Source organism: Variovorax sp. P1_G12 (genome assembly GCF_056405555.1).
The window spans coordinates 1-55,014 of sequence record NZ_JBFUBW010000025.1 but is presented as its reverse complement, the minus strand read 5'-3'; the positions used below and the strand labels follow the sequence as shown (position 1 = coordinate 55,014).

The window sequence follows — 55,014 nt, the reverse complement described above, 5'->3', positions numbered from 1 at the left end:
AGCGTGGCGGTCGAGCAGCGCTCGAACTCGCGGATCTCGGGCAGCACCTCGCAAGCCGAAGTGACATGGGCGTTCGGCCACGACTCGCGCACCGCGGCGACCGCCAGCCGCTCGTTCTCGGGATTGGCGTAGGTGTTGATGAAGAACACGCAGACCGCCTCGCAGCCGGCCTCCAGCAGCGAGCGTGCCTCGGCCCGCACCTGGTCGAGATCGACCGGCGTGTGCAGCGTGCCGTCGGCCAGCACGCGCTCGTCGACCTCGCGCCGCAGGTCGCGCGGCACCACCGGCACGAAGCTGCCGCGCAGGCCCCAGGTCTCGGGCCGGTCGCGCCGGCGCATCTCGAGCACGTCGCGGAAGCCGCGCGTGGTGATGATGCCGGTGCGCGCCACCTTGCGCTCGAGCAGCGCGTTGGTGCCGACCGTGGTGCCGTGCACGATGGTCGCGATGGCCGAAGCCGAATCGGCCACGCGCGCCACGCCGTTCATGAAGCCGCGGGCTTCCTCGCCGCGGGTCGACGGAACCTTGACGATGCGCGCCGTGCCCTCGTGCTCGTCGAGCACGAAGAGGTCGGTGAAGGTGCCGCCGACGTCGACGCCGACGACCAGCCGGCCAGGGGCTTTTTCCGTGTGTGCTGCTGCTGTCATTGCGCGGCCTTCTTGTCCGTTGCTTCGCCGTTGTTCACATAGCCCATGGCCTGATCCTGTGCGCGCTGCGCGCCGCTGCGCCGTGCCGGCGCGCCCCAGCCGCCGCCGCCCGGTGTCTCGAGCCGCACACGCTCGCCCTGGGCCAACCGGATGCCGTGCATCTTCGACACCATCGGCGGCCGATGCCAGGCGCCGTCGTTCTCGTAGCTGAAGACGTTGACCGCGCCCGATCCGCCGCCCGCGATGCCCTTGGGCGGCGAGCTGCCGCGCTCGCCGAAGACATAGACCTCGGCATCCTTCTCGAGCAGCTCGATCTCGTAGACCGCGCCCAGGCCGCCGCGGAACTGGCCGTCGCCGCCGGAGCCGGGGCGCAGCGCCCATTCGGTGAAGCGCACCGGGTAGGCGGCCTCGAGGATTTCCAGCGGCGGAATGGTCGCGGTCGAGATCGGCGCGTTGGCATGCGAGAGCCCGTCGCCGCCCGAATGGCCACCGTGGCCGCCGCCGAAGAAGCTGAACATCACCCAGCGCTGGCCCTTGCGGGGCCCGTCGCTGCGGTGGCCCGCGATCGACAGCGCGTTGATCGTGCCGTAGGCCTGCGCCACGGCGCGCGACGGATCGGCCTGCGCGGTGGCGCTGAAGATCACGTCGATCATGCGCAGGATGGTCTCGGTGTAGCCGCCGACCGGCCGCGGCCGCTCGGCGCTGATCACCAGCCGGTCGGGGATCAGGAAATCGACCGCATCGAGCACGCCGGCATTCGCCGGCACATCGGGAAACACATGCTTGAGCGCCACGTAGCAGGCCGCGATCGCGGTGGCGCGCGAGATGTTCACCGGCCCGGCGCATTGCGGCGAGGTGCGCGAGAAGTCCAGCAGCAGGCGGTCGCCCGCCACCGTCATGTCGAGCGCGATGGTCAGCGGCTCGTTGACGATGCCGTCGTTGTCGAGCACGTCCTCGAAGCTGTAGCGGCCGTCCGGCAGCGAGGCGATGTGCGAACGCATCAGGCGCAGCGCTCGGCTGCGCAGCTCGCCCATTGCCTGCAGCACCAGCGCATCGCCGTATTCGTCGAGCAGGCCGTGCAACCGCTTGGCGCCGAGTTCGAGCGCGGCGAGCTGGCCGTTGAGGTCGCCCCACAGGCTCTCGGGCAGCCGCGTGTTGGCGCGCAGGATCGCCAGCACGTCGGGGTCGAGCACGCCGTCGCGCACGATGCGCACCGGCGGGATCTGCACCGCCTCCTGCCAGCATTCGGTGGCGGACGGGTTGTAGTTGCCGGGCACCGCGCCGCCGACGTCATGCCAGTGCGCGGCCGAGGCCATGTAGCAGTAGAGCCTGCCGTCGCGGAAGAAGGGCCGCACCAGCTTGAAGTCGTTGGCATGGGTGCCGCCGTCGTAGGGATCGTTGCTGATCCAGATGTCGCCATCCTTCATGCCGCCGCGCGGCGCCGCCGCGGCCGCGGTCGCGCGCACCGCGAAGGCCATCGCGCCGACGAACACCGGCAGGCCCGACTTGCCCTGCACCAGCGTGTCGCCGCTCGCGGCATCGTAGAGGCCGTGGCAGGCATCGTGAGCCTCGGCAATGATCGGATTGAAGGCGCTGCGGTAGAGCGTCGCGTCCATCTCGTCGGCCACCTGTTCGAGGCGGCCGCGCAGCACGGCCAGCGTGACCGGGTCCATCGAGGGGATCGGTGAATCGTTCATGGTTCGGTTCTTTCTTTGGCGATGCGCTGCCGGAGCTGCTTCAGGAGGCCGCCCGCGCGGACCATGTCCATCAGGAAATCGGGCACGGGTTCGCAAGTCAGCGTCCGGCCGCCGGGGATCGACACCGAGGGCCGCGCCACGTCCAGGGCGACGCGGTCGCCGTCCTTCAACGATTCGACCTCGGAACACGTCAGCAGCAGGAGCCCGAGGTTGAAGGCATTGCGGAAATAGAGCCCGCTGTACGAGGGCGCGATCACCGCGGCCACGCCCAGGTGCACGAGCACGGCGGCGGCCTGTTCGCGCGAAGAGCCGATGCCGAAGTTGGGCCCGGCGACGATCACATCGCCGGCGCGCACCTCGCGGGCGAACTCGGGCCGCACGGCCTCGAGGCAATGCCGGGCGATGATGTCGATGCCATGCTTCATCGCGTGGCCCGGCGCGAGCACGTCGGTGTCGACATCGGCGCCGAGGCGCCAGACGCGGTGCGTTGTGTCGCCGCTCATGCCAGCACCTCGCGCGGATCGGTGACGCGGCCGCGCAGCGCCGACGCCGCGACGGTGTAAGGCGAGCCCAGGTACACCTGCGCGCTCGGCGAGCCCATGCGGCCCTTGAAGTTGCGCGCGGTGGTGGAGATGACCGTCACGTCGTCTCCGATCGAATCGCCGTAGCCGGAGCAGGCGCCGCAGGCCGTGGGGAGGAGTTCGGCACCGGCATCGAGCAGCACCTGCAGGACGCCCTCATCGCGCGCCTGTTCCTGGTCGCGCAGGCTGGCCGGCGCCACCATGAGCCGCACGCCGCTGGCGACCTGGTGGCCGCGCAGCACTTGCGCCGCGGCGCGCAGGTCGTCGAGCTTGGCGCCGGTGCAGGCGCCGATGTAGGCGACGTCGATGGGCGTGCCGGCATAGCGGCTCACGCCATGGGCGTTGGCCGGGCTGTGCGGCGCCGCGACATGGGGCTCCAGCGTGGAGGCGTCGAAGCGGTGGCGCGTGAACGCCGCGTCGGCATCGGTGAACCACGGCGCGGCATCCACCGGTGGCGCACCGGCCTCGGCCAGGAAGGCGGAGGTGGTCGCGTCGGGCGCGATCAGGCCAGCCTGTGCGCCGAGCTCGGCGCTCATGTTCGACAGCGTCATGCGCTCCTGCATCGACAGCGCCCGCACCGCCGGCCCGCAGAACTCGACCGCCTGATAGCGGCCGCCGTTCATGCCGAAGCGCGCCAGCATGTGCAGCATCATGTCTTTGGCGGTGACGCCGGCGGGCAGCGCGCCGTCCCACCACATCTGGATCGTCTCGGGCACGCGCAGCCAGATCTCGCCGGTGACTACCACGCCGAGCATCTCGGTGCTGCCGACGCCGAACATGTAGGCACCGAAGGCGCCGCCGGTGGGCGAATGCGAGTCGCCGCCGACGCACAGCATCCCTGGGCGGATGTGGCCGTGCTGCGGCACCACCACGTGGCAGATGCCCTGGCTGTCGTAGACGTGCGGCAGCTGCTGGTCGCGCGCCCAGTCGCGCGCGATGCGCACGATGCGGCGCGAGTCGTCGTCGCGCTCGGGCACGTAGTGATCCATCACCAGCACGATGCGCGAGCGGTCCCAGATCTGCGCCCCGAGTTCCTCGAGCATCGGCTGCAGCCGGCGCGGACCCGAGGAGTCGTGAAACATCGCCATGTCGACCGCGCAGGTGACGATCTCGCCCACCGCGACGGCCTCGCGGCCGCAGGCGCGGGCGATGAGCTTCTGCGCCAGCGTTTGCGGCGGCGCGGCGGTGAGGATGGAGGTCGAAGTGCTCATTCCGGCTTGGCTCCCGAAAACTTGACCACCTGGGCCCAGCGCTTGATCTCGCTCTGGACGAAGGGGCCGAACTGCTCCGGCGTATTGCCGACCGGAATCACGCCCTCGCTGTCGAAACGCTTGCGCATCGCCGGCTCGCCGATCGCCCGGCGCGCCGCGTCGGCGACGCGGCGCGTGAGTTCGGGCGGCATGTGCGCCGGCCCGAACAGTCCGAACCAGGCGCTCGACTCGTAGCCGGGCAAGGTCTCGGCAATGGCCGGCAGGTCCGGGAACTCGGGCAGGCGCCGGGCCGAGGTCACGCCCAGCGCCTTGAGCTTGCCGGCCAAGATGTGCTGCTGCACGTTGCCGACCGCCGCGAACATCAGCTGCACCTGGCCCGCGAGCACGTCCTGCACGGCCGGTGCGGTGCCCCGGTACGGGATGTTGACGATGTAGACGCCCGACTGCATCTTGAAGGCCTCTCCGGCCATGTGCAGCGAGGAACCCAGCGCGCCGATCGCGAAGTTGAGCTGGCCCGGCTTCGCCTTGGCCAGCGCGATCAGCTCGCGCACGTTGTTCGCCGGCACCGACGGATGGGCGACCAGGATCGACGGCGAGGTCGCGACGCAGGTCAGTGCCGTGAAGTCTTTCACCGGGTCGAAGGGCAGCGTGGGATAGAGCGTCGCGTTGATCGCATGGCTGGTGAAGCTCATCAGCAGCGTGTTGCCGTCGGGCGCCGCCTTGGCAACCGCATCGGCGGCGATATTGCCGCCGGCGCCGGGCCGGTTCTCGACGATCACGGTGCGGCCCAGCACCGGGCCCATGCCGGCCGCGAGCGTGCGGGCGATGGTGTCGGTCGAGCCGCCGGCCGGCGCGCCGACCAGGATGCGAACGGGCGCGTTGCCGACCTGGGCCTGGGCGGCGCCGGCCAGTGCGGCCATGGATGCGATCAGGATGTCTCTGCGTTTCATTGGATCACTCCGAGGGTTTCACAAGGCAATCCGGGCGGCGCTCACAGGCCCAGGTAGGCCCGGCGCAGTTCGTCGCTGCCGAGCAGGTCGTCCGGCGCGCCCGAGAAGCGCACGCTGCCGTTCTCCAGCACGTAGGCGCGGTCCGCGATCTCCAGCGACTGGCCGACGTTCTGCTCGACCAGCAGCACGGCCAGGCCGCCGTCGCGCAGTTGCCGGATCAGCGTGAACATCTCTTCGACCAGCAGCGGCGACAGGCCCAGCGAAGGCTCGTCGAGGATCAGCAGCACGGGCTCTGCCATCAGCCCGCGGCCGATGGCCAGCATCTGCTGCTCGCCGCCGCTCATGGTGCCGGCGTTCTGCCGGATGCGCTCGCGCAGGCGCGGGAAGATGTCGAACACCTTGTCGAGGTTCGCGGCCCGGCGCTCGCGGGCCCGCGTGAAGGAGCCGAGCTCGAGGTTCTCGAGCACGCTGAGGTTCGGGAACACCTTGCGGCCTTCGGGCACCTGGATCAGGCCGGCCTTGACGACCTCGCGGTAGTGCGCGCCGCTCAGGTCCTTGCCGTCGAAGCGCACGCTGCCGCTCCAGGCCGGACAGAGGCCGCAGACCATCTTGTTCAGGGTCGACTTGCCCGCGCCATTGCTGCCCAGCAGCGCGACCATCTCGCCGGCATTCACCTGCAGGTCGACGCCGCGCAGCACCTCGACGCGGCCGTAGCCGCCGCGCAGGCCCTGGATGTCAAGCAAGGCGGTCATGCGTGATTTCCCTTCGCGGCCGCCGCCTTGCGCAGCCGCGCCGCGGTGCCGTGGCCCAGATAGGCCTCGACCACCTTGTCGTTCGACGTCACCTGGGCCGGACTGCCCTCGGCGATCAGCTGGCCCTGCGCCAGCACCCAGACATGCTCGGCCAGGTTCATCACGGCCTGCATCACGTGCTCGATCATCAGCACCGTGACGCCGCCGTCGGCGATGCCGCGCACCACCGGCATCATCTCGGCGATCTCCTGCGGGTTGAGGCCGGCGAGCACTTCGTCGAGCAGCAGCAGGCGCGGCTGCGTGGCGAGTGCACGGGCCAGTTCGAGCCGCTTGCGGCCGGCGACCGTGAGGTCGGAGGCCGGCTTGTCGAGTTGCGCCGCGAGACCGACACGCTGCGCCACCTCGTCGGCCCGCCGCAGTGCCGCACCGCGGCTGCGCTCGTGCAGGTGCACGCCGACCGCGATGTTCTCGCGCACGGTCTGGGCCGCGAAGGGCTTCACGATCTGGAAGGTGCGCGTCATGCCGAGCATCGCGTTGCGATGCGGCTCGCGGCCGGTGATGTCCTGGCCGGCAAAACGAACCGTGCCGGCATCGGGCTTCAAGAAGCCCGACATCAGCGCGAACAGCGTGGTCTTGCCGGCGCCGTTGGGGCCGATCAGCGCCGTGAGGCTGCCCTCGGACACCGAGAGGCTCACGTCCTGCACCGCCTTCAGGCCGCCGAAGGAGCGCGAGACGCCATTCAATACGAGCAGCGGTTCAGCCACGGGGACCTCCCGACGCCTGCGCCCACAGTTGCCGCACCGAGAGCCCCAGGCCCGCGATGCCGCGCGGCAGGAAGATCACGATCAGCACCAGCACCGTGCCGTAGATCACCATGTTGATGCCGGGCAGTTCGCCGAACAGGTTGCGCGTCAGGTCGGCGAGCAGATGCAGCACCACCGCGCCCAGCACCGGGCCCCACAGGGTGCCGACGCCACCGACGATGGCCGCGACCAGCGCCTCGACCGAGGTGGCCGGGCCGTAGGCGATGCCGGGGTCGATGTACTGGAACACCTGCACGTAGAACGCACCGGCCGCGCCCATGAAGGCGGCCGAGATGCCGATCGCGCAGAGCTTGACACGGAACGGGTTCACGCCCACCGCGCGCGCCGCGTCCTCGTTGTCGCGCACCGCCTGCAGCCAGGCGCCGAAACGTCCGTTGCGCAGCCACCAGCTGATCAGCAGCGCCGCCGTGACGAAGGCCAGCACCACCCACAGGTAGCCGGCGCGCGAGGCGAACTGCAGGTTCGACGGCGCCTCGCGCAGCGGCAGCATCAGGCCGACACCGCCGCCGGTGAAGGGCACCGACAGCGCAACGATGCGAAAGACCTCGGCGAACGCCAGCGTGACCAGTGCGAAGTAGGAGCCCTTGAGCCCGTAGCGGAAGGTCAGCGCGCCGATGAACAGGCCGACGCAGGCGGCACCGACGACCGCCAGTCCGAGCGCGACCCAGGCATTGATGCCGCCCTGCAGCTGCGCGATCGCCTGGATGTAGGCACCGGAGCCGAAGAACAGGGCATGGCCGAAGGAGAACTGGCCGCCGAAGCCGCCCAGGATGTTCCAGGCCTGCGCGATGAGCGTGGCGTAGAGCGCCATCATCACGAAGTTGAGGGTCGCGCCCGAGTGGCTGACCAGCGGCACGCAAGCCACCAGCACCGTGAAGAGCGCAATACCGACCAGTTGACGAGGACCACTCATTCCTTCGCTCCGAACATGCCCTGCGGCCGAAACAAGACGACCCCGATGAAGATCGCGAAGATGCCGATCTGACCCAGCGACTCGCCGAGGTACAGCCCGCCGAGCGACTCGACCACACCGACCAGGAAGCCGCCGATCAGCGCGCCGACGAAGCTGCCCATGCCGCCCAGCACCACGATCGTGAACGCCACCAGCACGAAGCCGCCGCCCACCTGCGGGTTCACGTAGTAGGCCGGCAGCAGGAAGCAGGCGGCCGCGCCGAGGCAGGCCAGGCCGATGCCGAAGCTCATCGCGTAGACATGGTCGACGTCGATGCCCATCAGCTTGGCGCCCTCCTTCTCCTTGGCCACCGCGCGGATCGCGCGGCCCAGGTCGGTGCGGCCCATGACCCAGAACAGCAGCGCCGACACCACCAGCGCACCGGCGAAGGCCACCAGCTTGGGCACCGCGATCATCGCGGGGCCGATGGCGACCGTGCTGAGCGAATAGGCGGTGTCGATGTTGCGCGTGTCCGACTTGAAGAACAGCAGCGCCAGGTTCTCCATCACGATCGCGATGCCGAGCGTGACCAGCAGGATGTTCTCGTCCTTGCCGTGGCCGGCGCGGTTGATCACGATGCGCTGCAGCCCGTAGCCGAGCGCGAACATGGCCGGGATCACGATCGGCAGCGCCAGGTAGGGATCGATGCCCCAGCGCTCCTTGAGGAAGTACACCGCATAGAGGGCCAGCATCAGCGAGGCGCCGTGCGCGAAGTTGATGATGTGCAGCACGCCGTAGATCAGCGTGAGGCCGAGCGCGATCAGGGCATAGACCGCGCCGGTCGTCAGGCCGTTGAGGACGGACGAGAAAAGGATGCTGGGGTCGAACATGGTGCGGTGTCGGCGTGAGACCCGCCCGCACCGCGGCGCGCGGCAGGGCGTCTTGCTTGCCGGTTCAGGCGTTGAGCGGGAAGAGCGGCTCGACCTCGCGGAACTCGCGCGGGATGATCACCTTGATGTCGTTCTTCACGACCTGCGTCATCAGCGGCTGCGCGCCCTCGTTCTGGCCATTGGCGAACTTCGTCGGGCCGTACGGCATGATGTGACTCGAGAAAGTGCTCTTTTCCAGCGCATCGATGATGGCGGCGCGCTCGCTCGACCCGGCGCGTTCCAGGGCGTCGGCCAGCAGGCCCATCGCGGTATAGGTCATGAAGACCTCGTAGCTGAAGAACTGGCCTTGCGCCTCGACCCGCTTTCGCAGCTCGGCCGAGCGCTTGTCCTTGGGGTTGAACCAGTGGTTGCAGTCGATGATGCCGTTGGCCGCGTCCGGAAACTCCTTGACGAACTTGTAGCTCGACGCCGCGCCGCCCAGCACCGAGAAGATCGCCTTGGGCTTGACCTTCTGCTGCTGCATGGTGCGCACCAGCAGCGCGTACTCGTTGTAGTAGTTGGCCGGAATCACGATGTCGGGGTTGATCGACTTCATGCGCAGCACGATGTTGTTGAAGTCGCGTGTCGGGTTGGCGTGCTTCACGACCTCCTTGACGTCGAAGCCGTAGCCCGGCAGCTCGCGCGCCAGCAGCGCCGCGGTGCCGGAGCCGAACAGCGAGTCCTCGTGGATGATCATCACGGTCTTGGCCGGATTGCCCGCCGCCTTGTTGAGCACCAGCAGGTTGGCCATCGCGACCTCGGTCGACTTCTTGTAGCCGGGACCGAAGCGGAAGGTGTTCTTGAGGCCGCGCTCCACGATCTGGTCGGCCACGCCGACGTCGACCACGTGCGGCAGGTTGTACTTGGCCGCCGCCTGCGTGGTGGCCAGGCAGATCGCCGAGGCGAAGGCACCGACGATGGCCGAGACGCCGGCCTCGTTCATCTTCTCGACCTCGGCCGCGCCGGCCTGCGGCTGCGATTGCGCGTCGCCGAGCAGTGCCTCGATCCTGGCGCCGCCCAGCGACTTGATGCCGCCGGCCTTGTTGATGTCCTCGATCGCCATCAATGCGCCGAGCCGGCATTGCTGGCCCGAATAGGCCAGCGCACCGGTCACCGGATGCAGCACGCCGACCTTGATCGGCTTGGGCTGGGCACCGGCCACCAGCGGGAAGGCGATGGCCGAGGCCATGGCGGCGGATTGCGACATGAAGCGGCGGCGGTCCTGGCGATCGAGGCGATTGGGCATGGGGCTTTTTCCTTTTTCTTCAGTTGAACTGGGCTGACACGTCTTTGCTGACCCACACCTTGGCGTCGATGCTGCCGACGCGCGACAGTTGCATCTCGTAGGTGTAGCGGTCGGGCCGGTAGAAGCCGTGCAGCCACTGCACCGGGCGTTCGGCTTCGTCGTAGATCAGGCGGCGCACGGCCAGCAGGGCCGAGCCGACCGAGACTTCGAGGTGCTCCGCGAGCACGTTGTCGGCCAGGCGTGCCGAGATCGTCTGGTGCGCGCGGCCGACCTTCACGCCCGACTCCTCGAGCAGCACCAGGATCGGCTTCTTCGCCAGTTCGCGGCGGCCGAACTTGCGCGCGATGTCGTTCGGCACGTAGGTCGTGATGTGCGACAGCGGCCCTTCGCGCGTCGAGCGCACGCGGACCGCTTTCTGCACCGCGTCGCCGGCTTTCAGCTGCAGCGCTTCGGCGACCTGGGCCGAGGCCGAAATCGTCGCCACGTCGATCACCTTGACCGAGGTGTGCAGGCCCATGGTCACCAGGTTCTCGAGCAGGCCGCGCAGGTTGGCGCGCGCCATGCCGTCACCCGCGCGGGGCTCGGCCCCCGATGCCGGCGGAACGGGGCGTGTGCGCCGGCCGGGGTTGCGCGAGATCAGGCCTTCGGAGGACAGCTGGCCGAGCGCCCGCCGCACGGTGACGCGGGCCACGCCGAACTGCTCCATCAGCGCCAGTTCGCCCGGCAGGCCTTCGGCGAAACGCCCCTCGTCGAGTTGCTCGCGCAGCACCAGATAGATCTGGTGGTACTTCGGCAAGGGCATCTGCGACATGCCCGCGATGGTTGAGCACTTCCAATGTTCTGTCAATGGGACATTTGAGGACAAGCTACAGATCATGGGCCGCCCTTCGGCAGGGCACCGGCATGGTGCGGAGCCCGCCCGCCGGTGCCTGCGCGCGAATCAGGAGCGCTTGCGCAGCAGCTTCGCCACCCCGCCGGGCAGCAGGAACACGAACAGGATCAGGACCGCCCCATAGATGGCCCATGGCGCGGCCTTCGAGATCTTCTCGGCCGCGGTCGGCACGAACATGATGAACAGGGCGCCGTACAGCGCGCCCGAGATCGTTCCCACGCCGCCGACCACCACGCCCACCAGCAGCGAGATCGACAGGAACATCGTGAACGAATCGGGCGCGACGAACTGCACCGCGATCGCCGACAAGGCGCCGCCGATGCCGGTGTACATCGCCGAGATGCCGAAGGCGCCGGCCTTGTAGCGGCGGTTGTCGATGCCCGTGCTCTGCGCCGCCAGGGGGTGGTCGCGGATCGCGACGATCGCCCGGCCGACCCCGCTGTGCAGCAGGTTGCGCGCCAGCGCGAACAGCGCCACCGTCACGGCCAGCGCGAACAGGTAGAGCCACTGGTCCTGCGTGAGCGGGAGGCCGAACGGCGCGTCCGGCTTGGCCAGCACCAGGCCCTGCACGCCGCCGGTCCACGGCTCCAGGTGCTTGTACTTCAGCAGCTGCGGCATCGCCACGCCGAGCGCGAAGGTGGCCAGTGCCAGGTACAGGCCTTCGAGCTTCAGCGCCGGCAGGCCGAACAGGATGCCGGCCAGCAGGCAGACCGCCCCCGCGGCGGGGATCGTCGCCCAGTACGGCATGCCGTAGCGGTCCATCAGGATCGCCGCCGCGTAGGCCCCGAGGGCATAGAAGGCGCCGTGTCCGAGCGAGACCTGCCCGTTGTAGCCGGTCACGATGTTGAGCCCCAGCAGCGCCACCGCGTACGACAGCACCATGGTGGCCTGGAACACGGCGTAGCCCTCGGCCAGGAAGGGAAAGGCGATGGCCAGCGCCAGCAAGAGCGCGGCAGCGGTGCGTTCAAAAAGGCTCATGGTCAGACCTTCACCACGATGGTCTTGCCGAACAGTCCGCTCGGCCGCACGATCAGCACGCCGACGATCAGCACCAGCGCGACCGTGAGCTTGAGTTCGGTGCCCACCACGTAGCTGCCGATCAGGTTCTCCAGCACGCCGACGATGAAGCCGCCGAGCACCGCGCCGGCCGGGCTGTCGATGCCGCCGACCAGTGCGCCGGCGAAGGCGTAGATCAGCACGCCGCCCATCATGCCCGGATCGAGGAAGACCACCGGCGCCACCAGCATGCCGGCCACGGCGCCGACCGCGCCGGCCAGGCCCCAGCCGAGCATCAGCATGCGCCCGACGTCGATGCCCACCAGCCGCGACGACGCCGGGTTCTGCGCCGCCGCCCGCATCGCGAGGCCCAGCGAGGTGAAGCGGAAGAACCCGAAGAGCAGCGCCATCACCGCCAGCGTGATGGCGATGGCCCCGACCTCGTGCGCGGACATCAGCGCCGAGCCATACCAGGCCCGCTCCGGAAAGGGGCTCGGGAAGCGCTTGATCGTGAAGCCGAACCACCAGCCGGCCAGGCTGTGGAAGATCATCAAGAGGCCGATGAAGACGACCACCACCGACAGCACCGGCGCCTCGCGCAGCGGGCGGATGACGATCCGCTCGACCAGTGCGCCCAACACGAAGGACAGGCCCACGGTCAGCGCGAACATCGCCCAGTAGGGCAAGCCGGCCTGCAGCATCGCCCAGCCCAGGCAGGTGGAGAACATCGCCATCTCGCCCTGCGCGAAGTTCACGTGGTGGGTCGACTGGTAGATCATCACCAGCGCCAGCGCGACGCTGGCGTAGATGCCGCCGGTGGCCAGGCCGGCCAGCAGCTGATGCAGGAATGCTTCCATGCTGTCTCCCGTTCTTCTCGCTCAGCCACCGAGGTAGACGCGGCGCACCGCGTCGTCGGCGCGGACCTCCTGCGGCGTGCCGTGCAGCACGATGCGGCCGGTCTCCATCAGGTAGACCGAGTCGGCGATGTCCAGCGCCAGCGCCGCGTTCTGCTCGACCAGCAGGATCGAGACGCCCTGCTCCGCGTTGATGCGCCGCATGATCTCGAAGATGTCGCGCACGATCAGCGGCGCGAGGCCGAAGGACGGCTCGTCGAGCAGCAGCAGGCGCGGCCGCGACATCAGCGCCCGGCCGATCGCGAGCATCTGCTGTTCGCCGCCGGACAGGGTGCCGGCCTGCTGGCCGCGGCGCTCCCTGAGCCGGGGGAAGTAGTTGTAGACCCGCTCGAAGTCTTCCACGATGCCCGCGCGGTCGCGCCGCAGGTAGGCGCCCAGGCGCAGGTTCTCCTCGGTGCTCAGCGCCAGGAAGGTGCCGCGGCCATCGGGCACGTGGGCGACGCCGAGCCGCACGATCCGCTCGGTCGGCCGGCCGTCGGCGCGCTCGCCGCCGATGCGGATCGCGCCCGTGGTGCGCACCCCCATCTGGCACAGCGCGCGCAAGGTCGTGGTCTTTCCGGCGCCGTTGGCGCCCAGCAGCGCGGTGACCGAACCGGCCCGCATCGCCAGGTCGATGCCATGCAGCACCCGGCTCGCGCCATAGGCGGCATGCAGGCCCTCCACCTCAAGCAGTGCCGGCATGCTCGCCTCCCAGGTAGGCCTGGATCACCTCCGGGTGCTGCCGCACCGCGGCCGGCGTGCCCTCGGCGATCTTGCGGCCGAAGTTCAGCACCACCACCCGGTCGGAGATCGCCATCACCAGGCCCATGTGGTGCTCGACCAGCAGCACCGTGACGCCCAGCCGGTCGCGGATCTCGCGGATCAGCGCGGCCAGGCCTTCGAGCTCCTGGTGGTTGAGCCCGCAGGCCGGCTCGTCGAGCAGCAGCAGGCGCGGCCGGCCGCAGAGCGCGCGGCCGAGCTCGACGCGCTTCTGGGTGCCGAAGGGCAGGTCGGCCACGACGCGGCCGGCGACCTCCTCGAGCGCCAGGAAGCGCAGCATGCCGTCCGCCCTGCCCTGCGCCTCGCGCTCCATGCGCCGCTCGCCGGGCAGCCGCAGCATCGTTCCCGCGAAGCCCGCGGGGTGCCGGCCGTGGCCGCCGACCAGCAGGTTCTCGCGCACGGTCATGCTGCGGAACAGCGCCAGGTTCTGGAAGGTCCGGCCGATGCCCTCGGCGGCCATCCGGTGGCGTGGCAGCTCCGAGATGCGCCGGCCGTCGAACTCGATGCCCCCCGCGCCGCAGTCGTAGATGCGCGAGAGGCAGTTGAAGACGGTGCTCTTGCCGGCGCCGTTGGGGCCGATCAGGCCGCAGATCTGCCCCGCTTCGACGCTGAAGGACACGTCGTCGAGTGCCAGGATGCCGCCGAAGCGCACCGACACTCCCTCCACGCGCAGCAGCGGCGCGCGGGTCGACGTCGTGTTCACTGGCCGAGCACGTCGCCGAATTTCTCGAAGCGGGTGCCGTCGAAGCGCACCAGCTGCATCTGCGTGATCGGATAGAAGTTGCCGGGGCCGGTCTTCAGGCGGATGCCCGGGTAGAGCATCGGCAGCGCCATGTCGAGGCTCGCGGCCTGCTTCATGAGGTTGGCGCGGGTCAGGTCGTCGCCGGCCTGGGTCAGCACCTGGACCAGCGTCTGCGCCATCGAGTAGCCGGTGACGTTGAGGATGTCGCTCGCGTCGCCCTCGGGGTAGTACTGCTTCATGAAGGCGGCGAAGTCGCGCACCTCCGGGCTTTCGCGGCCATCGCTCGGGTCGCGCAGGAAGGTGGCGGACACGATGCCCTTCGCATGCTCGGGGCCGGCCGGCTTGAGCACCGCGGCCACCGAGTTCGACACGTTGGACAGGTAGTGCGCGGGCTGCCAGCCGATCGCGGCCATCTTGGGGATGACCTGCGCGGCGACTTTGGATTGGGAGAAGTTCAGCAGCGTGTCGGCGCCCGAGCTCTTGAGGCTGATGATCTGGCTGTCCACCGTGGGGTCGCTGGCCTCGTAGCTGGCCTGGGCCACCACCACCGATGTCGCCTTGTCGCCCAGCCCCTCGAGGAAGCCGCGCAGGCTGTCCTTGCCGAACTCGTCGTTCTGGTAGAGCACGGCCACCCGGGCCCCGGGCTGGCTGGCCAGGATCTGCCTGGCATAGATACGGCCTTCGGTGACGTAGGTGGGGTTCCAGCCCATGCTCCACGGATACTGGCGATGGTCGCCCCAGCGCTGAGCACCCGAGCTCACGAAGAGCTGCGGCACCTTCTTGAGGTTGAGGTATTTCTGGGTCGCGGCATTGTTGGGCGTGCCGAGCGGGCCGAAGATCAGCAGCACTTTCTCCTGCTCGACCAGCTTGCGCGTCTGCTCCACGGCCACCGGCGGGCTGTAGGCATCGTCGAGCGAGATGAACTCGATCCTGCGGCCATGGATGCCGCCTTCGGCGTTGATCTTTCGGAAGTAGGCGGAGGCGGTCTTGCCGACCGTGCCGTAGACCGACGCCGGCCCGGAATACGGCATGGTGTTGCCGATCCGGATCGTGGTGTCGCTGGCGCCGGCGTCATAGCGCTTCTGGGCCTGCGCTCCGAGGGCGCCGGCTGCGAGTGCGGCCACGGCCAGCCAGCGGCCGGCCCTTCGGGTGTTGCGAATCTCCATGTCTTCTCTCCCTGGTGGTGTGACAGACCTGTTCGCGGCGGACGGCTTTTGCCGTCTCTTGTGCCGCGCTGACCGGCCGGCGCGTCAGGCCGGCGGATCGGATGCGGCGCGAAGGCGATCGCGCAGGGCGCGGCGGTTGAGCTTGCCCACCGCCGTCTTCGGAATCTGCTCGGCGAAACGCACGTGCCGCGGCTTCTTGTACGACGCCAGCCGGGCCGCCACGTGCGCGACCAGTTCCGCGGCCAGCGCATCGCTGCCGGCGTGGCCGGGCGCGAGCACCACCACGGCGGCGACCGCCTCGACCCACTTCTCGTCGGGGAGACCGACCACCGCGCATTCGCGCACCGCGGGGTGCGCCAGCAGCGCCTCCTCGACCTCGCGCGGATAGACGTTGTAGCCGCCGCTGACGATCATGTCGGAGGTGCGGTCCTTGAGAAACAGGAAGCCGTGCGCGTCGAACACGCCGACATCGCGCGTGAGCACCCAGCCGTCGGCGCGGAAGGTCTGCGCCGTGAGTTCTGGCGCGGCGTGGTAGCCGGCCACCGCGGAGGGCGCGCGCACCGCGATCTCGCCGGGCTGGCCGGGCGGCGCGTCCTGCCCGGACTCGTCGAGCAGGCGCAGCTCGACCTCGAGCGCGGGCTGGCCGCAGGCGCCGAGGCGATCGCCGTGATGGTCTTCCGGCCGCAGCACCGCGAGGCACAGAGGCGCCTCGGTCTGGCCGTAGTACTGCCAGAAGCGGTGCTGGCCCCAGACGGCCATCGCCCGTTCGATCACGGTGCGCGGCATCGGCGACGCGCCGTAGATCACGTAGCGCAGCGCATCGACCTTGCAGCGGGCCATCGCCGGCGTCTCGACCAGCATCTGCAGCATGGTCGGCACCAGGTTGACCGCGGTGGCCCGCTCGCGTTCGATCGCAGCCAGGAAGGCTTCGGGCTCGAAGCCCGGCAGGATCACGGTGCGGCCGCCGCGCAGCCAGAAGGGCAGCACGAAGACGCCGCTCGCGTGGATCAGCGACGCGGCATGCAGCATCACGTCGTCGGGCGTCGCGGGCAGCAGGTTGAGCAGCACGTTGCGGCAGATCGCGGCATAGGAGCCCTGGGTGTGCTGGGCGGCCTTGAGCGTGCCGGTGGTGCCGGAGGTGAAGAGGGTCAGGATGACGTCGCTCTCCGCCACCTGCACCGCGGGGTCGCGGCTGGGCTGCTGGGCGGCCGCGGCGATCAGGTCGGCACCGCCGGGCAGGCTGGCATCGAGGCCGTGGCAGTCGAGGCCGGGCAGGGCCTCGCGCAGGGCGGCGGCGCGCTCGGCCAGGTCGGCGCCGAACACCAGCAGGCGGCAGCCCGTGTCCTGCAACATGCGCACATGTTCGGGCAGCGAGAGCCGGGCGTTGAGCGGCACGCGGTTGAGCGCCGCCTTCACGCAGGCAAAGTCCAGCGGCACGCTGTAAATGCTGTTGTTGACCAGCAGCGCGACGCGCGTGCCCGGCACGGCGCCGCGGGCGCGCAGCGCATGGGCCAGGCGGGCGCTGAGCGCATCGACCTCGGTGAAGCTCAGGCTGCGGTCGCCGAAGCTGACGGCGGTGCGGGGTCCGTGCTGGGCGGCGCCGCGGCGGATCAGGTCCAGGGTGGTGGGGGCCATGCGCGCTGTCCTACTTGTCGAAACGGCCATGGCGGCCGGCGCCGTCGACGAAGCGCGCCGCACCGGCCACGGCTTCCTCGAACACCACCGGCACCCCCTGGGCGCCTTCGGCGCGCAGCGCCTGCGCCAGCGGCAGGTCCCATTGCCCATAGGCCGAGGCGCGATCGGCCAGCATGCAGCGCTGCGGGAAGGCGGCGATCTCGCGTGCCAGGGCCTCGGCGGCCTCGCGGGCGGCACCCGGCTCGACCAGGCGGCTGGCCAGGCCCATCGCCAGCGCCTCTTCGGCGCCGACCGGCCGGCCGGTCAGGATCATGTCGAGCGCCCGGCCCATGCCGACCGTGCGCGGCAGCCGCACCGTGCCGCCGTCGATCAGCGGCACGCCCCAGCGGCGGCAGAAAACGCCGAACACCGCATCGCGCTCGACCACCCGCAGGTCGGCCAGCAACGCGAGCTCGAGCCCGCCGGCCACGGCATAGCCGCTGACCGCAGCGATCAGGGGCTTGACGAGCGCCATCCGGCTCGGCCCCATCGGGCCGCTGCCACCGCCTTGGCGGTCGAGTTCATGGCGGCGGGCCGGGTCGCCCACGGCGCCGAGGTCGGCGCCGGCGCAGAAGTGGCCGCCGGCGCCCCACAGCACCGCCACCCGCAGCGCGTCGTCGGCTTCGAAGGCTTCGAAGGCCTGGCGCAGTTCGGCCGCCATCGGGCCGTCGACCGCATTCCGAACGGCAGGACGGTCCAGGATGATCGTGCACACTGGACCGTCGACTTCGGTCCGGATGAATGAACTCGCCACTCGGTTGCTCCCTTGATATTTCAACGAAAATGATATTCGCACCGAAACAAGAAAGATTACTCGTTTTCACCTAAATGGACATATTTCATAACATTGAGGAAGGCGAACCTTCGGCTGCGGATCTGGTGCTCGACCTGCTGATCACCCATCCCGAGCCGCACATGACCGTGCAGGCGCTCGCGCGCGCGGGCGAGATCATGGGGATCAGCACGCCCAGCGTGCGGGTGGCGCTGACGCGCCTGCTGGGCCAGGACCGGATCGTCAAGACCGGGCGCGGCTGCTATGCCGTGCAACTGCAAGGCAACTCGGTGCACTACGAGGTGCAGCACTGGTTCGAGAAGGAAAGCCGCATGGGGCCCTGGTCGGGCGGCTGGCTGGTGGTGCACGACGGCGCGGTCTTGCGCAGCGACAAGACCGCCTGGCGGCACCATCTGCGCGCCCTGGACCTGAACGGTTTCCGCGCGCTGGCAGCGGGCATCTCGGTGCGACCCGACAACCTCGACGGCGGTGCGGACGCGATGCGGACGGCGCTGGCCCGGCTCGGCATGGCGCCCGGCAGTCTGGTTTTCACCGGCCGCGATTTCGACGCCGATGCCGCCGCGCGGATGATGGGCCTCTGGGATGTGCCCGCGCTGTCGGCCGCCTACGGCAGCGCACTGAAGCTGATCGACAGCAGCAGCGCGCGCCTGGCGCGCATGACCCCCGAGGCCGCGGCGCGTGAAACGCTGCTGGTGGGACGCGCGGTGATTCGAAGCATCGTTCTCGACCCGCTGCTGCCCGAGGCGATCCAGCCGGCACGGCCGCGTCGCGCGCTGATCGAGGCGACCCGCGCCTACCAGGCGCAGGCTCGCAGGATCTGGCGAGACGTGCTCGGGGGCTGAGCCTCCACGCTCGGCACTGCGTGTCCTCGCTGCCCCCCGAGGGGGCGCAGTCCGCCTTGGGGCGGCCCGGCGGCGGACTGAGCCGTCCCGGCGTTCAGATCAGGATCGGATCGAACTTGCGCCGCGCCCTGAGCTGATCCGCATCCCACTCGATGCCGATGCCTGGCGTCTCGGGCGCCAGCGCATGCCCGTCCTCGATGCGCAAGCGACTGGTCGTCAGATCGTCCAGCTGCGGGATGTACTCGACCCAGCGCGAATTCGGCACCGCCGCGCACAGGCTCACATGCAGCTCCATCAGGAAGTGCGGGCACATCGCGAGGTTGTGCGCCTCCGCCAGATGCGCGATCTTGAGCCAGGGCGTGATGCCGCCGACGCGCGCCACGTCGGCCTGCACGATCGAACATGCATCCTGCCGGATGTACTCGCCGAACTGCGACAGGTGGTACATCGACTCGCCGACCGCGATCGGCACGCTGGTGCTGGCGAGCAGTTGCGCATGCGCGGCCACGTGCTCGGCCGGCATCGGCTCCTCGAACCAGGCCAGGTCGAGCTCGGCATACTGGCGCGCGCGGCGGATGGCCTCGGACAGCGACATGCTCTGGTTGGCATCGACCATCAGTTCGAAGTCCGCGCCGACCGCATGGCGCACGGCCGACAAGCGCGCCATGTCCTGCGCGACATGCGGCTTGCCGACCTTGATCTTGGCGCCAAGGAAACCGTCCGCCTTGGCCGCCAGCGTCTGCTCGACCAGATCACCGGGCTCCAGGTGCAGCCAGCCGCCCTCGGTGGTGTAGAGCGGCACGCGCGACTTGGCGCCGCCCGCCATGCGCCACAGCGGCACGCCGGCAGCCCGGCAGTTGCGGTCCCACAGCGCGGTATCGACCGCCGCCAGCGCGAGACTGGTGATGGGGCCGACCGCGGTGGCATGCGTATGAAAGAACAGGTCGCGCCAGATCGCCTCGTAGCTCTGAGGATCGCGGCCGATGAGCAGCGGCGCGAGATGGTCGCGCAGCAGCGCCACGACCGACGAGCCGCCGGTGCCGATGGTGTAGGTGTAGCCGGTGCCGGCGGAGCCGTCGTCGCAGCGCAGCGTGACCAGCACGGTCTCCTGCGTGACGAAGGACTGGATGGCATCGGTGCGCCGCACCTTCGGCGCGATGTCGATCTGCGCGATTTCGACCTGGTCGATCTTGGTCATGGTGATGTGGGGATTCGTGAGATCAGTCCGCGCGCCGGGCCGCCCCAAGGGCGGACTGCGCCCCCCTCGGGGGGCAGCGCGTACACGCAGCGACGAGCGTGGGGGTTCATGCTCCGGACTTGGTCACCTCGTCGGGCAGGTCGGCACCATGGAATTTCTTGTAGATCGCGTTGAGCTTGCCGTTCTTGAGGTTGGTGCGCACCCAGGCATCGACCTTCGCCTTGAGCTTGTCCTCGCCCTTGCGGAAGCCGACGGCCAGCATGTTGACCTTCATCACGAACTTCGTTTCCATCTGCTTGGCCGGGCTCTTGTCGTTGATGGCCTTGAGCAGCGGCGGCGCGGTCGCGAAGATGTCGGCCTGGCCGCTCACGATCGCGGTGATGGAGGTCGCATCGTCGTCGAAGCGCACGATGGTCGCGTCCTTCGGCAGGATCTTGGTGACTTCCTGGTCATTGGTCGTGCTGCGCGTGGCGATCACCTTCTTGCCCGACAGGTCGGCCGCGCTCTTGATGTTCATGCTCTTGGGCGCGCCCACCACCGCCGAGATGCCGGCGTAGGGGACCGAGAAGTCGACGACCTTTTCGCGCTCGGGCGTGATCGACAGGCTGGAGATCACGATGTCGGCCTTGTCGGTCTGCAGGAACGGGATGCGGTTCGCGCCCGTGGTGGGCACGATCTCGAGTTCGAGCCCCAGGTCCTTCGCGAGCAGTTGCGCGGTCTCGACGTCGGAACCGGTGGAGTTGAGCTTGTCGTCCTTCATGCCGTAGGGCGGCACGCCGAGGTCGATCGCGACGCGGATCTTCTTGGCGGCGGTGATGCTGTCGAGCTGGTCGGCGTGGGCAGTGATGCCGAAGCCGAGCGCCGAGCCGGCGAGCATCAGGCCCGACAGCAGCAGGTGAAGGCGGCGTTGTTGAAAGCGGTTCATGTCTCTTGATCCTTGTGGTTGCGTGGGAAGAAAGGCGTTGAAGGCGCGGTCCGCTCAGAGACCGTTGCCGAGAAACTGGCGCAGTTCGGGCGTCTTCGGATCGGCCAGCATCGAGGCATCGCCCTCCTCCCAGACCTGTCCCTGGTGCATGAAGATGATCTTGTCGGCGACACCGCGGGCAAAGGCCATTTCGTGCGTCACCAGCACCATGGTCATGCCCTCTTCGGCGAGCTTCTCGATGACCTTGAGCACTTCGCCGGTCAGCTCGGGGTCGAGCGCCGAGGTGACCTCGTCGAACAGCATCACCTGCGGCTTCATCGCGAGGGAGCGGGCGATCGCGACCCGCTGCTGCTGTCCACCCGAGAGCTGCTCGGGATAGGCGGCGGCCTTCTCGGCCAGGCCGACGTGTGCCAGCACCTCCATCGCGACGGCCTTCGCGTCGGCCGCGTTCATCCGCTTGACCGAGGTCAGGCCGAGCGTGATGTTCTGCAGCACCGTCAGGTGGGGAAACAGGTTGTAGCTCTGAAACACGATGCCGACGTCGCGGCGCAGCGCGCGCACGTCGAGCGCCGCATGGTGCACCGCGTGTCCGCAGACATCGATGCGGCCGCTGTCGACGCTCTCGAGGCGGTCGATGCAGCGCAGCGCCGTGCTCTTTCCCGAGCCGCTCTTGCCGATGATGGCCACCACCTGGCCCTTGGTGACCGAGAACGAGACACCGCGCAGCACATGCAGCGCACCGAATCGCTTGTGGACCTGGTCGAGTTCAACCACGGCTTGCATTGAGTTTCCTTTCGAGCCCGCGGCTCCAGCGCGACAGCGGATAGCACATCGCGAAATACAGCAGCGCCGCGCCACCGAAATAGATGAAGGGCTGGAAGGTCGAGTTGTTCAGCACCTTGGCGTTGTACGAGAGCTCGGCGAAGCCGATGACCAGCGACGCGATCGAGGTGTTCTTGATGATCTGGACCATGAAGCCCACGGTCGGCGGCGTGGCGATGCGCAGCGCCTGCGGCAGCACCACCTTGACCATGCGCTGCCAGCGCGTGAGGCCGATGCACTCGGCCGCTTCCCACTGGCTCTTGTGCACCGACTGGATGCAGCCGCGCCAGATCTCGCCGAGGAAGGCGCTCGAATAGAGGGTCATCGCCAGCGCCGCGGCGACCAGCGCGGGGACCGAGCCGATGCCGAGGATGTTCGGCCCATAGAAGCACAGGCCCATCAGGACCAGCAGCGGCGTACCCTGGATCACCTGGATGTAGGCGCCCGCAGCCACGCGCACGGCGCGCACCGAAGCGATCCGCGCCAGCGCCACGGCGAGGCCGGCGAGCCCGCCGGCGATGAAGGTCAGCACCGACAGCTCCAGCGTGCCGATCGCGCCCAGCAGCAGGTAGGTGAGTTGTTCGTGCGTCATAGCGGCGTGCCGAGCTTGCGCCGGCGCGTGAAAACGATCTGGCCGAGGAGCCAGAAACCCAGCCGCATCAGGTACGACAGGGCCAGGTACACCGCCCACAGCACGAGGAAGATCTCGAAGTTGCGGAAGGTGTCGGACTGGATGCGGTTGGCGATGCCGAGCAGTTCCTCGGCACCGATCGAGGACATGATGCTCGAGGCCAGCATCAGCAGAACGAACTGGCTGGTGAGCGAAGGATAGACGCGCTCCACCGCGGGCCGCAGGATCACGTGCCAGAACACCTGCAGCTTCGACATGCCGAGGCAGTCGGCGGCCTCAAGCTGGCCCTTGTGGATCGACTCGATGCCCGCGCGGATGATCTCGCAGGTGTAGGCACCGATGTTGATCACCAGCGCCAGCACGGCGCCGACCATGATCGGCATCGTCACGCCCACGCTCGACAGGCCGAAGATCAGGAAGTAGCTCTGGATCAAGAGCGGCGTGTTGCGGATCCCTTCCACATACACGCCGACCAGCCGGCGCAGCCATTCATGGCGGCTGCCGCGTCCGACCGCGCAGAGCGCGCCGAGCCCGAAGCCGATCACGGTCGACAGGAACGACAGCTGCACCGTGACCCACGCGCCCTCGAGCAGCAACGGCCATTGCGCCAGCACGGACGCGAAATCGAACTGATACTTCACTGTCGTTCCGGGGGCGTTTTCAGAGCTTGAAGGCGACCACGTCCTGGCGCTGCTCGCCCAGGCCTTCGATGCCCAGGGTCATCACGTCGCCCTTCTTCAGGAACACGGGTTGCGGCTTCATGCCCATGCCCACGCCGGGCGGCGTGCCGGTGGTGATGATGTCGCCGGGCTCCAGCGTGTTGAGCTGGCTGACGTAGCTCACCAGCTTGGCGACGTTGAAGATCATCGTCCGGGTGTTGCCGGTCTGCACCCGCTTGCCGTTGAGGTCGAGCCACATCGCGAGCTTCTGCGGGTTGGGCACTTCGTCGCGCGTGACCAGCCAGGGGCCGATCGGGCCGAAGGTGTCGAAGCCCTTGCCCTTGTCCCAGGTCAGGCCGCGCTCGAGCTGCCACTCGCGTTCGCTGACGTCGTTGATGACGCAGAAGCCCGCCACGTAGTCGAGTGCATTCTTTTGCGAGACATAGCGCGCGCGGGTGCCGATCACCACGCCGAGCTCGACCTCCCAGTCGCCCTTGACCGAATTCTTCGGCAGCATGACCGGGTCGTTCGGCCCCTGGATGCAGCTGACGGCCTTGGTGAAGACCACCGGCTCCTTGGGGATCGGCATGCCGGATTCCGCCGCGTGGTCGGCATAGTTCAGGCCGATGGCGATGAACTTGCCGACGTTGGCGACCGGGCAGCCGAAACGCGGCTTGCCACGGACCAGCGGCAGCTTGTCGACCTTGAGCTTGCGCAGCTTGGCGAGCACCGCATCGCCCAGCTGGTCGGGACCGATGTCCTGGACCACCGCGCTGAGGTCGCGCAGCTTGCCTTGGTCATCGACCAGGCCGGGCTTTTCCTTGCCGGGATTGCCATAGCGAACGAGTTTCATGTTGTCCTTTCTTTCAGATCAATAGGTGGAGCGGCCGCCCGACAAGTCGAACACCGCACCGGTGGAAAACGAGCAATCTTCGGTGCAGAGCCAACCGACCATCGCAGCCACCTCTTCCACCGTACCAAAGCGGCCCATCGGAATCTTCGAAAGCATGAAGGCGATGTGGTCCGGCGTCATCTGGTCGAAGATCGCGGTCTTCACTGCCGCCGGCGTGACGCAGTTGACGCGGATGCCGGTGTCGGCCAGTTCCTTGCCCAGCGACTTGGTCAGCGCGATGACGCCGGCCTTGCTGGCGCTGTAGGCGCTGGCGTTGGGGTTGCCGTCCTTGCCCGCCACCGAGGCGATGTTCACGATGCGGCCGTAGCCTTGCGCGCGCATCTGCCCCACGACTTCGCGGCAGCAGATGAAGACGCCGGTCAGGTTGACGTCCATGACCTGCCGCCAGGCATCCACCGGATAGTCCCAGAGCCGCATGTTGGGGCCCGTGATGCCGGCGCTGTTGACCAGCGCATCGATGCGGCCGGCCTGCGCCAGCGTGGCGGCGACGGCCTTCGCGACCGAGGGCTGCTGGCTGACGTCGACCGCGAGCGCAAAGGCCTTGGCACCGAGCGCCCATGCAGCCTTGGTGGCAGCCTCGCCGTCGCGGTCCCAGACCGTGACGCTGCCGCCCGACGCCAGCAGCCGCTGAGCGATGCCGAAGCCGAGGCCCGTCGCGCCGCCGGTGATCACCGCGTGTCGGCCGGCGAAGTCGAGCCGGTTCATATCGTGATGCCGCCGTCGACCGTGAAAGCCTGCCCGGTCGCGAACACCGACTCGTCGCTCGCGAGGAACACCACCACGGGTGCGATCTCCTCGGCCCGGGCGAGCCTGCCCATGGGCTGGCGCGCAATGAAGGCCTTGCGGGCCTCGTCAGGGTCGGCATTGGCGTTGATGCGGTCGCCGAGCGACGGCGTGTCGACCGTGCCGGGGCACACCGCATTGCAGCGGATGCCCTTGGTCACGTAGTCGGCGGCGACGCTCTTGGTGAGGCCGAGCACGGCCGCCTTGGTCGTCCCGTACACGAAGCGGTTGGGCAGCCCCTTCATGCTCGAGCAGACGCTGGCCATGTTGATGATGCTGCCGCGCCCGGCGGCGAGCATGCCGGGCAGCACGGCCTGGATGGTCCAGAACTGCGCCCGCACGTTGAGGTGGAAGGCGAACTCCAGATCGGCATCGCCGGCATCCAGCACCGTGCCGTTGTGCACCACGCCGGCGCAGTTGAAGAGGACGTCGAGCGCCGGCAGCGTCTTCACGAACGACGCGATGGCGGCCTTGTCGAGCACGTCGAGCTTCGCGGTGCGGACGTTGGCGACGCCGGCATAGCGTTCGAGCAGCGTCTCGTTCACGTCGGTGGCCCAGACCTGGGCGCCTTCGGCCGCGAGTGCGATCGCGCTGGCGTAGCCGATTCCTTGCCCGGCGGCGGTGACGAGCGCCGTCTTTCCTTGGAGTCGCATGGAATGTCCTTGTGATGATGTATTCGGCGCGCCGGGGCGTTCAGGGTTTCGCCCGATGGCCGCGAAGCGGTGCGGACCGTATTCTGAATTGGCCTTACCACTTGTCCAATTAAGGACAACCCTTAAACTTTCGAAACTCCTGTGCCGCTGCAGACCCTCGAACCCAAGCGCCTCTACCGCCAGATCGCCGACCAGTTGCGCACGCTGATCGCGAAGGGCGAATTCGCCGTGGGCGCGCGCCTGCCCGCGGAGCGCGACCTGGCCAAGCAACTGGGCGTCAGCCGACCCTCGGTGCGCGAGGCGCTGATCGCCCTCGAAGTCGAAGGCCGGGTCGAGGTGCGCACCGGCTCGGGCGTCTACGTGCTCGACCGCTCGAAGCGGACGGCGGCACCGGACGAGGTGCTGGGCTGGGGTCCGCTCGAACTGATCCGCGCCCGTCGCGTGATCGAGGGCGAGACCGCCGCGCTCGCCGCCCTCTCGGCCAAGCGAGCCGATCGCGACGCCATCGCTCGCGCACTCGACGAGATGCGCGAGCTCGCCGCACGCGGCGTGATGCCGCTCGACGCCGACCGTGCCTTTCACGTCGCCATCGTGCAAGCCAGCGGCAACGCAGTGCTGACCGAGACGGTGCAGGGCTTTCTCGATTCACGCAGCGGCCCCCTGTTCAAGCGCCTCGGCGGCTACTTCGAGACGGACAAATCCTGGCAGAGCGCGATCGCGGAACACGCCGCCATCCAGGCCGCCATCGTGGCGCGCGACCCCGACGCCGCGCGCGCCGCAATGCACGAACACATGGACCGTTCCCATCAACGGTTCAGCGTGAGTTGGCGCCGGGCAAAACTATGAGCTCGCCCCCAGGTTGCCCGGCACTTCGTGTCCGGGCGCCCACCCCCTGCCGGGGGCAACACCAGAGGCCCGGCAAAGCCGGTTCCTCGGTGTTCCACCGACGGGCCTGGCTGCGCCGGCCGGGGCTGGTCTTTCTCCCTCTCCCAGGCCGCGCACGGCGCAGTAAGAAACTGACAAGGATCCCCACATGAACCCCTTCATCCGACTCCATCCGGCCGACGACGTCGTCATCGCCCGCTCCCAGCTGCTCGGCGGCACGCAGGTCGAGAACGTGACCTCGCGCGGGCTGATCCCGCCCGGCCACAAGATCGCCGTGCGCGCCATCGCGCCGGGCGCGCCGGTGCGCCGCTACAACCAGATCATCGGCTTCGCGAGCAAGCCGATCGCGCCCGGCGAGCACGTGCACACGCACAACCTCGACATGGGCCCCGACAAGGGCCACTTCGAGCGCGACTACGCCTTCGGCGCCGACGTCAAGCCCGCACCCGCGCGGCGCGAAGCCACCTTCATGGGCATCCGCCGTGCCGACGGCCGGGTCGCGACCCGCAACTACATCGGCGTGCTGACCAGCGTGAACTGCTCGGCCACGGCCGCGCGCGCCATCGCCGACCACTTCTCGCGCAAGACCAACCCGGGCGCGCTGGCGGACTACCCGAACGTCGACGGCGTGGTCGCGCTCACGCACGGCACGGGCTGCGGCATGGACACCGGCGGCATGGGGATGCAGATCCTCGAGCGCACGCTCACGGGCTATGCCACGCACGCCAACTTCGCGGCGGTGCTGGTGGTCGGGCTGGGCTGCGAGGCCAACCAGATCAACGCCTGGCTGGCGACCGGCAATCTCAGCGAAGGCGAGAACTTCCGCGTCTTCAACATCCAGGACACCGGCGGCACGCGCAAGACGGTCGAGAAAGGCGTGGCGCTCATCCACGAGATGCTGCCGCGCGCCAACGCGGTGAAGCGGGAGCCGCTGAGCGCGGCCCACATCACGATCGGACTGCAGTGCGGCGGCTCCGACGGCTACTCGGGCATCAGCGCCAACCCGGCGCTGGGCGCGGCGGTCGACCTGCTGGTCGCGCACGGCGGGACCGCGATCCTGTCGGAGACGCCCGAGGTCTACGGCGCCGAGCACCTGCTGACGCGCCGCGCGGTCCGGCGCGAAGTGGGCGAGAAGCTGGTCGAGCGCATCCGCTGGTGGGAGCACTACACCGCCATCAACGAAGGCGAGATGAACAACAACCCCTCGCCCGGCAACAAGGCCGGCGGGCTCACGACCATCCTCGAGAAGTCGCTGGGCGCGGTGGCCAAGGGCGGCACCAGCAACCTCGAGGCGGTGTACGAATACGCCGAGCCCGTGACCGCGCACGGCTTCGTCTACATGGACACGCCCGGCTACGACCCGGTGAGCGCGACCGGCCAGGTGGCGGGCGGCGCCAACATGATCTGCTTCACCACCGGCCGCGGCTCGGCCTACGGCTGCGCGCCCTCGCCCTCGCTCAAGCTGGCGACCAACTCGGCGCTGTGGCAGCGGCAGGAAGAAGACATGGACATCAACTGCGGCGAGATCGTCGAAGGCACGGTGTCGATCCAGGAAATGGGCCAGCGGATCTTCGAGCTGGTGCTGGCGACCGCATCGGGCGAACCCTCGAAGAGCGAGCGCCACGGCTACGGGCAGAACGAGTTCGTGCCCTGGCAGGTCGGCGCGGTGATGTAGGGCCATGGCACCAGCGATGCAAGCACCCTTCGGCGCGCTCGACGGCACGGGCTTCGAAAAGCTCGATCCGCGCTTCAACCGCCTGGTGCCCGGGCCCGAGCAGGTCGAACGGCTCTGGACCGGCGCACGTTGGTGCGAGGGCCCGGCCTGGTTCGGCGCCCATCGCATCCTCGTCTGGTCCGACATCCCCAACAACCGCATGCTTCGGCTCGACGAGCGCAACGGCACGGTCGCGGTGTTCCGCGAGCCGGCTAACCATTCCAACGGCAACACGGTCGACCGCCAAGGCCGGCTGGTCAGCTGCGAGCACCTGACGCGGCGCGTGACGCGCACCGAGCACGACGGCAGCCTCACGGTGCTGGCCTCGCACTGGCGTGGCTTGCGCCTGAATTCGCCCAACGACGTCGTGGTGCACTCCGACGGCGGCATCTGGTTCACCGACCCGAGCTACGGCATCCTGAGCGACTACGAAGGATCGAGCGCCGAGAGCGAGATCGGCGCCTGCAACGTCTACCGCATCGATCCCGCAAGCGGCGCGGTCGAGCTCGTCGCGGACGATTTCGTCAAGCCCAACGGACTGGCTTTCTCGCCCGACGAGTCGATGCTCTACATCGCCGACACCGGCGCCAGCCACGCCGCCGACGGGCCGCGCCACATCCGCCGCTTCGCGCTCGCGAGCGATGGCCGGCGCCTGGGCGCGGGCAGCCTGTTCGCGGAATGCACCAACGGCTTGTTCGACGGCTTCCGGCTCGACACCCAAGGCCGCATCTGGACCAGCGCCGCCGACGGCGTGCACGCCTACGACCCCGATGGCAGCCTGATCGGCAAGATCCTGCTGCCGGAGCGGGCCGCCAACGTCTGCTTCGGCGGCCCCAAGCGCAACCGGCTCTTCATCTGCGCCACCCGTTCGCTCTACGCCATCACCCTCAACGCCAAGGGAGCTTGAACCACATGTCGACCACACTGGACCCCGGCACCCTTCGAACACAGGTCGCCCGCATCCTGGCGGCGGCGGGCAGCGCGCCGCCCGAGGCCGAGCAGGTCGCCGCCAACCTGGTGCTGGCCAACCTCAGCGGCCACGATTCGCATGGCGTCGGCATGCTGCCGCGCTATGTCGACGCGGTGGCCGAAGGCGGACTCGTTCCCAATGCCTCGGTGAAGATCAATCTCGATGCCGGCGCGATGCTCGCGCTCGATGGCCAGCACGGCTACGGGCAGATCGTCGGCGTGCAGGCGATGGAACTCGGCATCGCGCGTGCGAAGCAGCTCGGCAGCTGCATCCTGTCGCTCGCCAGCGCGCATCACCTGGGCCGCATCGGCCACTTCGCGGAGATGGCGGTGGCCCAGGGCCTGGTGGCGATGCACTTCGTCAATGTGCTGTCGCGGCCGGTGGTCGCGCCCTGGGGTGGTGGCGATGGCCGCTTCGGTACCAACCCCTGCTGCATCGGCGTGCCGCTCGCGGGGGCCGAGCCCTTCATCCTCGACTTCGCGACCAGCCGGGTGGCGCAGGGCAAGATGCGCGTGGCCTACAACAAGGGCGAGCGCGTGCCGCCCGGACACCTGATCGACGAGCACGGCGCGCCGACCGACGATCCCGGCGTGGTCGTGGTGCCGCAGAGCAACGGCCTCTTCGGCGCGTTGATGACCTTCGGCGAGCACAAGGGCTATGGCATGGCCGTGGCCTGCGAACTGCTCGGCGGCGCGCTGACCGGTGGCGGCACCTGGCATCGTCCGGCCGACACCGCGCGCACCGTGCTGAACGGCATGCTGGTGGTGCTGATCGACCCCGCCAAGCTCGGCACCCAGGCCAGTTTCGAGCAGGAGGCGAAGGCCTTCATCGACTGGCTGCGCCAAAGCCCGGCGGGGGCTGGATTCGATGCGGTGCAGATCGCGGGCGAGCCCGAGCGAAAGGCGCGCGCGACGCGCGAACGCGAGGGCATCTGGCTCGACGACGCGACCTGGGGCGAGATCGTGGAGGCGGGACGGAAGGTCGGTGTCACGGTCGGCTGAGCGCGCCGACCACCAACTGTTTCAATGTCGTCGCAGCCGGGCCTCGGGCTTGCGCTATGGTTTCCCCAACGCGCCTCAACGCTTCAAGGAATCGACCATGAACACTGTCCGTCAACGCTTCATGCGCGTCAGCGCCATCGCCCTGCTGCTCGGCAGCGCGGGCCTGGCGCAGGCCCAGTCACTGGACATGCTCAAGGGGCTGGCCGGCGGCGCGTCCGGCTCGATGGCCTCGGGCAGTCTCGGCAACGCAGCCGGCGTGATCGAGTACTGCCTCAAGAACAACTACCTGAGCGTCGATGGCGCCTCGGGCATCAAGGACCAGCTGATGGGCAAGATCCCGGGCGGCAAGCCGGCCTCCGACCCCGGTTACGTCGACGGCTCCCAGGGCATCCTGACCACCAGCGACGGCAAGAAGATGGATCTGACCGGCGGCGGCCTGAAGCAGGAAGTCACGCGCAAGGCCTGCGACTTCGTGCTCAAGCAGGCCAAGGGGATGTTGTAGGCCCCCGCGGCCCGGCGCCGGCCCGGGCACGCCGCGAAAGCACGCGCCGACTCAGCCGATGTCGAACCGGTCGAGGTTCATCACCTTGGTCCATGCCGCCACGAAGTCATCGACGAACTTCGCCCCTGCGTCCGCGCTGGCGTAGACCTCGGCGACGGCGCGCAGTTGCGCGTTCGACCCGAACACCAGATCGGCGCGGGTCCCGGTCCACTTGAGCTTGCCCGACTTGCGGTCGCGCCCTTCGAACGCATCGCTGCGTCCCGCGACCGGCTTCCACTCCGTGCCCATGTCGAGCAGGTTGACGAAGAAGTCGTTGCTCAAGCTGCCCGGCCTGGTGGTGAAGACACCTTGCCGGGACTGCCCGACATTGGCACCGAGCACGCGCAGGCCACCGACGAGCACCGCCGTCTCCGGCGCAGTCAAGGTCAACAGTTGCGCCTTGTCGAGCAGCAGCACTTCCGCGGGAACGCTGTAGCGGCCCTTCGCGAAGTTGCGGAAACCATCCGCGTAAGGCTCCATCGGCGCGAACGAGGGCACGTCGGTCTGCGCTTGCGAGGCATCCGTGCGCCCCGGCGTGAAGGCCACGCGGATCTCCCGGCCGCCGTCGCGGGCAGCCTGCTCCACGCCCGCGTCACCGGCCAGGACGATCAGGTCGGCCAGAGAGATCCTCTTGCCGCCGCTCTGGGCTGCGTTGAACTCGCTGCGGATGCCCTCGAACACCTGGAGCACCTTGGCCAGTTGCTCGGGCTCGTTGACGGCCCAATCCTTCTGCGGTGCCAGGCGAATCCGTGCGCCGTTCGCACCGCCGCGCATGTCGGAGCCGCGGAAGGTGGATGCCGACGCCCAGGCCGTCGAGACGAGCTGCGCCGGGGTCAGGCCCGAGGCCAGCACCTTCTTCTTGAGGGCCTCGACATCCTGCGCTTCGACCAGGGGATGGTCGACTGCGGGGATCGGGTCCTGCCAGATCAGTTCTTCGGCGGGTACCTCCGGCCCGAGGTAGCGCGCGCGCGGCCCCATGTCGCGATGGGTGAGCTTGAACCAGGCGCGGGCGAAGGCGTCGGCGAACTGGTCGGGGTTCTCCATGAAGCGCCGCGAGATCTTTTCGTAGGCCGGGTCGAAGCGCAGCGACAGGTCGGTCGTCAGCATGGTCGGCACGAGCTTCTTCGACGGATCGAAGGCATGCGGGATCGTCGCGCCGGCGCCCTTGGCGACCCACTGGTGCGCACCGGCCGGGCTCTTCGTCAACTCCCACTCGTAGCCGAACAGGTTCCAGAAGAAGTTGCTGCTCCACTTCGTCGGCGTGGTGGTCCAGGTGACTTCCAGGCCACTGCTGATCGTATCGGCGCCGCGACCGGTGCCGAAACTGCTCTTCCACCCGAGGCCCTGGTCCTCGATGCCGGCGGCTTCGGGTTCGTGCCCGACATGGCTCGCCTCGGCCGCGCCGTGCGTCTTGCCGAACGTGTGGCCGCCGGCGATCAGCGCCACGGTTTCCTCGTCGTCCATCGCCATGCGGGCGAAGGTGTCGCGGATGTCCTGCGCCGCGGCCACCGGATCGGGCTTGCCGTCCGGTCCTTCGGGGTTGACATAGATCAGACCCATCTGCACCGCAGCGAGCGGGTTCTCGAGGTCGCGCGCATGCGCCACCTGGCTGTCGTCGTCCTTCGGGAGCACGGCGTGGCCCTCGTCGACGCCGGGCGACCCTTTCGAGTAGCGAAGGTCGCCACCGAGCCACGTCGACTCGCGACCCCAGTACACGTCCTGATCAGGCTCCCACACATCGGGGCGTCCGCCGGCAAAGCCGAAGGTCTTGAAGCCCATGGTTTCGAGCGCGACGTTGCCCGTGAGGATGATCAGGTCGGCCCACGAGATCTTCCTGCCGTACTTCTGCTTGATCGGCCAGATCAGGCGGCGCGCCTTGTCGAGGCTCACGTTGTCCGGCCAGCTGTTCAGCGGCGCGAAACGCTGCTGGCCGCGGCCGGCGCCCCCGCGCCCATCGCCGATGCGGTAGGTGCCGGCGCTGTGCCACGCCATGCGGACGAAGAAGGGACCGTAGTGACCGAAGTCGGCCGGCCACCAATCCTGCGAGTCGGTCATCAGGGCGGCGAGGTCCTTCTTCACGGCGGCCAGGTCGAGGCTCTTGAATTCCGCCGCGTAGTCGAAGCCCTCGCCCATGGGATCGGACTTCGACGAGTGTTGATGAAGCAGATCCACGCGCAACTGTCCGGGCCACCAGTCACGGTTGGTCGTGCCAGTCCCTGCCGCCTGGCTGAAGGGGCACTTCGCCTCTGTCTTTTCGTTGCTCATCCTCGAACTCCTCTGTTCTTTTTCAAGTGTGAAAGGAGTTGGATTCTGTGGCAGAACCGGCATGGCTCGAATAGGGATTGCCGATCTCGCCCATAGCGCGCGCCGGCGCCCCCCTGGGCGCCGGAATCGGCTCACCGCCTCAAAGCATCAGCGCGACCGAGGCGTCCAGATATTCGGAGGGCGCACGCCGGAAGCCGGAGCGCGCAAAACGCTGCAGCCGCCCGACCACGAAGGCCGTGAGCGCAGAGGCCCGCACCTGGGCATCGACACTCGGCGTGGCCGATCCATCGACCGCCGCCGCGCCGCGCAGGGCCTGGCGCAGCGTCGCCTCGATCTTGTCGAAGAACTGGTTCATGCGGTTCTGCAGGCGCTCGTTCTCGAACACCAGCGCATCACCCACCATCACGCGGGTCATGCCGGGGTTCTTCTCGGCGAACTGCACCAGCATCGTGACGACGTGCGCAGCCTGCTCGTGGCCCGGGGCGTCGCGCTCGACGATCTGGTTGACCAGCGTGAAGACGCTCTGCTCGATGAAGTCGATCAGCCCCTCGAACATCTGCGCCTTGCTGGCGAAATGGCGGTACAGGGCGGCCTCGCTGACGTCGAGCCTGGCAGCGAGTGCCGCCGTGGTCACGCGCTCGGCGCCCGGCTGCTCCAGCATGGCCGCCAGGGCCTGGAGGATCTGCACGCGCCGTTCGCCCGGCTTGGGGCGCTTGCGGGTCGGTGCGGCCACCGGTTCTGAAGTGCTTGTGGCGCCGGAGGCGCTCGGCTCATCATCGTTCTGCATGGGCGCGTGCAAAATGTAAAAAAATGATTCTCGCACACGGACGTGAGCGGGCGCCAACCGGGCAAGCCCTGCTTGTCGCGCAGAATCGACAGACATTTTCGACCGAATGGCGAGAGAGACGATGAACAAGACCATCCTCGTGACCGGCGGCGCCGGATTCATCGGCAGCCACACCTGCGTGGCGCTGGCCGAAGCGGGCTACGCGCCGCTGGTGCTGGACAACCTGGGCAACAGCGACCTGCGGGTGCTCGACAGGCTGGCGCGCATCAGTGGCAGCGCGCCGCGCTTCATCGAAGGCGACGTGCGCGACCGGGCGCTGCTCGACCGGCTCTTTGCCGAACAGCCGATCGCCGGCGTGATCCATTTCGCCGGCCTCAAGGCCGTGGGCGATTCGGTGGCCGACCCGATCGGCTATTACGACAACAACGTGCACGGCAGCTTCGTACTCGCCGCCGCGATGCAGGCGGCCGGCGTGCGGACGCTGATCTTCTCGTCCTCGGCCACCGTCTACGGCGAGCCCGACCGGTCGCCGATCCCGGAAGACGCCCCCACGCGGCCGGCCAGTCCCTATGGCCGCTCGAAGCTGATGGTCGAGGAAGCGCTGGGCGACCTGCAGCGCTCGGACCCGAGCTGGCGCATCGCGCTGCTGCGCTATTTCAATCCGGTGGGCGCGCATGAGAGCGGCCTGATCGGCGAGCACCCCCAAGGCAAACCGAACAACCTGATGCCCTTTGTCTGCCAGGTCGCGGTGGGCCTGCGCGACAGGCTCGCGGTGCACGGCGGCGACTACCCGACACCCGACGGCACCGGCGTGCGCGACTACGTGCACGTGATGGACCTGGCCGAGGGGCATGTGGCGACGCTGCGCCATACCGAGCGGCAGCCGGGGCTGACCACCCTGAACCTGGGCACCGGCCGGGGCGTCTCGGTGCTCGACGTGGTGAAGGCCTTCGAACGGGCCAGCGGCCGGCGCATCGCCTACGAGATCGGCCCGCGGCGCGCCGGCGACGTGCCGGCTTGCTGGGGTGATCCGTCGCTGGCCGAGGCCACGCTAGGCTGGAAGGCCGGGCGCGGGCTGGACCAGATGTGCGCTGACAGCTGGCGCTGGCAGCAAGCGAATCCCAGAGGTTACGAGGACTGAGCGCCGTTACCGGGCGCGAATCATCGTGCCGTAAGCCTGGTCGGTGAGGATTTCGAGCAGCATCGAGTGGGGCACCCGGCCGTCGATGATGTGGACCGCGTTGACGCCGCTCTTGGCGGCATCGAGCGCGCCTTCGATCTTCGGCAGCATGCCGCCGGAGATGGTGCCGTCGGCAAACAGCTCGTCGATCTCCCGGGCACTGAGGTTGGTCAGAAGGTTGCCGTTCTTGTCGAGCACGCCGGGCGTGTTGGTGAGCATCATGAGCTTCTCGGCCTTGAGCACGATCGCCAGCTTGCCGGCGACGACGTCGGCGTTGATGTTGTAGCTCTCGTTCTCCTCGCCGAAGCCGATTGGGCTCACCACCGGGATGAAGGCGTCGTCCTGCAGCGCCTTGACCACGCTCGGGTCGATCGAGACGATGTCGCCGACCTGCCCGACGTCGTGGTGCAGGTTGGGGTCGTTGCGATCGGCCATCTTGAGCTTCTGGGCCCGGATCAGGCCACCGTCGCGCCCGGTCAGGCCCACCGCCTTGCCGCCGGCCTGGTTGATCAGGCCCACGATGTCCTGCTGCACCTCGCCGGCCAGCACCCACTCGACCACTTCCATGGTTTCGGAGTCGGTCACGCGCATGCCCTGGACGAAATGGCCGGTCTTGCCGAGCCGTTTCAGCGCCGCCTCGATCTGCGGGCCGCCGCCGTGCACCACCACCGGATTCATGCCGACCAGCTTGAGCAGCACCACGTCCTCGGCGAAATCGGCCTGCAACTCGGGGTCGGTCATGGCATTGCCGCCGTACTTGATGACGATGGTCTTGCCGTGGAACTTGCGGATGTAAGGCAGCGCCTGGGCCAGGATCTCGGCCTTGTCGCGCGGGGGGATGTTGAGCACAGGATCGGTCATGTCAGAGCGATGGAAAGAGCAGAACCTGGATTGTGGCGGAACTGCACGCCACCCGGCCGGCGAAGCCAGGCCCGTTGGTGAAACACCGCGGAACCGGCTTCGCCGGGCCGCCGGTGTTGCCCCCGGCAGGGGGCTGAGGGCCGCGGCTCCAAGCCTGCCTGCGCAGGCTTGGACGGCCCAAAGAGCCGCTGCCTCTGGCAGCGACTCGAGGCGCGCTACACGCAGTGAGCCCAACCTGGGGGCGAGCAACAGTCACGGCCGCAGCCAGCGCGGCACCTTGAACCGCACGATCATCAGGTAGGCCGCCACGTAGGTGGCGACGAACAGCGCGCAGAAGGCCATCAGCACCGGCGTGTTGTTCCAGAACAGCACCGCCGGCACCACGGTCAGCGCGGCGAAGATCCAGAGGTAGGGCGAGGTACGGTTGTTGCGGGCCAGCAGCTGCCGCGCCTCGTCGTCTGCAAAGGCCACGCGCACGATGCGGCGGAAGATCAGCTGGTGGAAATGCAGCGCGTCGGCGGTGCCCGGCGACTGGCCGCGCGCCAACTTGCGGTAGATGGAGAACAGCGTCTCCCACACCGGGTAGATCAAAAGCAGCATCGGGAACCATGGCGACACCACCCGGTGCCGCTGCACCAGCGTCACCGCGGCCACCGCGATCACCATGCCCCAGACGTAGGCGCCGCCATCGCCGGCAAAGATCTTGCCGCGCGGGTAGTTCCAGATCAGGAAGCCCAGCGTGGCGCCGACCAGGCAGATCACCATGGCGGCGAGCTGACGGTCGCCGACCTGCAGCGCGACGTGGGTGATCGCCAGGCAAACCAGCACCGCGACCGTGCCGGCCAGGCCGTTGTAGCCATCGATGATGTTGAAGGCATGCGGCAGGCCGCCGATGGCCAGCGCCGCGAACAGGATGGCGGCGTAGGGCATGGCCTGCAGCCAATCATCGACCGTGGCGATGCCGGTGCGCGCCAGGCCCAGGTTCAGCACCCAGCACAGCAGCAGCGCAGAGCCGATCGTGAGCCCGAGCCGGTAACGGACCGAGACCCGCTGGGTCACGTCCTCGATGATGCCGCCGATCACGGCCGGGGCGATGCACAGCAGCGTCAGCGCCGAGGCCTTGAGCGGCCAGGACACATTGAACGGATCCGGCCCGACGCCCGCGACCAGCCACGCGACCCCGGTGCCGATGAAGATGCCGGCCCCTCCCAGCCGGGGCACATGCCCCTTGTGGAAGCGCTGCGGCATGTCGGCGGCGTAGCGCCGCGCATGCCGACGGGCGCGGCGCATGAACACCTGCACGGCGAAGACGGAGACAAGGAAACTGATGACGATCAGGGCAATCATGGGGTGTTGGCGGGAACCCTAGAATTCCCGAGCGAAATTAGACCATGCCGATGCCCCCCCTTCCCCCTCCCGCCCTCACGGTGTCGATCGTGAGCCACGGCCAGCTCGACCTGGTGCGCCCGCTGATCGAGGAACTCGACCGCTTCAGCCGCGGCATGGTCGCCAAGGTCGTGCTCACGATCAACATCCCCGAGGCCGACGCGCTGGCCGGCCTGCAGTGGGGCTTCGAGGTGGAACGGATCGAGAACCAGGCTCCCAAGGGCTTCGGCGCCAACCACAACCAGGCTTTCCGGCGCTGCGCGACACCCTGGTTCCTGGTGCTCAACCCGGACATCCGCTTCGACCGCGACATCCTGGCGCCGCTGGTCGCGCAGGCGCGTCCGGACAGCGGCCTGCTGACACCGCGCATCCTCGAGCCCGGCAAGGCCGAGCCCGAGCAGCACCGGGCCCTGATCACGCCGCGCGAGATCCTGGTGCGCCGCCGCCCGGACTACGCCCGCCCCGCGGTGCCGCACTGGATTCCGGGGCTTTTCATGCTGTTCCGCAGCGACGCCTACCGCGAGATCGGCGGCTTCGACGAGCGCTTCTTCATGTACGGCGAGGATTTCGACATCTGCGCCCGCACGCAACTCGCCGGCTGGAAGCTGCAGGTGGCCGAAGACCTGCTGGTCCTGCACGATGCGCGGCGGGCCAGCCGGACGAGCCACAGGCACCTCTACTGGCACCTGACCAGCCTGCTCAAGGTGTGGAGCTCGCCGGCCTTCTGGCGCTTCCGCAGCGCGCTGCGCAACGCTGCTCAGGCCCCGGTCCGGTAGAGCCTGCGGAAGCCGCGGATCAGCGGCAGCTTGGTGGCGGCGCCGATCGCCCGGACCATGCCGGGGGAGCTGTGCGAGAGCAGGAACCTCGTCAACCGCAGCTTGGCCTTGGCTCGCCAGCCCACATAGGGGTTGGTCAGCACAAGGCGGGCGTATTCGTCCAGGTGGGCGAACATCTCCTCTCGGTACTCGCTGTCGAGCTTGACCGCCTCGATTGCATCGTCGACGAAATGCTTGCCGAATCTCGGCATCAGGTAGTCGCGAAGGAAGAAACGCCCGCGCCGCGGCTGGTCGGGGAACATGTCGGCGAGCTTCTTGAAGTAGCGAAAGCGGCTGCGGACCATGCGGATGCTGAAGGACGTGCTGTCGGTGTGGATGCACCAGACCGTGACGGCGCGGTCGACGAAGTAGTTGCCGTAGCCCTTGCGAAACACGCGCAGGAACAGGTCGTCATCCTCGAAGCCCATGAACTGGGGGTCGAAGCCGCCCACCGCCTCGAACGCCACCCGGCTCACCAGTGCCGCCGACGGCAGCACGAGCATGTCATGGCGCAGCAATTCGAAGATGTTGGTCTTGGGATGGCTCGCTGTAGGCTGTTTCACGAGCGCCGTGCGCACCACGTTGCCGTCCACGTCGGCCTCGTACAAGTCCGCGTAAACGAAGCCGAAGCGCGCGTCACCGGCGGGAATTGCATCGGCCAGGATCTCGATGTGATTCGGAAGATAGAAATCGTCCTGGTCGAGAAAACAGAGGAATGCCGAGCTCGACGCGGCCACGCCGGCGTTGCGCGCCGAACCCTGGCCACCGTTTTCCTTGTCGACGATCCGGAACGGATAGCGCAGCGCGAGCACGCCGAGCGCCTCGCGCTCCTCGGGGCGCGAGCCGTCGTTGACCACGACGACCTCGTCGGCCGGCACCGTCTGGTTGAAGACGCTCTTGACCGCACGCTCGATGAAGTCGGCGCCGTTGTAGAACGGGATGACGACGACGACCGAAGGCCGGGCAGCGGGAGTGGAATCGTTCTTGGCGGGCATCCAGCGTGGCTAGGTGATTCTTGGGAGAGTCTTCAGACGGATTCGAACAGGTCGCGCACGACACCACGCGTGCCGCGGCCGAACTTGTTGTAGCGGCCGGTCAGGGCTTCGCGGAACACGGGCAGGCAGCGCGCCACCCTCGACTGCGGCAGCGCGGCCCGGAAGCGCTGGTGCTCCAGCTTGTCGCGCAGCTTCCGGATGGTATCCGGAGCCACCTGGTCGCCCAGGGAAAGCAGCCGCTCGAGCAGGAGTTCGGCCTTCAAGGCTCGCTCGTGGTGGGTGGTGCCGCGTGAAGCCAGCGCCTTTCTGACCTTGCCCATGAAGGAATCGCGGCGCGCACCGATCTGGTTGCTTTCGTGCTGGCGGTATTCGATCAGTTCATCCTCGAGCATGTCGACAAGGCCAATCGCGGAGGCGACGATCCCCAGCCACTCGTCGTGCAGCCATTCCTTCGGAAAGGGCGCCGCCTGCTCGAGCAGGGAGCGCCGGAACAGGGTCGTTGCGCCGGTCACGAGATTGCGGCGCAGGAAGACGTCGAAGGCCCGGCCGCCGTGGATCCAGGCGCGCTCGAAAGGCTTGACCTCGAGCGCGTGGAAAAGCGACTGGCCCAGGTCCTTGCGGGCGTCATCGACGAGCCGGGCGTCGGTGTGCAGCAGCAGCAGGTCGGGGCGCCGTTCGAACTCGGCCACCATCCGCGCCAGGCGCTCGGGATGCCAGACATCGTCCTGGTCGCTCAGCGCGATCAGGTCGCCTCTGCAGGCGCGCGCCGCCTGCTCGAAGTTCTTGGTGACGCGCAGGGCCGGCACGTTGCGGATCGCGCGAAAGCCGATTGCCAGGCCCGGGCGCTCGCGCAGGCAGGCCTCGAGGGCGTTCTGCGCCACCTCGACGCAGCCGTCGGTGGAGGCGTCGTCGGACAAGACGATTTCGGCCGGCGGCAGGGTTTGCAGGCAGATGCTGCGGACCTGCTCGCCGACGAATCGGGCGCCGTTGTGGGTGCAAAGGGCGACGGAGACGGACAGGGTCATGGCGCGGCGGCGCCGGCCGAGGTCGCCGGGTCGGGCCGGAGGAATGGAAATACAGCTTTCATGGATACCGGTCGCAGATAGTCGATCCGCCCGTCGCGGAATGCCGGGCGGTCAGTCCCCGCGGAGCGTTCAGGGCGACGCGGTCGCCGGGCAGCCGGTGATTATGTTCGCAATGATCGGGTTTGAGCCACGCGACGGCGCCCCTCGCCGCCCGGGGCGGACACCGGATCGGCCGGTAAAATCCGCGGCTCACAGAGAAAGACCAATGATGCGACTGCTTTCGGTAGTGCTCGCGGGAGGATCCGGACCCAGGCTCTGGCCGCTGTCCCGGCAGGCCTTCCCGCCGCCCTTCATCAAGCTCGGCGGCTCCACTCTGCTTCAGCAGGCCATCGAGCGGGGGCAGGCGTGCGGCATCGCCGACCTCATGATCGTCACCGGCAAGGACCACCAGTTCCTCGCCGAGGACGTGTTGCGACAGTGCCCCGTTCCGCCGGCGTCCACGCTGCTGCTCGAGCCCGAGAGCCGAGGTACCGGGCCGGCGATCGCGCTGGCGGCGCTCCAGTGCGGCAGGCAGTTCGGCGGCGATACGGTGATGCTGGTCCTGCCCGCCGACCATCTGGTGCCGGACGCCGAAGCCTTCGCGGCCGGCACGGCCAAGGCCTTCGAACTCGCTGCCAGTGGCCGCTTCGTGGCCTGGGGGATCAATCCCACAGGCCCCGATACAGGCTTCGGATATATCGAGGTGGAGCGGCGATCGGGCGAAAGCCAGCCCGCCCGCCGCTTCGCGGGAATGGTCGACGCCCCGACTGCGCAGGAGTACCTCGCGAGCGACCGTTACTACTGGAACAGCGGGATGTTCTGCGCCACGGCGGACGCGATCCTCTCGGCGCTCGAGCGCAACGCGCCCGAGTTGCTGAGCGCCGCACGCCGAGCGACCGAATCATCGCAAACGGCTGGCGGCAAAGTTCAGTTCGACGCCGAGGCGTTCGGGCTCCTGCCCCGCATCGACATCGGCGGCGCCGCCATGGCGCAACCCGACAATCTGCACGTGATGCCCGCCACCTTCGGATGGAGCGACGTGGGCTCCTGGCCTTCGGTGGCGAACGCGCACCCGAAGAACAATGACGGCAACACCCTTCCCGCGGGTTCCGTGGCCGTCGACGCCAGCAACACGCACGTCCAGGTGGACAGTCACGGCCCCAAGGTCGTGGGCCTGCTGGGCGTCCATGACCTCGTGATCGTCGACACGCCGGACGCGCTGCTGGTGGCCCACAAGGACAGTGCCCAGCGCGTCGGTGAAATCGTCGAAACCTTGAAGGCCCGCCAGCACGAGGCGGTGCAGCTGCCGGCGGTGGTTCACCGCCCGTGGGGGACCTATGCTTCGCTCAAGGAAGAAAATGGGTACAAGGTCAAGCGCATCACCGTGAAACCGGGCCAGGCGCTGTCGCTGCAATACCATCACCAGCGCGCCGAACACTGGGTGGTGGTGCGCGGCACGGCCATGGTCCAGATCGGCGATTCGCAGCACGAGACCCTCCCCGGCGAATATCGTTACATCCCTCTTAAAGAAAGACATCGATTGACCAACACAGGCAATGATGAACTGGTGCTCATCGAAGTACAGTGCGGCACCTACCTCGGCGAAGACGACATCGTGCGGCTTGCCGACACCTACGGGCGCGCATGAGCCAGGCACACTCCAATCTGCATCGCAGCGCATGGGCCGACTGGTGGGAAGGCACCCGCCGCACCGATATCTGGTGGACGCTGGCCTGGTTCGACATCGTTCTGCGCTATCGCCGCTCCATGCTGGGCCCGCTCTGGCTCACTCTCAGCATGGGCGCAATGATCGGCGGCATGGGGCCACTCTACAGTTCGCTGTTCGGCACCGAGCTCTCCCAGTTCTTCCCGCACCTGGCGCTCGGCATCATCTTCTGGGGATTCTTAACCAGCATGGTGATCGATTCGTGCAATGCATTCATCGGCTCGGCCAACTACCTCAAGCAGGGCTATTTTCCGATCAGCCTGTTCGTCTGGCGGAGCATGGCGCGCAACCTGATCCAGTTCGGCCACCAGATCATCCTGTATGTGCCGGTGGCGATCTGGGCAGGCGTTTCCTTGTCCTGGTCGGCATTGCTCTTCATTCCGGCCTTCCTGCTCGCGCTCATCAACGCGCAGGCTGTGGGCCTCGCGCTGGGACTGGTCTGCACCCGGTTTCGCGATGTGACACAGATCGTGACCAGCGTCATGCAGATGCTGATGTTTCTGACGCCTGTCTTCTGGCTGCCTTCGAGCCTGCCCGAACGCGCGCAATACATGCTCTGGAACCCGTTCGCCCAGATGCTGGACCTGCTTCGCACCCCGCTCATGGGGGGCGTTTCTGCAAGCCACAACTGGTGGGGGATCCTGGGCTGGACGGTGGCCACGCTGATCGTGTCGAGTCTGCTCTTCGCGAAGTACCGCCGACGCGTCGTCTACTGGCTCTAAAGAATCATGGCACTTATTTCCCTCAAGAACGTCTCGGTCAACTTCCCTATCTATGGTGCTGGCGCCGCCTCGTTCAAGAAGACGCTGGCAGCCTCGGTGACCGGCGGCCGTTTCGGCAAGGAGACCGGCGTCAATGTCGTCCAGGCCCTGAGCAACATCAACCTGGAACTCAAGAGCGGCGATCGGCTGGGACTCATCGGCCACAACGGCGCGGGCAAGTCGACCCTGCTGCGCGCGCTCGCCGGCGTCTACGAGCCTTCGTCCGGTGAATTCGTCCGGCAAGGCTCGGTGTCCAGCCTGATCGATCCATCGCTCGGCATCGAGGCGGACGCCACGGGCGTCGAGAACATCATGCTCCGGGGTCTGGTCATGGGAATGAGCAAGAAGCAGATCGATGCGCTCACGCCCGACATCTGCGAATTCAGCGGTCTCGGCGAATACGTCAACATGCCGGTTCGCACCTACTCCACCGGGATGCTGATGCGCCTCGCCTTCTCGATCTCGACCAGTGTCGAGGCCGACATTCTTCTCATGGACGAATGGCTGTCGGTCGGCGACGCGGAATTCACCCACAAGGCCGAGCAGCGGATGAAGGACGTGGTGGCGAAATCCGGCATTCTGGTGCTCGCCTCGCACTCGCCGGACCTGATCGCCAAGGAGTGCAATCGGGTGATCCATCTGGAACATGGCCGGATCGTCGAGCAGTGAGACACCGGACCTGAATCGGAAACGCGTCATGAATGGGGAAGCGCTGGCGCGGCGCGCTTTTTTCAACTTCAAAGGACTTCCATGAATCGGCGTGCAATCGTTACCGGCATTACGGGTCAGGATGGGGCTTACCTTGCCGAGCTGCTGCTCAGCAAGGGCTACACCGTCTACGGAACCTTTCGGAGAACCAGCTCGGTGAATTTCTGGCGCATCGAAGAGCTCGGCATCCAGAACCATCCCAATCTGAAGCTCACCGAGCACGACATGACCGACCTGGGCAGTTCCCTGTCGCTGGTCACTCACGCCGAGCCCGACGAAATCTACAACCTGGCCGCGCAGAGCTTTGTCGGCGTGAGCTTCGATCAGCCGACCACCACCGCCCAGATCACCGCGATGGGCGCGCTCAACCTGCTCGAGGCGATCCGGCTGGAGAACCCGAAAATCAAGTTCTACCAGGCCAGCACGTCCGAAATGTTCGGCAAGGTGCAGGCGGTTCCCCAGGTGGAAAGCACGCCGTTCTATCCCCGCAGCCCTTATGGGGTCGCCAAGCTCTACGCGCACTGGATGACCGTGAACTACCGGGAAAGCTACGGCATCTTCGGCAGCAGCGGCATCCTCTTCAACCACGAAAGCCCGCTGCGAGGCCGGGAGTTCGTGACCCGCAAGATCACCGATGGCGTGGCCAAGATCAAGCTCGGCAAGCTCGAGGCACTGGAATTGGGGAACCTGGACGCCAAGCGCGACTGGGGATTTGCCAAGGAGTATGTCGAGGGGATGTGGCGCATGCTGCAGGCCGACGAACCGGACACTTTCGTGCTGGCAACCAATCGAACCGAAACTGTGCGCGATTTCGTCCGGATGGCGTTCAAGGGGGCCGGCATCATCGTGGACTTCCGGGGTACCGGCGAAGAAGAGTTGGCGGTCGACACGGCCACCGGCAAGACCGTCTTGCGCATCAACCCCAAGTTCTACCGCCCTGCAGAGGTCGAACTCCTGATCGGCGATGCGTCCAAGGCCCGGGCCAAGCTCGGCTGGGAACCGACCACGCAACTGGAACAGTTGTGCCAGATGATGGTGGAGGCCGACCTGCGGCGCAACGCCCAGGGATTCTCGTTCTGAACAAGCCTGGGCCGAGATGCCGGAGGGCATCTGGTCGGCCGCGCGGTGCTATCCGCGCAGCGCGCGGTAGGCGCGCCAGGCCCGGCTCGAGATCCAGACTCCGCCGTCGATCAGCCACGGAAGCCTGCGCTCCAGCCATCGCGAGAGCTTGAGCGAAGCGAAGGCGACCTGCTCGTCGTACTGCCCTCGGGCGCCGAAGAGACCCTCGGCGAAGGGGCTCTTCGGAACGATCGCCACGGGCGACGCGATGCCGATGGCGAGTTGCCTCGATCGCCGCTTGAGGCTTTCGGGAGCGCTGGTCCTCATCAGGTCGCTGTACTCGATTCGCTTGCGCGCGGGGTCGCGCGGCGTATGCACCATCGAGTTGATTCTGCGCCGGTAGTAGAAGAAGACGTCGTTGGTCACGATGAAGCGGACGCTCGCCTCGCACATCCGCAGGTACAGCGACCAATCCTCGAAGCAGCCCAGGCTCTCCTCATAGGGAAAGCGAACCAGCGCGGATTTCCTGAAGAACGCAGTCGCGGTGGAGAACCTGTTCTCGATCAGACCACCCACCACCGCTTCGCCGCAGAATACGGCGTAGCCGGCGAACTCGACGGACTTGCCCGGCGTCGGCAGCGCCTGGCCGTCCAGGAAATACCCCGCCGGCGTGACGACCAGGTCGAACTCCGGCCTGTTCTCGAGCGATTCGACGCCCACGGCAATGAAGTCGGGGTGGATGAGATCGTCGGCATCCAGCGTCAGGACGTATTGGCCGGTGGCGTGGCGCACACCGATGTTTCGCGCCGCGGCCAGGCCGACGTTGCCGGACAGGCGAACGACCTTGAGGCCTGGATCGGCGCCTCGCGCAAGCGCCTCGATGCCGAGCACGCTGTGCGGATCGGTCGATGCATCGTCGACCACCACGATCTCGATCGGTCCGTAACTCTGTGCGCGCACGCTGGCCAGCGTTTCGGGCAGATAGGCGCCGAGGTTGTGATGCGCGATGACGACGGACACGAGCGGGTGCTCGTCGAGCCGACGCCACGCGCCACGCTCGCGCCTCGCGGGCAGCCAGGGCCACGGTCGCACGGGAGGCTCGACCGGACGCAGACGCTCGTTGCGTTCGACATTGCGCTTCAGGGCATCGACCAGTCCGCGCACGCTGCCGTCGAACTTCAGGCAGTTCACGCCATCTTCCCATGGCGTTCCGACCCCGAAGGCGGGATTGGTTTCGTTCAGGATCAGCCTCGCGCCGAGCAGCGAGGCTTCGTACGCAACCGAACAATATGAATCCCAGGACGCGGCGATGACCACCGTAGCGCCCCGCAGGACGGCTTCGCGCTGCGGGCCCTGCGTCGCCGGCATGCGTGCGACGCGGCCGGCCCAATCGGCGGGAATGAGCCGCTCGATGTCCGACTGGTACTCCGGGTCGACGCCGGGCGCCCCGAACACGACGGCACCGGTGTAGTCCGACCTGGTGCGCAAGAAGCTGCCGATGGCCCGGGCGAACAGGTCGGGGCGGTTGACTCTGCGCAAGGTCGAGGGAAACACCAGGGTCTGGCCAAGGGAGGCATCGACGGCCTCGAGCGCTATCGCACCGGGCTCGGGCAGCGCCAGGGGCGCATGCTCGACGAGGCGAGGGCCCCACTCCTCGACCGAGAAGCCGAACGACTGCCGCGTCGCCTCGGCCACCGGAAGAAGAGGGGTCACGATCCGATCGCAGTCGCGCAGACATTTCCTCTCGAGGTCGCTGAGGTGCAGATGCTCGATCGCCAGCGCTTGCGCCTCGACCTGCATCAATTGCGTCTGCGAGGTTCCGATTCGCACCGCGATGGTCGCATCGCCGAGGAAGCCGCGCAGATTGCGCTCCTGCAGGGTACTGAAGGCCAGGGCGCCACGGTCCGGAAACTCCAGGTAGTCGATGGCGCACGTCTCGGCCAGGCTCGCCAATGCACGCAACACGACCGCCGAGCGCCACTGGCACGGGGTCGTCGGGTAGGCCCGGGCCGGCGGATGCTGCCGGCCGTTGGACAGCCGGCCCTGGTCGATGCGCGTATCGACGGGAAGCAGGCGAACGTCGGGAAATGTTGCGGAGAAGGAAGCAAGGTCGGCGACGCAATCGACCAGACACAGTGTCGTGCGCTTGCTGTCGTCAGCGGACAGCGTGCGGAGCATGTTGAAGATTGCATGCCCCGTCTCTCCATCCTCATCGGGACGGAGTTCGGTCAGGACGAAGACGAGGGAGCCCACTATTTGTGCTTCGCCGGACCGGGAACGATCTCACTCATTCAGGCTGCGCTGGCGAGTTGCCAACGCCATGCATCACGGCACATCTGGTCGATGCCGCGCTGGGCAGTCCATCCCAGCACATCCTTGGCGCGGCTGACGTCGGCGAAGCAGATCGCGACATCCCCTGGCCGCCGCGGAGCGATCTCGTAGGGAATCGGGCTGCCGCTCGCCTTGCCGAATGCATCGAGCATCTCGAGCACCGAGGTGCCCTTGCCCGTACCAAGATTCAAGACGATGTCGCCCGCCTTCTTTGTGAGGTAATCCAGAGCGGCCACATGACCCTGTGCCAGATCCATCACATGCACATAGTCGCGCACGCCGGTCCCGTCGGGTGTTGGATAGTCGTTTCCAAAAACAGTCACGTGGGGCCTCAGGCCGCTCGCGACCTGGGCCACGTAGGGCATCAGATTGTTTGGCGTGCCGCGCGGACTCTCGCCCAGCAATCCGCTTTCGTGTGCGCCCACCGGGTTGAAGTAACGCAGGCGCGCAATCCGCCACGCCTCGTCCGCAGCTTGTAGGTCGCCCAGCATTTCTTCGACCATCAACTTGGTCCGGCCGTAGGGACTGGCGGTGACGCAGATGGCATCCTCGCGGACCGGCATCGTCGAGGCGTCGCCATAGACGGTCGCGGACGAGGAGAACACCAGGGTCATGCAGCCTGCGCGCTCCATCGCTTCGAGCAACCGGATGGAACCAACGACGTTGTTGTCAAAGTAGGCCAGCGGTTGCCTTACCGAATCGGCCACCGACTTCAGACCCGCGAAGTGCAACACCGACGAGATCGGATGCTCGCTGAAGATGCGATCGAGTAGTGCCGCGTCTCTCACGTCGCCCGCGTAGAAGGAGACCGCGCGGCCGACGATCCGCTGCAGCCGGCCCACGGCATCCGTCGTGCTGTTGGACAGGTTGTCCAGGATCACGAAGTCGCGCCCCGCCCGCGCCAACTCGGCGCACGTATGGGAACCGATGTACCCGGCACCGCCGGTGACGAGAATCATGCGGCGTCGCGACGAAGACCATCGGCCATCGACGGTGCATCGGCGTCTTTTGCGGACAGCAGGGGCTCGCCATCCAGCGGCCACTGGATACCAATGGCCAGATCGTTCCAGGCGATGCTTCGCTCGTACTGGGGCGCGTAATAGTCCGTGGCCTTGTAGAGGACGTCCGCCGAGTCGCTCAGCACCAGGAATCCATGGGCCAAGCCCGCAGGCACCCAGAGTTGCCGATGATTGTCCTCGGTGAGTTCGACGCCTGCCCATTTCCCGAAGGTGGGCGAAGACGGTCGGATGTCGACTGCCACATCGAACACGGCCCCGCGCACTACACGCACGAGCTTGCCTTGCGGCTGCTTGACTTGGTAGTGAAGACCGCGCAGAACACCCTTGACCGAACGCGAATGGTTGTCTTGCTTGAACTCCACAGCGAAGCCCAAGGCTTTGCAGAACGCCTCTTCGTTGAAACTCTCGAAGAAGAAGCCTCTCGCATCGCCGAACACTTTCGGCTCGATGATGAGGACGTCGGGAATGAGCGTGGGGGATTTTTTCACGACAATTGATCTCAAGGAGCACCGACATGACAGCCCGAGAAGCCAGAGCCTGACGCACTCTGAGCCCCAATGGCATTCGAAATTTTCTCACATCCGCGGCGCACGGTTCGCGGCGGCCTGTACCCATGCAGGAACGAACAAAGTCGCTACAGCGTCAGCAAGAAGCTTGGATGGCGATTGCGGGCATGAGATTGCGCGCCTCACATCGGCCAGGATATTTGCGCGAAACACAACGGCCGATTTGCACTAGCGATCAAAGTTGAGGCGCTCCCGCTCGACCACCAGCGGACGCTTCATGACGTGCGTGAGAATCGCACCGACGTACTCGCCGAGCAATCCGATGAAGAATAGCTGCACCGAGGCAAAGAAAAACATGCCGATCAGGATGGGTGCCGTACCCGCAGAGAACTCGCCCCAGAACAGCACTTTGAGCAAGAGATACAGTAAGGAAACGCAGAGGCTCACCCCCGACAGCGCGAAGCCTGCCATCGTGGCAATCCGCAAAGGCACCCGCGAATGCGACGTGATGCCGAGCATCGCGATGTCGTAGAGCGTGTAGAAGTTGTTCTTGGTGATGCCCCGTTTGCGACGCGGTTGGTTGTAAGGGACCTGCACGGCCTCGAAGCCCACCTCCGACACCAGGCCGCGCAGATACGGATACGGATCGTCGATGCGACGCAGTTCCTCCAGCACCTTCCTGTCATACAGGCCAAAGCCCGTGAAATTCTGGATCAGCTTCACATCGGCGATGCGGGTGACGGTCCGATAGTAGGAGCGACGAATCGCGAACATCAGACCCGATTCATCGGCGGTCGGCTTCACACCCACGACGAGTTTTGCGCCGTCGAGCCATTTCGCGACGAACTCCTTCATCAGCTCGGGCGGATCCTGTAGATCCGCGACCAGCAGGATGGCCGCATCGCCGCCCGCTTGCAGCAGTCCGTGGTAAGGCGATCGGATGTGACCGAAGTTGCGCGCATTCAGGATTACCTTGACCTTGTGGTCGGACGCAGCCATCGCGCGCAGCAGTTCAGCCGTGCGGTCGGAAGAGAAGTTGTCGATGAACAAGTGCTCGTAGGTCACGCCTTCGATGGTGGCAAAGACGTCGCGGGTCTGCCGGTAGACCTCTTCAATGTTCTCCTCCTCGTTGTAGCAAGGGGTGACGACGGTGATGTGTTTCATGAAGCTGCAAAAACGAATCTGCGCTGGAGTGCGAAAGCGACGAGCGCCAGCGGAAGGATGACGAGGGCATTCGCCAGGTACACATTGAGGCCCGAACGCAACAACAGCGCCACCGCGCCCACATTGAGCAGGTAGACGACGCCATACGCGGCGACGAAGCGGCCGAGCTGAGACAAAGGCGCCCCGCCGAACACCAGCCGCCCTGTGCTCTGGAAGTTGAACGCCACGCCGAGAACAGTCGCCAGGCCGATCGCCAGAGGATACGGCAGCCCCGCCCAAACGAAAACAGCGAACAACGCGTACCCGACGGCGGTGTTCAGGCCGCCAACAAGCAGGAAACGCACGAGCTGCGAACTGGGCATTTCAGGCCGCTTTCCATTTGACGACGAAGGGGGTGACGCGCTCGCGAACCGTCGCCAGGTCCAATCCATGTTCGCGCATGGCGTGAGCATAGCTGCCGCAGGTCTCGGAGAAGCGCTCCCCGATCCCGATGCGCAGCACCGGAACAGGACCGGATTCGGAAAGTGCCTCCAGAACAGCCGATCCAAGCCCTCCGGTGGCCGAATGCTCTTCAAGCGTAACAAAGGCCTTGGCTTGCGCGGCCAGCGAACCCAACTGTTGCGCGTCGAGCGGCTTGATCCACGGCGCGCTCCAGACGGAGACATCGAGTTCTTCGCCCAGCGCGCACGCAGTTTGGACCATTGAGCCGGTGGCGATCAGCACGATCGGTTGACGACCCGTACGGACCTGCACGAGCGCGCCGCGCTTCAGCTCGGGCAAAGACGGATGGACCGCGCCCAGATCCGCCTTGCCCATGCGCATGTAGACCGGGCCGTTGTGGTCCAGGGCCATCGCCATGCAGGCAGTCAACTCATGGGCGTCACACGGCGACATGAGCTCGATGTGCGGCACGGCCCTGAGGCAGGCGATGTCTTCGAAGCTCTGGTGGCTGGTTCCCAGCGTGCTGTAGACCAAGCCTGCACCGTCTCCCGTGAAGATGACCGGCAGCTTCTCGTAGCAGACATCGATCTTGATCTGCTCAAGAACGCGCACCGGCACGAACGCGCTCAACCCGTAGACGATCGGCCTGAAGCCGGCCTTGGCGAGCCCAGCGGCCACACCAATCATGTTCTGTTCGGCGATTCCCGCGTTGATGTACTGTCCGGGGCAGCGCTTGCGAAATTCGTCAAACAGCGCATAGCCGTGGTCGCCGGTCAGCAGCACGACTCGCTCGTCGTTGGACGCAGCCTCGACCAGGGCACTCGAAAATGCGGCTCTCATGCCGATGCTCCTTCCAGTTCGCGCAAGGCTTGCGCATAGAGCTCGGGGCTCAAGCGAGAGTAGTGCCAGGCATTGACGTTTTCCATGAAAGAAACGCCCTTGCCCTTGACCGTCTTGGCAACCAGCGCCTTTGGCCGGCCGTTCTGGCGAGCCTCCAGCGCGTCGATGCCCGCCGAGATCGCGTCCCTGTCATGCCCGTCCACCGTCTGCACGTCGAAGTCGAACGCTGAGAACTTCGCACTCAAGTCACCAAGCTGCATGACCTCATCGGTCGTTCCCATGGCCTGAAAACCGTTGACATCCACGATGACCATGAGATTGTCGAGTTTTGCATGCGCAGCAAAAAGCATGGCCTCCCAGATGGGGCCCTCATTGATCTCGCCGTCGCCGATGACTGCATAGCACCTCTGGCCTGTATTTCGACGCGAAGCAGCCAACGCCAATCCCACCCCGACCGAAAGGCCATGCCCCAGCGTGCCCGAAGTCACTTCGCAGCCCGGGACATGGGCATCGGACAAGCCTTTCAGGCGCGAACCATCGTGGAAATAGTTGTCGATGTCGTTGCGTTCGAGCCAGCCCAATTCGTACAGGCAGGCGTACTGGGCCATGACGCCGTGGCCCTTGCTCAGCACCAGGTAGTCACGCGCGGGGTCGGCGGCATTGCTCTCGTCATAGCGCATGTGGCGGTGGTAAAGGCAGGACAACAGTTCGATGATCGAGAAGGCGCAGCCCAGGTGGACGGCATTTCCCGCGTAGGCCATCTCGACCACGGTCTTGCGCAAGGTCGAAGGTTCAAATTGGGGTTTCATATTGGAAGTGGCGGCAGCGCGCTACGCGCTGGCTCGCCAGGAAAGGGTTCGGCGAATGCCCTCTTCGAGGGTCACCGCGTTGGTCAAACCGAGTTCGCCGGCCGCACGCCGCACGTCGGGCACGTAGTGCGCACCGGCGAGACCCGAGGCGGAACGGGCGAGCAATTGCGGCGCTATGCCAGTATCTCCGAGCCGAGTTACCTCGTCGGCGAGTTGAGCGATCGTCACCAGCGCATCGGAACCGATGTTGTAAGCGCGGCCCGGTGCTCCGAGCACCAAGACGCTCAAAAGCCAGCGCACCATGTCGCCAGCATATTGATAGGCCCGGACCGCATCACCTGTGCCTGCGACGACGACACCCTTGCCGCATGCGGCTTGCTCGATGAACTGGGCTGCCGCCGCACCGCTCGATGGGAGCAGGTACGGGCCGATGAAGGCGAAACAGCGGCCGATCACGACATCGAAAGGCCACGCCTGCGCGACGACGGTCTCGGCCAATCGCTTGGCGCGGGTGTACTCGTTGGCACCATCTCCGCCGCTCCACGGCGAATCTTCCGACAGCAAGCCATCCCTCGATTGAGCGCCATACACCGCTCCGGAACTGATGTGCAGCAACCGCCGCGCGCCGGTCGCGGCCGCAAACTCGCAAATTCGACGCGCGCCGGCCTCGGCCAATTGCCGCAACTCGCTGCCTCCCGCTTGCGGGGGCGCCACAGGCAAGGCGGCATGCACGACCGAAGAGAATACCCCGCGAGGGAACTCAAAGTCGACAACATCGCCCTTGACGAGATGCACAACCGGCGCCTTCGCCAAGTGGGCGGAGGCACGCGCAAAGCTGTCGGGCTCCCGCGTCAGCACCGTCAACTTCAGCCCCAGATCCATCTCGCGATCGGCGTGGAGCAAGCACTCCAGCAACCACTTGCCCACGAAGCCAGTCCCGCCGGTGATGAACAGAGATTGTTCGCGAAGACCCTCCCACACCGCGGTGGCGGTCAGTCGCAGGATCTCGTCGAGATCCTCTCTTGAAACCGGCTTGACCGGATCAGTCAAACCGCAGGCCAAGATAGGTTTCGATGCTTTCGACGACATGGTCGAGCATGGGCTCGGTCAGACCTGGATAGACGCCGATCCAGAACGTGTCGTTCATGATGCGGTCTGTGTGTTTGAGTTCCCCCACCACCCGGTACTTGCGCCCGACCATGTAGGGCTGGCGCAGCAGATTTCCTGCGAACAGGAGTCGCGTGCCGACCTTTTGCTGGTCGAGGTAGGTCAACAGGTCTACGCGCCGCGTGTTGGCGGCTTCACGCAGGGTGATGGGAAAGCCGAACCAGGATGGTTCGGCGCCGGGCGTGGCCTCGGGCAATTCGAGAAACTCTTCTGCACCGCGCAGCCGGTCCTTGAGGTAGTCGAAGTTCTTCTTGCGCGCTGCCACGAATCCGTCGAGCCTGTCGAGTTGGGCCAGCGCACAGGCAGCCTGCATGTCGGTGATCTTCAGGTTGTAGCCGAGATGCGAGTACGTGTATTTGTGGTCGTATCCCTCCGGCAGGTCGCCGAGCTTCCAGCAGAAGCGCTTGCCGCAGGTGTTGTCCTTGCCAGGCGGGCAATAGCAGTCGCGACCCCAATCCCGGATGGATTCGGCAATCAGGCGAAGCTCGTCGCTGTTGGTGAATACCGCGCCACCTTCGCCCATCGTGATGTGATGGGCGGGGTAGAAGCTCAAGGTGCCGATGTCGCCGAACGTTCCAACCAATTGACCCTCGTAGCGCGACCCGAGGGCGTCGCAGCAGTCCTCCACCAGCCAAAGCCCGTGCTTCTCGCAGGCTGCCTTGACTACCTTCAGGTTGTAGGGGTTGCCCAGTGTGTGGGCCAGCATGATCGCCTTTGTGCGCGGACCGATGGCCGCCTCCAGCAGATCGGGGTCGATGTTGTAAGTGGGAATCTGCACGTCGACGAAGACGGGAACCGCGCCGCACTGCAGGATGGGGTTGACCGTCGTGGGGAAGCCAGCGGCCACCCCGATGACTTCGTCGCCCGGCTGGATCGCGCGGTCACCCAGCTTGGGCGAGGTCAGCGTCGAGAACGCCACGAGATTCGCGGACGAGCCCGAGTTGACGGTCATCAGGTGCTTCACGCCAAGGTACGCCGCAAGCCGGCTCTCGAACAGCGTGTTGAAGCGTCCGGTCGTCAGCCAGGCATCGAGCGAGGCATCGACCATCATCTGCATTTCAGGCGTTCCGACAACCTTGCCCGAAGGCGGTACCAGGGTCTCGCCTGGCACGAAGGGCTGCGGCTTGCCCGCCAGCTCACCGTATTCGGCCACCAGCGCCAGAATCTTCTTGCGCAGTTCGTTTTTCTGGAATGAAACTTCAATCATGGGTGGGAGTGCTTTCGTATTGCTCGATCTGTTCAAGAGTGAAATCTGTCATGTCGCGGCCGTCGAGCCAGCCCCGTTGCCAATCGACGATAGCGCCGAGGCTTCGGCTCAACCCCCATCGCGGAATCCAGCCCAGTGTTTGACGGGCCTTGGAGCAATCGAGCTTGAGCCAGCTCGCTTCATGCGGCTGATCGGCCTGCGCGTCGGTATGCCAACGAGCCCCCCGACCCCAAAGCCCGGCGAGCTGGTCGGCAATCCAGGAAACGGGGCGAGCGTCTGAATCATGCGGGCCGAAGTTCCAAGGCTGTGCCCATGCCGGACCATGAAGGAACAGATTCTCCGCCAACAGCATGTAGCCGCGAAGCGGCTCCAACACATGTTGCCAGGGACGAACTGCATGGGGATTGCGAATGTCGGCCGTTCGGCTTTCGCCGAATGCGCGCAGAAGGTCCGGCACCAGCCGATCTTCGGCCCAGTCGCCGCCGCCGATCACGTTGCCTGCGCGCGCCGTCGCAAGCGCCACGCCATGCTCGCTGTAGCGCGCCTCGTTGAAGAACGAAGAGCGATACGACGCAGAGACCAGTTCCGCGCAGCCCTTGCTGTTGCTGTAGGGGTCATAGCCGCCCATCGGCTCGTTCTCTCGATAGCCCCATTGCCACTCACGGTTCTCGTAGCACTTGTCGCTGGTGACGATTACGACCGACCGGACGGTGTCGCAAGATCGCACGGCTTCCAGCAAATTCACCGTCCCCATGACGTTGGTTGAATAGGTTTCCACCGGATCCGTGTAGGAGCGCCGAACAAGCGGCTGCGCGGCCAGATGAAACACCACGTCGGGTGCGCACTCCTGCACGGCAGCGCGCAGCCGGTCGAGGTCGCGGATGTCCGCAATCACCGAGCGGGTCGCCGGCTGAAAGCGAGAGAGCGCGTGCAAGCTTGGTTGCGTGGAAGGCGCGAGCGCATAGCCCGTGACGACAGCACCTTGCTTCTCCAGCCAGAGCGCGAGCCAACAGCCCTTGAAGCCGGTATGGCCCGTCAGGAACACCCGCTTTCCGCGCCAGAAAGACGATGTCATTCCCAGACCTTCCATGGCGCCTTTGCGCTTGCCCATAGTTCCTCCAGATGCATCTTGTCGCGCAGTGTGTCCATGGGTTGCCAGAAACCGCTGTGCTTGTAGGCGACAAGCTGCCCCTCCTGCGCGAGGCGCTCCAGCGGGTCGCGCTCCCACACCGTGGAGTCTCCGTCGATGAGGTCAAGCACCGCGGGCGACAACACGAAGAAGCCTCCATTGATCATCGCCCCATCGCCCTTCGGCTTCTCCTTGAAGCTGCGTACGTTGTCGCCATCGAAATCGAGCGCGCCGAACCGGCCAGGAGGCAGCGTGGCGGTGACAGTCGCTTTCACCTTGCGCGCCCTATGGTAGGCAATGAGTTCAGTGATGTTGAGATCGCTCACACCGTCGCCGTAGGTCAGGCAGAAATCCTCTTCCTTCTCGATGTAAGGAGCTACCCGCTTGAGGCGCCCTCCGGTCATCGTGTCATCGCCTGTGTCGACCAAGGTGACGCGCCAAGGCTCGGCCTTGCGTTGATGAACTTCCATCTCGTTGCGGGTCATGTCGAAGGTCACGTCCGACATGTGCAGAAAGTAATTGGCGAAGTACTCCTTGATGACATAGCCCTTGTAGCCGCAGCAAATCACGAAATCGTTCACGCCATGGGCAGCGT

Annotated in this window: 55 protein-coding genes (1 of these 55 only partly in view); 12 read left to right on the top strand and 43 right to left on the bottom strand. The window is 67.0% G+C overall.

The features are described from left to right. The 18 genes from AC1D2O_RS25465 to AC1D2O_RS25380 all read right to left on the bottom strand — a co-directional run. A protein-coding gene (locus tag AC1D2O_RS25465; protein WP_478158112.1) for a hydantoinase/oxoprolinase family protein crosses the window boundary here: on the bottom strand, nt 1-644 show its 5' portion. The gene continues 1,429 nt to the left of window position 1, outside the view; the window shows 644 of its 2,073 coding nt (coding positions 1-644); the start codon lies at nt 642-644; the stop codon falls past the left edge of the window. Continuing rightward, entirely contained in the window at nt 641-2,341 is a 1,701-nt protein-coding gene (locus AC1D2O_RS25460) for a hydantoinase B/oxoprolinase family protein (protein WP_478087270.1), read from the bottom strand. The genes AC1D2O_RS25465 and AC1D2O_RS25460 overlap by 4 nt, the downstream gene beginning before the upstream one ends. Beyond that, nucleotides 2,338-2,844 (bottom strand): LeuD/DmdB family oxidoreductase small subunit, encoded by a 507-nt coding sequence (locus AC1D2O_RS25455; protein ID WP_478087268.1) that lies wholly within the window; start codon nt 2,842-2,844, stop codon nt 2,338-2,340. The genes AC1D2O_RS25460 and AC1D2O_RS25455 overlap by 4 nt, the downstream gene beginning before the upstream one ends. Next, on the bottom strand, nt 2,841-4,133 hold the full coding sequence (locus AC1D2O_RS25450) for a 3-isopropylmalate dehydratase large subunit (protein WP_478158111.1): 1,293 nt from the start codon (nt 4,131-4,133) through the stop codon (nt 2,841-2,843). The genes AC1D2O_RS25455 and AC1D2O_RS25450 overlap by 4 nt, the downstream gene beginning before the upstream one ends. Then, nucleotides 4,130-5,083: a tripartite tricarboxylate transporter substrate binding protein gene (locus tag AC1D2O_RS25445; protein WP_478158110.1), complete on the bottom strand. Its 954-nt coding sequence runs from the start codon at nt 5,081-5,083 to the stop codon at nt 4,130-4,132. The genes AC1D2O_RS25450 and AC1D2O_RS25445 overlap by 4 nt, the downstream gene beginning before the upstream one ends. Nucleotides 5,084-5,124: 41 nt before the next feature. Continuing rightward, entirely contained in the window at nt 5,125-5,835 is a 711-nt protein-coding gene (locus AC1D2O_RS25440) for an ABC transporter ATP-binding protein (protein ID WP_478092491.1), read from the bottom strand. Beyond that, complete coding sequence (locus AC1D2O_RS25435; RefSeq protein ID WP_478092492.1) at nt 5,832-6,599, bottom strand: ABC transporter ATP-binding protein; 768 nt, start codon at nt 6,597-6,599, stop codon at nt 5,832-5,834. Before AC1D2O_RS25435 ends, AC1D2O_RS25440 begins: the two co-directional genes overlap by 4 nt. Then, the gene (locus AC1D2O_RS25430; protein ID WP_478158109.1) at nt 6,592-7,572 is read right to left on the bottom strand and encodes a branched-chain amino acid ABC transporter permease; all 981 of its coding nucleotides are present in this window, start codon (nt 7,570-7,572) and stop codon (nt 6,592-6,594) included. The genes AC1D2O_RS25435 and AC1D2O_RS25430 overlap by 8 nt, the downstream gene beginning before the upstream one ends. Continuing rightward, nucleotides 7,569-8,441 (bottom strand): branched-chain amino acid ABC transporter permease, encoded by an 873-nt coding sequence (locus AC1D2O_RS25425; RefSeq protein WP_478092496.1) that lies wholly within the window; start codon nt 8,439-8,441, stop codon nt 7,569-7,571. Before AC1D2O_RS25425 ends, AC1D2O_RS25430 begins: the two co-directional genes overlap by 4 nt. Nucleotides 8,442-8,505: 64 nt before the next feature. Next, a complete protein-coding gene (locus AC1D2O_RS25420) occupies nt 8,506-9,726 on the bottom strand; it encodes an ABC transporter substrate-binding protein (RefSeq protein ID WP_478158108.1) in 1,221 nt (406 codons plus the stop codon). A gap of 19 nt (nt 9,727-9,745) precedes the next feature. After that, the gene (locus tag AC1D2O_RS25415) at nt 9,746-10,528 is read right to left on the bottom strand and encodes a GntR family transcriptional regulator (RefSeq protein WP_478158130.1); all 783 of its coding nucleotides are present in this window, start codon (nt 10,526-10,528) and stop codon (nt 9,746-9,748) included. Nucleotides 10,529-10,666: 138 nt separating this feature from the next. Next, complete coding sequence (locus AC1D2O_RS25410) at nt 10,667-11,596, bottom strand: branched-chain amino acid ABC transporter permease (RefSeq protein WP_478158107.1); 930 nt, start codon at nt 11,594-11,596, stop codon at nt 10,667-10,669. A gap of 2 nt (nt 11,597-11,598) precedes the next feature. Further along, entirely contained in the window at nt 11,599-12,471 is an 873-nt protein-coding gene (locus AC1D2O_RS25405; RefSeq protein WP_478089634.1) for a branched-chain amino acid ABC transporter permease, read from the bottom strand. A gap of 21 nt (nt 12,472-12,492) precedes the next feature. Further along, on the bottom strand, nt 12,493-13,209 hold the full coding sequence (locus AC1D2O_RS25400) for an ABC transporter ATP-binding protein (RefSeq protein WP_478158106.1): 717 nt from the start codon (nt 13,207-13,209) through the stop codon (nt 12,493-12,495). After that, a complete protein-coding gene (locus AC1D2O_RS25395) occupies nt 13,193-13,990 on the bottom strand; it encodes an ABC transporter ATP-binding protein (RefSeq protein WP_478089632.1) in 798 nt (265 codons plus the stop codon). The genes AC1D2O_RS25400 and AC1D2O_RS25395 overlap by 17 nt, the downstream gene beginning before the upstream one ends. Beyond that, nucleotides 13,987-15,195, bottom strand: a complete 1,209-nt coding sequence (locus AC1D2O_RS25390; RefSeq protein ID WP_478089631.1) for an ABC transporter substrate-binding protein — start codon at nt 15,193-15,195, stop codon at nt 13,987-13,989. Before AC1D2O_RS25390 ends, AC1D2O_RS25395 begins: the two co-directional genes overlap by 4 nt. Before the next feature lie 84 nt (nt 15,196-15,279). Beyond that, nucleotides 15,280-16,830: an AMP-binding protein gene (locus AC1D2O_RS25385; protein WP_478089630.1), complete on the bottom strand. Its 1,551-nt coding sequence runs from the start codon at nt 16,828-16,830 to the stop codon at nt 15,280-15,282. Between the two features lie 10 nt (nt 16,831-16,840). After that, complete coding sequence (locus tag AC1D2O_RS25380; protein ID WP_478089629.1) at nt 16,841-17,623, bottom strand: crotonase/enoyl-CoA hydratase family protein; 783 nt, start codon at nt 17,621-17,623, stop codon at nt 16,841-16,843. 74 nt (nt 17,624-17,697) lie between these two features. On the opposite strand from AC1D2O_RS25380, the gene AC1D2O_RS25375 reads away from it, so the two are divergent. Then, a complete protein-coding gene (locus AC1D2O_RS25375; protein ID WP_478089628.1) occupies nt 17,698-18,504 on the top strand; it encodes a PaaX family transcriptional regulator in 807 nt (268 codons plus the stop codon). 94 nt (nt 18,505-18,598) lie between these two features. Here the strand turns inward: AC1D2O_RS25375 and AC1D2O_RS25370 are convergent, their stop codons facing one another. From AC1D2O_RS25370 to AC1D2O_RS25335, 8 genes are all read right to left on the bottom strand, one after another. Then, nucleotides 18,599-19,702, bottom strand: coding sequence for a mandelate racemase/muconate lactonizing enzyme family protein (locus AC1D2O_RS25370; RefSeq protein WP_478089627.1), 1,104 nt, complete (start codon nt 19,700-19,702; stop codon nt 18,599-18,601). 106 nt (nt 19,703-19,808) lie between these two features. Next, nucleotides 19,809-20,627 (bottom strand): transporter substrate-binding domain-containing protein, encoded by an 819-nt coding sequence (locus AC1D2O_RS25365; protein ID WP_478158105.1) that lies wholly within the window; start codon nt 20,625-20,627, stop codon nt 19,809-19,811. A gap of 54 nt (nt 20,628-20,681) precedes the next feature. Further along, nucleotides 20,682-21,410, bottom strand: a complete 729-nt coding sequence (locus AC1D2O_RS25360) for an amino acid ABC transporter ATP-binding protein (RefSeq protein WP_478089625.1) — start codon at nt 21,408-21,410, stop codon at nt 20,682-20,684. Beyond that, the gene (locus AC1D2O_RS25355) at nt 21,394-22,041 is read right to left on the bottom strand and encodes an amino acid ABC transporter permease (RefSeq protein ID WP_478158104.1); all 648 of its coding nucleotides are present in this window, start codon (nt 22,039-22,041) and stop codon (nt 21,394-21,396) included. The genes AC1D2O_RS25360 and AC1D2O_RS25355 overlap by 17 nt, the downstream gene beginning before the upstream one ends. Beyond that, complete coding sequence (locus tag AC1D2O_RS25350) at nt 22,038-22,721, bottom strand: amino acid ABC transporter permease (protein ID WP_478089623.1); 684 nt, start codon at nt 22,719-22,721, stop codon at nt 22,038-22,040. The genes AC1D2O_RS25355 and AC1D2O_RS25350 overlap by 4 nt, the downstream gene beginning before the upstream one ends. Nucleotides 22,722-22,740: 19 nt before the next feature. After that, nucleotides 22,741-23,592: a fumarylacetoacetate hydrolase family protein gene (locus AC1D2O_RS25345; RefSeq protein WP_478089622.1), complete on the bottom strand. Its 852-nt coding sequence runs from the start codon at nt 23,590-23,592 to the stop codon at nt 22,741-22,743. A gap of 18 nt (nt 23,593-23,610) precedes the next feature. After that, nucleotides 23,611-24,357, bottom strand: coding sequence for an SDR family NAD(P)-dependent oxidoreductase (locus tag AC1D2O_RS25340; RefSeq protein ID WP_478089621.1), 747 nt, complete (start codon nt 24,355-24,357; stop codon nt 23,611-23,613). After that, nucleotides 24,354-25,088, bottom strand: a complete 735-nt coding sequence (locus AC1D2O_RS25335; protein WP_478089620.1) for an SDR family oxidoreductase — start codon at nt 25,086-25,088, stop codon at nt 24,354-24,356. Before AC1D2O_RS25335 ends, AC1D2O_RS25340 begins: the two co-directional genes overlap by 4 nt. A gap of 141 nt (nt 25,089-25,229) precedes the next feature. Between AC1D2O_RS25335 and AC1D2O_RS25330 the strand changes: the two genes are divergently transcribed. From AC1D2O_RS25330 to AC1D2O_RS25310, 5 genes are all read left to right on the top strand, one after another. Then, nucleotides 25,230-25,934, top strand: a complete 705-nt coding sequence (locus AC1D2O_RS25330; protein WP_478158103.1) for a FadR/GntR family transcriptional regulator — start codon at nt 25,230-25,232, stop codon at nt 25,932-25,934. A gap of 187 nt (nt 25,935-26,121) precedes the next feature. Continuing rightward, on the top strand, nt 26,122-27,648 hold the full coding sequence (locus AC1D2O_RS25325; protein ID WP_478158102.1) for a UxaA family hydrolase: 1,527 nt from the start codon (nt 26,122-26,124) through the stop codon (nt 27,646-27,648). A gap of 16 nt (nt 27,649-27,664) precedes the next feature. Further along, on the top strand, nt 27,665-28,594 hold the full coding sequence (locus AC1D2O_RS25320; RefSeq protein ID WP_478158101.1) for an SMP-30/gluconolactonase/LRE family protein: 930 nt from the start codon (nt 27,665-27,667) through the stop codon (nt 28,592-28,594). A 5-nt stretch (nt 28,595-28,599) separates the two neighbouring features. Beyond that, nucleotides 28,600-29,658, top strand: a complete 1,059-nt coding sequence (locus AC1D2O_RS25315) for a malate/lactate/ureidoglycolate dehydrogenase (RefSeq protein ID WP_478087782.1) — start codon at nt 28,600-28,602, stop codon at nt 29,656-29,658. Nucleotides 29,659-29,755: 97 nt separating this feature from the next. Further along, on the top strand, nt 29,756-30,160 hold the full coding sequence (locus AC1D2O_RS25310) for a YjjA family protein (RefSeq protein ID WP_478087780.1): 405 nt from the start codon (nt 29,756-29,758) through the stop codon (nt 30,158-30,160). A gap of 51 nt (nt 30,161-30,211) precedes the next feature. Here AC1D2O_RS25310 and katG read toward each other — a convergent pair whose 3' ends face one another. Then, on the bottom strand, nt 30,212-32,464 hold the full coding sequence (gene katG / locus AC1D2O_RS25305; RefSeq protein WP_478087778.1) for a catalase/peroxidase HPI: 2,253 nt from the start codon (nt 32,462-32,464) through the stop codon (nt 30,212-30,214). A gap of 139 nt (nt 32,465-32,603) precedes the next feature. After that, nucleotides 32,604-33,251 (bottom strand): nucleoid occlusion factor SlmA, encoded by a 648-nt coding sequence (gene slmA / locus AC1D2O_RS25300; protein WP_478087777.1) that lies wholly within the window; start codon nt 33,249-33,251, stop codon nt 32,604-32,606. Nucleotides 33,252-33,372: 121 nt separating this feature from the next. Here slmA and galE (AC1D2O_RS25295) point away from each other — a divergent pair, with 121 nt between their 5' ends. After that, complete coding sequence (gene galE, locus AC1D2O_RS25295; RefSeq protein ID WP_478087776.1) at nt 33,373-34,392, top strand: UDP-glucose 4-epimerase GalE; 1,020 nt, start codon at nt 33,373-33,375, stop codon at nt 34,390-34,392. A 6-nt stretch (nt 34,393-34,398) separates the two neighbouring features. Here galE (AC1D2O_RS25295) and argB read toward each other — a convergent pair whose 3' ends face one another. After that, nucleotides 34,399-35,292, bottom strand: a complete 894-nt coding sequence (gene argB, locus AC1D2O_RS25290) for an acetylglutamate kinase (RefSeq protein ID WP_478158100.1) — start codon at nt 35,290-35,292, stop codon at nt 34,399-34,401. A 252-nt stretch (nt 35,293-35,544) separates the two neighbouring features. Continuing rightward, nucleotides 35,545-36,639 carry an MraY family glycosyltransferase gene (locus AC1D2O_RS25285; protein WP_478087773.1) on the bottom strand — a complete coding sequence of 365 codons (1,095 nt, stop codon included), beginning with the start codon at nt 36,637-36,639 and terminating at the stop codon, nt 35,545-35,547. Nucleotides 36,640-36,683: 44 nt separating this feature from the next. On the opposite strand from AC1D2O_RS25285, the gene AC1D2O_RS25280 reads away from it, so the two are divergent. Further along, nucleotides 36,684-37,454, top strand: coding sequence for a glycosyltransferase family 2 protein (locus AC1D2O_RS25280; protein WP_478087772.1), 771 nt, complete (start codon nt 36,684-36,686; stop codon nt 37,452-37,454). On the opposite strand, the gene AC1D2O_RS25275 is transcribed toward AC1D2O_RS25280, so the two are convergent. Together AC1D2O_RS25275 and AC1D2O_RS25270 are read right to left on the bottom strand one after the other, a co-directional pair. After that, nucleotides 37,436-38,488, bottom strand: a complete 1,053-nt coding sequence (locus AC1D2O_RS25275; RefSeq protein ID WP_478087770.1) for a glycosyltransferase family 2 protein — start codon at nt 38,486-38,488, stop codon at nt 37,436-37,438. The genes AC1D2O_RS25280 and AC1D2O_RS25275 overlap by 19 nt on opposite strands. Nucleotides 38,489-38,520: 32 nt before the next feature. Then, nucleotides 38,521-39,513, bottom strand: a complete 993-nt coding sequence (locus AC1D2O_RS25270; protein WP_478158099.1) for a glycosyltransferase family 2 protein — start codon at nt 39,511-39,513, stop codon at nt 38,521-38,523. 265 nt (nt 39,514-39,778) lie between these two features. Between AC1D2O_RS25270 and AC1D2O_RS25265 the strand changes: the two genes are divergently transcribed. The 4 genes from AC1D2O_RS25265 to gmd all read left to right on the top strand — a co-directional run bounded on the left by AC1D2O_RS25265 (nt 39,779) and on the right by gmd (nt 43,827). After that, complete coding sequence (locus tag AC1D2O_RS25265) at nt 39,779-41,200, top strand: mannose-1-phosphate guanylyltransferase/mannose-6-phosphate isomerase (protein WP_478087768.1); 1,422 nt, start codon at nt 39,779-39,781, stop codon at nt 41,198-41,200. Further along, on the top strand, nt 41,197-42,000 hold the full coding sequence (locus AC1D2O_RS25260) for an ABC transporter permease (protein ID WP_478087766.1): 804 nt from the start codon (nt 41,197-41,199) through the stop codon (nt 41,998-42,000). Before AC1D2O_RS25265 ends, AC1D2O_RS25260 begins: the two co-directional genes overlap by 4 nt. A 6-nt stretch (nt 42,001-42,006) precedes the next feature. Further along, nucleotides 42,007-42,708: an ABC transporter ATP-binding protein gene (locus AC1D2O_RS25255; protein WP_478087764.1), complete on the top strand. Its 702-nt coding sequence runs from the start codon at nt 42,007-42,009 to the stop codon at nt 42,706-42,708. An 81-nt stretch (nt 42,709-42,789) separates the two neighbouring features. After that, nucleotides 42,790-43,827 carry a GDP-mannose 4,6-dehydratase gene (gene gmd, locus AC1D2O_RS25250; protein WP_478087762.1) on the top strand — a complete coding sequence of 346 codons (1,038 nt, stop codon included), beginning with the start codon at nt 42,790-42,792 and terminating at the stop codon, nt 43,825-43,827. 48 nt (nt 43,828-43,875) lie between these two features. Here the strand turns inward: gmd and AC1D2O_RS25245 are convergent, their stop codons facing one another. The 11 genes from AC1D2O_RS25245 to rfbF form a co-directional block, all read right to left on the bottom strand. Continuing rightward, nucleotides 43,876-45,984 carry a glycosyltransferase gene (locus AC1D2O_RS25245; RefSeq protein ID WP_478087761.1) on the bottom strand — a complete coding sequence of 703 codons (2,109 nt, stop codon included), beginning with the start codon at nt 45,982-45,984 and terminating at the stop codon, nt 43,876-43,878. Between the two features lie 113 nt (nt 45,985-46,097). After that, complete coding sequence (gene galE, locus AC1D2O_RS25240; RefSeq protein WP_478087760.1) at nt 46,098-47,096, bottom strand: UDP-glucose 4-epimerase GalE; 999 nt, start codon at nt 47,094-47,096, stop codon at nt 46,098-46,100. Beyond that, on the bottom strand, nt 47,093-47,644 hold the full coding sequence (rfbC, locus tag AC1D2O_RS25235; protein WP_478158098.1) for a dTDP-4-dehydrorhamnose 3,5-epimerase: 552 nt from the start codon (nt 47,642-47,644) through the stop codon (nt 47,093-47,095). Before rfbC ends, galE (AC1D2O_RS25240) begins: the two co-directional genes overlap by 4 nt. Before the next feature lie 246 nt (nt 47,645-47,890). Beyond that, nucleotides 47,891-48,826 (bottom strand): glycosyltransferase family 2 protein, encoded by a 936-nt coding sequence (locus AC1D2O_RS25230; protein WP_477650523.1) that lies wholly within the window; start codon nt 48,824-48,826, stop codon nt 47,891-47,893. Next, the gene (locus AC1D2O_RS25225) at nt 48,823-49,188 is read right to left on the bottom strand and encodes a GtrA family protein (protein WP_477650522.1); all 366 of its coding nucleotides are present in this window, start codon (nt 49,186-49,188) and stop codon (nt 48,823-48,825) included. Before AC1D2O_RS25225 ends, AC1D2O_RS25230 begins: the two co-directional genes overlap by 4 nt. 1 nt (nt 49,189) lies before the next feature. Continuing rightward, nucleotides 49,190-50,107 carry a transketolase family protein gene (locus AC1D2O_RS25220; protein ID WP_478158097.1) on the bottom strand — a complete coding sequence of 306 codons (918 nt, stop codon included), beginning with the start codon at nt 50,105-50,107 and terminating at the stop codon, nt 49,190-49,192. Then, nucleotides 50,104-50,889, bottom strand: a complete 786-nt coding sequence (locus AC1D2O_RS25215) for a transketolase (RefSeq protein WP_478158096.1) — start codon at nt 50,887-50,889, stop codon at nt 50,104-50,106. Before AC1D2O_RS25215 ends, AC1D2O_RS25220 begins: the two co-directional genes overlap by 4 nt. A gap of 48 nt (nt 50,890-50,937) precedes the next feature. Further along, the gene (locus tag AC1D2O_RS25210; protein WP_478094811.1) at nt 50,938-52,005 is read right to left on the bottom strand and encodes an NAD-dependent epimerase/dehydratase family protein; all 1,068 of its coding nucleotides are present in this window, start codon (nt 52,003-52,005) and stop codon (nt 50,938-50,940) included. Beyond that, nucleotides 51,959-53,290 (bottom strand): lipopolysaccharide biosynthesis protein RfbH, encoded by a 1,332-nt coding sequence (gene rfbH, locus AC1D2O_RS25205; RefSeq protein ID WP_478158129.1) that lies wholly within the window; start codon nt 53,288-53,290, stop codon nt 51,959-51,961. The genes AC1D2O_RS25210 and rfbH overlap by 47 nt, the downstream gene beginning before the upstream one ends. Next, nucleotides 53,283-54,401: a CDP-glucose 4,6-dehydratase gene (gene rfbG / locus AC1D2O_RS25200; protein WP_478158095.1), complete on the bottom strand. Its 1,119-nt coding sequence runs from the start codon at nt 54,399-54,401 to the stop codon at nt 53,283-53,285. The genes rfbH and rfbG overlap by 8 nt, the downstream gene beginning before the upstream one ends. Next, a partial coding sequence (rfbF, locus tag AC1D2O_RS25195; protein ID WP_478158094.1) for a glucose-1-phosphate cytidylyltransferase occupies nt 54,362-55,014 on the bottom strand: 653 nt, incomplete at its 5' end. The genes rfbF and rfbG, both read right to left, overlap by 40 nt.

What these genes read in the sequence shown, in the direction of transcription:
- AC1D2O_RS25270 (WP_478158099.1), bottom strand. Translation starts at nt 39,513, where the DNA reads ATGACCCTGTCCGTCTCCGTCGCCCTTTGCACCCACAACGGCGCCCGA.
- slmA (WP_478087777.1), bottom strand. Translation starts at nt 33,251, where the DNA reads ATGCAGAACGATGATGAGCCGAGCGCCTCCGGCGCCACAAGCACTTCA.
- AC1D2O_RS25415 (WP_478158130.1), bottom strand. Translation starts at nt 10,528, where the DNA reads ATGCCCTTGCCGAAGTACCACCAGATCTATCTGGTGCTGCGCGAGCAA.
- AC1D2O_RS25355 (WP_478158104.1), bottom strand. Translation starts at nt 22,041, where the DNA reads ATGACGCACGAACAACTCACCTACCTGCTGCTGGGCGCGATCGGCACG.
- AC1D2O_RS25220 (WP_478158097.1), bottom strand. Translation starts at nt 50,107, where the DNA reads ATGAGAGCCGCATTTTCGAGTGCCCTGGTCGAGGCTGCGTCCAACGAC.
- AC1D2O_RS25230 (WP_477650523.1), bottom strand. Translation starts at nt 48,826, where the DNA reads ATGAAACACATCACCGTCGTCACCCCTTGCTACAACGAGGAGGAGAAC.
- AC1D2O_RS25335 (WP_478089620.1), bottom strand. Translation starts at nt 25,088, where the DNA reads ATGCGACTCCAAGGAAAGACGGCGCTCGTCACCGCCGCCGGGCAAGGA.
- AC1D2O_RS25365 (WP_478158105.1), bottom strand. Translation starts at nt 20,627, where the DNA reads ATGAACCGCTTTCAACAACGCCGCCTTCACCTGCTGCTGTCGGGCCTG.
- AC1D2O_RS25405 (WP_478089634.1), bottom strand. Translation starts at nt 12,471, where the DNA reads ATGGAAGCATTCCTGCATCAGCTGCTGGCCGGCCTGGCCACCGGCGGC.
- AC1D2O_RS25400 (WP_478158106.1), bottom strand. Translation starts at nt 13,209, where the DNA reads ATGCCGGCACTGCTTGAGGTGGAGGGCCTGCATGCCGCCTATGGCGCG.
- galE (WP_478087776.1), top strand. Translation starts at nt 33,373, where the DNA reads ATGAACAAGACCATCCTCGTGACCGGCGGCGCCGGATTCATCGGCAGC.
- AC1D2O_RS25430 (WP_478158109.1), bottom strand. Translation starts at nt 7,572, where the DNA reads ATGAGTGGTCCTCGTCAACTGGTCGGTATTGCGCTCTTCACGGTGCTG.
- AC1D2O_RS25315 (WP_478087782.1), top strand. Translation starts at nt 28,600, where the DNA reads ATGTCGACCACACTGGACCCCGGCACCCTTCGAACACAGGTCGCCCGC.
- AC1D2O_RS25370 (WP_478089627.1), bottom strand. Translation starts at nt 19,702, where the DNA reads ATGACCAAGATCGACCAGGTCGAAATCGCGCAGATCGACATCGCGCCG.
- AC1D2O_RS25285 (WP_478087773.1), bottom strand. Translation starts at nt 36,639, where the DNA reads ATGATTGCCCTGATCGTCATCAGTTTCCTTGTCTCCGTCTTCGCCGTG.
- AC1D2O_RS25340 (WP_478089621.1), bottom strand. Translation starts at nt 24,357, where the DNA reads ATGAACCGGCTCGACTTCGCCGGCCGACACGCGGTGATCACCGGCGGC.
- AC1D2O_RS25310 (WP_478087780.1), top strand. Translation starts at nt 29,756, where the DNA reads ATGAACACTGTCCGTCAACGCTTCATGCGCGTCAGCGCCATCGCCCTG.
- AC1D2O_RS25325 (WP_478158102.1), top strand. Translation starts at nt 26,122, where the DNA reads ATGAACCCCTTCATCCGACTCCATCCGGCCGACGACGTCGTCATCGCC.
- AC1D2O_RS25360 (WP_478089625.1), bottom strand. Translation starts at nt 21,410, where the DNA reads ATGCAAGCCGTGGTTGAACTCGACCAGGTCCACAAGCGATTCGGTGCG.
- AC1D2O_RS25390 (WP_478089631.1), bottom strand. Translation starts at nt 15,195, where the DNA reads ATGGAGATTCGCAACACCCGAAGGGCCGGCCGCTGGCTGGCCGTGGCC.
- AC1D2O_RS25385 (WP_478089630.1), bottom strand. Translation starts at nt 16,830, where the DNA reads ATGGCCCCCACCACCCTGGACCTGATCCGCCGCGGCGCCGCCCAGCAC.
- AC1D2O_RS25425 (WP_478092496.1), bottom strand. Translation starts at nt 8,441, where the DNA reads ATGTTCGACCCCAGCATCCTTTTCTCGTCCGTCCTCAACGGCCTGACG.
- AC1D2O_RS25210 (WP_478094811.1), bottom strand. Translation starts at nt 52,005, where the DNA reads ATGTCGTCGAAAGCATCGAAACCTATCTTGGCCTGCGGTTTGACTGAT.
- AC1D2O_RS25445 (WP_478158110.1), bottom strand. Translation starts at nt 5,083, where the DNA reads ATGAAACGCAGAGACATCCTGATCGCATCCATGGCCGCACTGGCCGGC.
- AC1D2O_RS25280 (WP_478087772.1), top strand. Translation starts at nt 36,684, where the DNA reads ATGCCGATGCCCCCCCTTCCCCCTCCCGCCCTCACGGTGTCGATCGTG.
- AC1D2O_RS25450 (WP_478158111.1), bottom strand. Translation starts at nt 4,133, where the DNA reads ATGAGCACTTCGACCTCCATCCTCACCGCCGCGCCGCCGCAAACGCTG.
- katG (WP_478087778.1), bottom strand. Translation starts at nt 32,464, where the DNA reads ATGAGCAACGAAAAGACAGAGGCGAAGTGCCCCTTCAGCCAGGCGGCA.
- AC1D2O_RS25245 (WP_478087761.1), bottom strand. Translation starts at nt 45,984, where the DNA reads ATGCTCCGCACGCTGTCCGCTGACGACAGCAAGCGCACGACACTGTGT.
- AC1D2O_RS25255 (WP_478087764.1), top strand. Translation starts at nt 42,007, where the DNA reads ATGGCACTTATTTCCCTCAAGAACGTCTCGGTCAACTTCCCTATCTAT.
- AC1D2O_RS25345 (WP_478089622.1), bottom strand. Translation starts at nt 23,592, where the DNA reads ATGAAACTCGTTCGCTATGGCAATCCCGGCAAGGAAAAGCCCGGCCTG.
- AC1D2O_RS25375 (WP_478089628.1), top strand. Translation starts at nt 17,698, where the DNA reads ATGGACATATTTCATAACATTGAGGAAGGCGAACCTTCGGCTGCGGAT.
- argB (WP_478158100.1), bottom strand. Translation starts at nt 35,292, where the DNA reads ATGACCGATCCTGTGCTCAACATCCCCCCGCGCGACAAGGCCGAGATC.
- AC1D2O_RS25265 (WP_478087768.1), top strand. Translation starts at nt 39,779, where the DNA reads ATGATGCGACTGCTTTCGGTAGTGCTCGCGGGAGGATCCGGACCCAGG.
- gmd (WP_478087762.1), top strand. Translation starts at nt 42,790, where the DNA reads ATGAATCGGCGTGCAATCGTTACCGGCATTACGGGTCAGGATGGGGCT.
- AC1D2O_RS25260 (WP_478087766.1), top strand. Translation starts at nt 41,197, where the DNA reads ATGAGCCAGGCACACTCCAATCTGCATCGCAGCGCATGGGCCGACTGG.
- rfbG (WP_478158095.1), bottom strand. Translation starts at nt 54,401, where the DNA reads ATGGGCAAGCGCAAAGGCGCCATGGAAGGTCTGGGAATGACATCGTCT.
- AC1D2O_RS25420 (WP_478158108.1), bottom strand. Translation starts at nt 9,726, where the DNA reads ATGCCCAATCGCCTCGATCGCCAGGACCGCCGCCGCTTCATGTCGCAA.
- AC1D2O_RS25460 (WP_478087270.1), bottom strand. Translation starts at nt 2,341, where the DNA reads ATGAACGATTCACCGATCCCCTCGATGGACCCGGTCACGCTGGCCGTG.
- AC1D2O_RS25320 (WP_478158101.1), top strand. Translation starts at nt 27,665, where the DNA reads ATGCAAGCACCCTTCGGCGCGCTCGACGGCACGGGCTTCGAAAAGCTC.
- galE (WP_478087760.1), bottom strand. Translation starts at nt 47,096, where the DNA reads ATGATTCTCGTCACCGGCGGTGCCGGGTACATCGGTTCCCATACGTGC.
- rfbH (WP_478158129.1), bottom strand. Translation starts at nt 53,290, where the DNA reads ATGATTGAAGTTTCATTCCAGAAAAACGAACTGCGCAAGAAGATTCTG.
- AC1D2O_RS25440 (WP_478092491.1), bottom strand. Translation starts at nt 5,835, where the DNA reads ATGACCGCCTTGCTTGACATCCAGGGCCTGCGCGGCGGCTACGGCCGC.
- AC1D2O_RS25455 (WP_478087268.1), bottom strand. Translation starts at nt 2,844, where the DNA reads ATGAGCGGCGACACAACGCACCGCGTCTGGCGCCTCGGCGCCGATGTC.
- AC1D2O_RS25410 (WP_478158107.1), bottom strand. Translation starts at nt 11,596, where the DNA reads ATGAGCCTTTTTGAACGCACCGCTGCCGCGCTCTTGCTGGCGCTGGCC.
- AC1D2O_RS25275 (WP_478087770.1), bottom strand. Translation starts at nt 38,488, where the DNA reads ATGCCCGCCAAGAACGATTCCACTCCCGCTGCCCGGCCTTCGGTCGTC.
- AC1D2O_RS25225 (WP_477650522.1), bottom strand. Translation starts at nt 49,188, where the DNA reads ATGCCCAGTTCGCAGCTCGTGCGTTTCCTGCTTGTTGGCGGCCTGAAC.